This window comes from Staphylococcus sp. GDY8P198P (assembly GCF_017891615.1).
GTDB lineage: Bacteria > Bacillota > Bacilli > Staphylococcales > Staphylococcaceae > Staphylococcus > Staphylococcus cohnii.
In genome coordinates, this window is sequence record NZ_JAESJQ010000016.1 from 57,672 (window position 1) to 115,342 (window position 57,671).

Consider the following 57,671-nt stretch of genomic DNA (forward strand, 5'->3'; position numbering starts at 1 on the left):
CGTAGTAAAGGGTTAGAAAGCACTCGAAATACACTCGATGAGTATGGCATCAAATATGATGAAATCATTGTGCGTGGTAATGCCAAAGAACAATTGGTAAAAGAAGCAAATAGTGGCAAATATGAAATAGTTGTCCTCAGTAACCGTCGTGCCGAAGAAAAGAAAAAATTCGTACTAGGTAGCGTGAGTCACAAAGTTGCTAAAAGAGCAAGCATCCCTGTGCTTATTGTAAAATAGTATAGCGATGTAATGACTGGGATAATCATCTCATTGCAACAAATGGTGCAATCCCATAAAAACAAAGAAAACGCCAATTTCTACTATGATGTTAGTGAAATTGGCGTTTATATTTTAGTATAAACTGTTGATATCGCTATCACTCTAAAGTTGAACTGCGTCACCTGGGTTTAATATCTGTACTTCACCTTCTGAAACAGCTGACTTGAAGTCATCTGGATTTTGTTTGATTAAGTCAAATGTATTGTAGTGAATTGGTACTGTAATTTTAGGTTTAATGAACTGATTAATTGCAAAACTAGCATCATCAATGCCCATTGTGAAATTATCACCAATTGGAATAAAACAAATGTCAACCGGATGACGTTCAGCAATTAATTTCATGTCACCAAATAATCCTGTATCACCAGTATGATAAATCGTCTTGCCTTCTATTTCTAAAATTAGCCCCATCGGCATTCCTAAATATACGGGAATACCATTGTCATCAGTCAAGCTAGAACTGTGAAACGCTTGTACAAAGTTAACCGTTCCAAAATCAAATTCTGCTTTACCACCAATATTCATAGGTCTAACATTTTCAACATTTTTAGTAGTCGTTAAATAATCACCTAATTCTGCTGAACCAATAACTGTTGCGTGATTTCTATTTGCTAATTCAATCGTATCACCAAAATGGTCTCCATGACCATGTGTTAAAATAATATAATCAACTTCTAAAGTTTCAGCATCTAAATCGGATAAATCGTTGCCCGTAATAAATGGATCAACAATTACTTTTTTGCCATTCGCTTCAAAATAAATCGTTGATTGTCCGTGAAAAGATAATTTCATATCGATAATTCCTCCCATAAAACTGTTTGTTTTATATATACCACAATTATTAACAGTTATAACACGCTTATATCAAAATACGCGCTTATATTTGATAATTCTTTAATAATTTTAGCAATATACCTTATTTCAACATATTATTTTTGAATTCCTTACACAACTAACATAAAATTAATATAATCATATATTTAGGAGGCAGTAAAAATGAAGTTACAACAAGTTAAAGAATCATTAAAATCACAACAAGCTGACGCAGCATGGATTACTACCCCATTGAACATCTTTTATTTCACTGGCTATTTAAGTGATCCTCATGAACGTTTACTAGCTTTATTAATCAAAGAAAATGGCGATCAAGTCCTATTTTGTCCACAATTAGAAGTCGAAGAAGTAAAGGCTTCACCATTTGATGGTGAAATCATTGGTTACCTTGATACAGAAAATGCATTAGATAAATATCCTTTTACTTTCAATAAAATGTTAGTTGAAGCGGCACACTTAACTGTGCAACGTCAACGTGAATTAATCGAAGCTTTTGATGTAAAAGCGTTCGGTGATATTGATCAAACAATAAAATCATTACGTAATGTTAAAAGCGATTCTGAAATTGCTAAAATTCGTAAAGCTTGTGAACTTGCAGATAAATGTATTGAAATTGGGGCAAGTTTCTTAAAAGAAGGTGTGACAGAACGACAAGTTGTTAATCACATTGAATATGAAATCAAAGCTTATGGCGTTAATGAAATGAGCTTTGATACGATGGTCCTATTCAGCGACCATGCAGCGTCACCACATGGTATACCTGGTGACCGTCAATTACAAAATAATGAATTTGTATTATTTGATTTAGGTGTCATTTATGATAACTATTGTAGTGATATGACAAGAACAATTAGATTTGGACAACCTAGCTCAGATGCTCAAAACATATACGATATCGTATTAAAAGCCGAACAAGAGGCAATCGCTGCAATTAAACCTGGTGTACAAATTAAAGATATAGACGCTATTGCTCGAGGTATTATTACAGATGCTGGGTACGGAGACTATTTCCCTCATCGATTAGGACATGGTCTTGGATTAGAAGAACATGAATATCAAGATGTTTCTAGTACAAATACAAATGAATTTGTACCAGGAATGGTTGTAACTGTAGAACCTGGCATCTATGTGCCTGGTGTAGCTGGTGTCCGTATAGAAGATGATATTCTCGTAACTGAAAATGGAAACGAAAGTTTGACAGGTTACGAAAAATGATTAAAGAAGCCGTAGTCGAAACAATCCAACAAGTTGAATATGCGATTGAAAATGGCGCAGATCGTGTTGAATTGTGTGATCACTTACATGTCGGAGGAACCACGCCAAGTATAGGAATGATTGAAATTGCTACTGAAATTTGCAAAGCAAACAACGTAGAAATTGCTGTCATGATTCGTCCACGTGGCGGTGATTTTGTATATAGCCTATATGACTTTGAAATTATGCAGCGAGATATTAAAGCAATTAAATCATTTGATATTGATTATTTTGTATTCGGTTGTTTAACAGATGATAACACATTGAATGAATGGCAAATGAAAACTTTAAAACAACTAGCATCACCGATACCTGTTGTTTGTCATATGGCGTTTGATGAAATACATTTAGAAGGTCAGGTAAAAGCATTACACAAATTAATTGAACTTGGTTTTAGTAGATTATTGACACATGGGGGTCCAGCTGATACTAATATTTTTGACAATTTAAATCAGCTTGGTAAGTTGGTCGTGAATTCTGGAGGAAAGATTGAGATCATGCCCGGTGGCGGTTTAACAAAATCTAATGTTCAAGAACTCATTAGTGCATTCCCTTTTCAAGAGGTACACGGTACAAAAATTGTATGACATAACAAATTTACTCGGCACTAAATTTTAATAAATCGTATTAAACCTGAAATTAAAAACTGGTAACCTCTGCTATATAGAAGAGATTACCAGTTTTTGTTTGTTATTTTTTATTATTTTAGAGTACTTTCCACATTAGAATATGGTAAATTCAAAGCTTCACCTACACCTTTATTGGTTAATACGCCATTAATTGTATTTAAACCTAATGATAAAGGTTCATTATCTTGTAATGCTTTTAAATAACCTTTTCCCGCAATTTGTAATGCATAAGGTAACGTTGCATTATTTAATGCAATAGTAGAAGTACGTGGCACTGCACCAGGCATATTAGCCACAGCATAATGTACAACACCATGTTTTTTATATGTTGGATCGTCATGTGTTGAAATACGATCAGTCGTTTCGAAAATACCACCTTGGTCTATAGCAATATCAACGATTACTGAACCGTCTTTCATAGATTTTACCATGTCTTCAGTAACTAGGTTTGGTGCTTTGGCACCTGGAATTAATACCGCACCGATGACTAAGTCACTATTTTTAACACATTCTTCAATATTTAATGGATTAGACATAATTGTGTGTACACGGCCATCAAATAAATCTTCAAGCTCTTGTAAGCGCTTAGGGTTAACATCCAAAATCGTTACATCGGCACCTAAACCTAATGCAATTTTAGCAGCATTTGTACCAGCCTGACCGCCGCCGATGATCGTTACGCGACCTTTAGCTACGCCAGGTACACCACCAAGTAAAATGCCCATGCCACCTTTATATTTTTGTAAAAATTCAGCACCAATTTGTGCAGACATACGCCCTGCTACTTCACTCATCGGCGTTAATAATGGTAATGATTTATCTGGCAATTGAACTGTTTCATAAGCAATACCTATTACTTTATTATCTAATAAAGCTTGTGTGAGTTTCTTTTCATTTGCTAAATGTAAATAAGTAAATAGTATTAACCCTTCCTTAAAGAATTGGAACTCTTCTTCTAATGGTTCTTTAACTTTCATAACCATATCAACGTTCCATACTTCAGCCGGTCCATCACCAATTTTAGCCCCAGCTGTAATATAATCATCGTCTTCAAAATATGAACCTAAACCAGCAGATTTTTCAACAATAACTGAGTGGCCTTGTTCTACTAATGCATGTACACCACTTGGTGATAAGCTCACCCTATTTTCATTGTTTTTAATCTCTTTCGGAATACCTATTATCATTTTATCCACCTCCAAATTTATAGTAACGTGTATTATATGAAAGCGCAATCATAGTTTAGAGTATTTTTACAACATGTATTAAGGCGAATTATGTTAATATTCTGTAAATAGTGGTATAATATAAGCAAGAAGATGAAGGAGGTAATTGTGATGCTAACGTATAAAAATATTTTAATCGCAGTCGATGGATCACATGAAGCTGAATGGGCATTTAATAAAGCTGTAGAAGTTGCAAAACGTAATGATTCAAAACTAACAATCGTAAATGTTATTGATTCAAGAACTTACTCTTCTTATGAAGTTTATGATGCACAATTTACTGAAAAGTCAAAAAACTTCTCTGATGATTTATTAAAAGGTTATAAAGAAGTGGCAACGAATGCTGGTGTTACTGAAATTGAAACAAGACTAGAATTTGGTTCACCTAAAGCAATCATACCTAAAAAGTTGGCTGCTGATGTTGATGCAGATTTAATTATGTGTGGTACATCAGGTTTAAACGCAGTTGAAAGATTTATCGTAGGTTCTGTATCAGAAGCAATTGTGCGTCACTCTCCTTGTGACGTGTTGGTGGTACGTACAGAAGAACTTCCTGAAGATTTCCAACCACAAGTAGCTACAGATGAATTCAGATCCAAGTATCAAGCACATTAACGATAAAGTTCAACTTATTTAATAAAACATTCAGCTATAGAAAAAAGATAGTTTACACTGTATATCGTGATAAACTATCTTTTTTTCTTAATCATCTTAACATCGCCTGTTTAGTTGTTAAGAAATTGTTATATCATCTTCAAATGAGCTTCATATCAAGCATGTAAAATAGGATTAAGAAATGCCATAAAGGAGTTAATGATATGAACCAATTTAAGAGAATGATGATGCTTAGTTTATTTATAAGTACTTATTTTATTTCTGCGTCAACGCATACATATGCTTATACTGATAATGTAAAAAATGAAAAAACGGCTTCTCAATTAAAATATATTGATACAGAAACTATTCCTTATAATAAATCATTTAAAAATACAAAAATAGGCGGTCTTTCTGGTATTTCTTATGATGCTAAGTCCAAAAAGTGGCTAATGATCAGTGACGATCGATCAGAAGAAAACCCAGCTAGGTTTTATGAAGCCCAAATCAATTACAATAAACATAAATTTAACAAAGTGAAATTCACGCAAATGCACTTTTTAACACAACCCAATGGCACAAAATATCCAAGTAAGGCATCATATAAGAAGCATCAACATGATGTTGTTGCTGACCCTGAGTCGATAAGAATTGACCCTTTAAATCATAAACGTCTGCTTTATACAAGTGAAGGTGATCGCGAACTTGGTTTCAATCCATTTATAAGGACAGCTACTAGAAATGGCACATTTATTAGTAATCTCCAAATCCATAACCCTATTAAAATGGAACGTCAGAATAAACATGGATTTAGAAATAACCTCGCGTTAGAAGGTAGCAGTTTTTCCGAAAATGGTAAGTATATTTGGACTTCTATGGAAGCACCTTTACTTCAAGATGATCAATTACCAACCATAAAATCAAGCGCTAAAACACGCTTAACAAAATATAATCGTCAAGGTGATGTTATTTCAGAAAAGCCTTATAATCTAGATCCAATTCCAAAAAAACCAGGAAAAAATAAAGATGCTGAAAATGGAATTGCTGAAATTTTAACATTGAATAAAAAGGAATTACTTGTACTTGAGCGTGCCAGTGTTCAAGATAAAAATAACAATTTCAAAAATTATATACGTATTTATAAAATTGATAGCACAAGCGGAACAGATACTAAAAATATCAAATCACTGCAAAAGAACCATGTAACACCGGTTAAAAAACAATTAATTGCAAATCTTAATGAGCAAGACATTGGACATATTGACAATATAGAAGGTATGTCCTTTGGTCCAAAATTACCAAATGGTCACGACAGTTTAGTCCTTATATCAGATAATAACTTTAATCAAAAACAACAAACGAACCTTACTGCATTTGAAATAAAACCTTAAGAATTGAAAAAAACAGCTATTATTTTGGAATTCATATATCTATTTAAATTAAAGGTAAATAAGTAGTTAAAATATAAATTTTAGGGATTATGAAATATGCTGACGCCCGGGGAAATGATATGAGCGAGAGACTACAGGCTCGAGCCATATCCCCAGGCAAGCATGCACGATCAAAATCATAATATTTTAAATATAAGAGGACCAATCCACATTAAGGATTGGCCCTCTTATTTATAAGCTAGACATTTATATCATAGATTTTAATTTTTAAACATTGTTTTATTTCTTAAACTGTGTCAAAAAACTATCGTGCATTTTAATCTATCATACTTTTGATATCAAATTTATTCAAGATTACCAAATTTAACTACATCACGTGCAATCATTACCTCTTCATTTGTAGGGATAACAATAACTTTCACAGGAGAATGTGGATAGTTTATGAAACCTTCTTCGCCATGAATCGCTTCATTTTTCTTAGCATCCCAATAAACACCCATGAATTCTAAACCTTCTAAAACTTTTGCTCTAACAGGATCAGAATTTTCACCTACGCCTGCAGTAAAGATGATTACATCTACACCGTGCATACGTGTCGCATAAGAACCAATATATTTATGAATTCTTGATGCAAACACATCTAATGCTAATTGCGCACGCTCTTTACCTGCTTTTGCCTCATCAATAATATCTCTTAAATCACTTGAAGTACCAGAAATACCTAATAAACCAGATTCTTTATTTAATGTATTCAGAACTTCTTCTGCATTTTTTCCTGTTTTTTCCATAATAAATGGTATTAAGGCAGGGTCAATATTCCCTGAACGTGTACCCATAGTAACACCAGCTAATGGTGTGAATCCCATTGAAGTATCAACAGATTCTCCACCATCAATTGCAGCAATGGATGCTCCGTTACCGATATGACATGAAATCATGCGTAATTCTTCAATCGGTTTGCCTAAAATTTCAGCTGCGCGTTGTGATACATATTTATGACTTGTTCCATGGAATCCGTATTTACGAATACCATAATCTTCATAATATTGGTATGGTAAGCTGTATAAATAAGATTTCTCTGGCATTGTTTGATGGAATGAAGTATCAAAGATAGCTACATGTGGAATTTCTGGTAATAATTTGCGAAAAGCACGGATGCCCATTAAATTTGCAGGATTGTGTAATGGTGCTAGTTCACTTAATGACTCAATTTGTTCCTCAACTTCATCTGTAACATATACTGAATTTGGGAATAATTCACCACCATGTACGACACGATGACCTGTTCCATCGATATCATAAATGCTATCAATTACACCATGTTGTTTGAAGCTTTCCAACATAATATTAACCGCTTGTTCGTGGTCTGTAATATCTAATGTTGATTTGTGTTTTTCTCCGCCTACTTCAATAGTAAATACAGAATCTTTTAATCCAATACGTTCAATAAGTCCTTTAGTAATAATCTTTTCTTCCGGCATTTCAATAAGTTGAAATTTCAATGATGAACTACCAGCGTTAATAGCCAAAATTAATTTTGACATAGCATAATGCCTCCAATTTAAATTAAGTTTTTTTATATCCATATCTATTTAATCATTAATACAGTAAGAATTCAAGAATATTACAGTTTAATTTTCAGGATGATTTTCCATCATCCAAGCATTTAAATCTTGTAAAAAAGCTTGGAATTGTTGAGGGCTTTTGAAATCAGGTATATTAGCTAACAGAACCTCTACAGGCTTTGTTACATTAGTTTCTTTTTTCTGTAGAATGAGTATCGACTTACGCGCTTTTTCATTTTTAAACAGTGTAGATGGCAAGTTTAGAAAAGCTTGCATTTCTGTTTCTGTTGCAATGAAATTTTGTAACTGTTTCACATTCGTACCCTCGAATAAATTACTAGGTACTACTAAAAACGCATATCCTGATGCTTTTAATGCTGTTACTGCTTGTTCAATTAATAAATAGTGAGAAAAACTATGTCCTTCTTCAAAACCTAAGTCCATTTCTTTACTTCTATCATCCACTGGATAATATCCTATTGGTAAATCACCAATAACAACATCTGCGTCTTCAAAAGGAAGTGGCATGATAGCATCTTGAGGATAAACATCAAATGGGATTTCTAAAAAGTTTGCTAAATGTACACTCACACGAGATAATACTGGATCAACTTCAACAAGATGATGCATAACTGTATGTTCAGTTAATACTTCATGTACAGAAGCGCTCAAATGTCCAGCCCCACTTGCAATATCTGCGACATGAAATGCTTCTTTATTTTTTAAAAAACGCTCGGCAAGGAATCCTAGAATCATTCCAATTGAATCAGGTGTAATTTGATGGTTTGCTTGAATATCTTCTTTTTGCATTAGATTTAAATAAGCAAATTGAAATGCCTTACGTCTATCTTGTAATGTAGCTTGTTCCAGCAATGATCTTTGATTAGTATAAACATTTTCCATTGCAAGACCTAAATTTTCTATGAAACTTTGACCATTCTCTTCATTTAAAGATTTGGTTTTTTCATCAAGTGCCTTAAATAATTGTTCCATTACTGTTTCTTCTTGTGCCATTTAAAAGTCCTTTCTAAAAAAACTGTCCATAATTTAATTGAAATTAAGTCAGTACCCTAACTTATATTACCAAATAATTATGGACAGTTTAATTTATAATGTCAACGATACTGTTTTATGAGTTTTACTAGTATAATCATGTGACAATATTATATAATTTATAGACTACGATAAGCTTCTAATGCAGCATCAAAGTCTGGGAAATTTGTGCCTTCAGAAACAATTTCAGTATAAACTACTTTATTGTTTTTATCTAAAACGAAAACAGAACGTGCTAATAAACGTAATTCTTCCATAACAACACCGTATGTTTTACCGAAAGATAAGTTTCTATGATCGCTCAATGTGATTACATTTTCTAAGCCATTTGACGCACACCATCTTTTTTGTGCAAATGGTAAGTCTGCAGAAATTGTTAAAACTACACCATCTTCTTTAGCAGCTTCTTCATTAAATTTACGTGTTTGTTGATCACAAACACCTGTATCTATAGACGGAACAACGCTAATTAATTTTTTTTGTCCGGCATAAGTTTCTAAATTAACTTCATTTAAATCATTATCTAAAACAGTAAAATCTGGCGCATATTCTCCTTTTTTTACTTGTGAACCATATAGTGTTACTGGTTCTTGTTTGAATGTAATTTGTGCCATGTTGCACGCCCTCCTATTAAATAGTTCTTACTACCATAGTATACCCATCTATCGTCTCAAAATAAACTCATAGATAACTAAAGTTTACTTTTATTTTTTAAAATAAAATAATTTTTCGTATTTATTTCTGATTACGACCGTGTCAGCGAAGATATCATGAATACCTCTGTGTTTATTTGTAAACAAAATAACTAAGTAAGGTAAATTAAATAACACGCCACTTATAATACGTCCAATCCACTCCCTAAATAACACATCTGCCCATGTAAGTGATTGACGATCTATCCTTTCTACCCGAATGTTACAAATCATTTTACCTATCGTTTGTTTGAAAAATTTAGTTAATAATACAAAGTATAGATAAAATACAACCGCATCTAAAATGTGTCCTAGGCTAAAATATTCAATCCATAACTTAAGTTCATCAATATGCGTAAAATGATATATCGGTTTCAATATCAGACCCTGTATACCAAATATAATGAGTAAATCAATAATAAAACTCCAAAACCTTATACCAAAACCTGCATATACAGACTGTGCTAATTGTTTATGATACATTGCTTCTATATCAGATTTATCATTTTCTGGAGTTGTCTGTAAAGTTTGTTCATTTGTATACTGCTCCATTTTATACACCTAACCTTTATATAGATACATAGGTTCAGCTTCTGTATCATTGCTTATAATTGATTTCAAATCACTTAATTCATTTTTGAATTGATCTAGTGTTGATTTAGTTGAATAGATAGAACTAAACCAGCCTTCATCTGCACTATATTTAAACACTTCTGCATCCTTTGCTTTTATGTCATTTTTAAGTGCTTTTAACGCATTATCGTTATAACCAATTTCATCAATCAAACCGTTCTTTTCGGCTTGTTGCGCACTATAAATACGTCCATCAGCTAACTTTTCAACCTTTTTCTTTGGCATATCTCTACCTTCTGCAACAATATTAATAAATCTTTCATAACTATCATCTAATACAGATTGCAAAATATCTTTTTCCTCATTAGTCATTTCTCGAGAGCTACTCATAATATCTTTATGTTCACCAGATTTAATGACATTTTCCTTAATGCCTAGTTTTTCTTGTAATCCAGAATAATCAACATTTGACATAATAACGCCAATGGATCCGGTAGTAGATTGAGGGCCAGCATATATTTTATCGGCAGGAGCAGAAATATAATATCCACCAGACGCAGCCATCGCATCCATATGTACATAAACTTTTTTATGTTTTTGTTTTATTTCTTCAATTTTTTTATAAATTTCATCACTTGGGTATGTACCTCCGCCAGGTGTATTAACGGTTAATAAAACACCTTTTATCGAGCTATCTTTTTTCACTTTATCCAACTGTTTAAGAAATGCTTCATGATTATAACCAGAACTTCCAAACATTCCTTCACCAGTACCTTCACTAATTTCACCATTTAAAGTTAGGTGTACAATGCGTTTTGAACTGTCACCTTCTGATTCTACCGTTTCAGTAAAAGGATCCATTTCTGACATGCCATCTTCACTAAAAAGCGAAGATATCACAGTAGATATCGAACTCATAACAATACCACCAAGCACGATTATTACGGCAAGTACTATTGCTATTATTCTTTTTTTCGACATAACGTATTCACTCCCAGAATATTTTTTCAATCGTTCCAAATACAATTTAAACATAATCAATTAAACAATGTATACCTTTATAAGAAAAATAAAATAAGAGGAAGATCTGAGTGATATAGAAAACAAATCGTTTTAAAATGAAAAAAGCTGAGACATTTTTTTGTCTCAGCCACATGCACACACCCGAATACCATTGAAGTATTACAGTTTAATTTTCAACATGATCAATTGATTAATTGCATAATATAATCGTAAGCATTTTTAATAATCAAAACAGCAGTTACTACAATAAATAAAGTTTTTACATAACTGACACCTTTTTTAATTGCGAATGTCGCCCCAACATACGATCCGCAAATCATACTTACTGCCATAATCAAACCATAAAAATAGTCAACTTGATCTAATATCATAAACAAAATTAAAGCGCCTAAGTTAGAAGCAAAATTTAATACTTTTGCATTGCCAGCAGCGCCTAAAAAATCAAAACCGAACATAAGTAGAATAAAAAGCATAAATGAGCCAGTGCCGCCACCTAAAAAACCATCATAAAATCCAATAAGCGACATAATACTTACAAATAAAATTGCTTTACCAAATGTCAATTTTGTATATGTACGTACATTGCCCCAATCTTTTTTCACCAATGTATAAATCATGACTAAGGTCAAAATAATGATAACCAGTGGTTTTAAAAGCTCGGCTGGTAGAAATGTGGCTACACTCGCGCCACAAATTGCCAAAATAAATACAAATGGAAATAACTTTCCTACTATCTTCAAATCGACATTACCCGATCTCAAGAAACGAAATGCACTTGTGAGTGAACCAAATGAACTTGCTAATTTATTTGTACCCAAAGCAACGGCTGGTGGCATACCAACAGCTAATAATGCCGGAATAGAAATTAAACCGCCGCCACCTACAACAGCATCAATAAACGCTGCTAAAAACCCTAGAAGTATAATTATAAGAACGATCGAAATATCCCAATCTAGCATAATTCCATCCCCTGTCTGTTTTATTCTTATGTCTGATTAGCTAATGTTGTTTGTATGGAATTGAATATTCATAATAAAAGTTAAAATAAATCATCTGCCAGTGCTTGCGTTTCAGTATCTTTTTCACTTTGATAGTCTGGCGTAATTGTTAATGTTTCTATTTGTTCAAATGCTTCCTGTACAAGTGGTTCAAAATCATACACTGTTTCAAATTTTTCCACCTTTTCAATATCTGGCTCCGTCACAGGATTTTTAGGTGTAAAGATTGTACAACAATCTTCATATGGTTGGATAGATACGTCAAATGTGCCAATTTCTTTAGCTTTCTTCACAATGTCTTCTTTATCTAATGTTAAAAGCGGTCGTAAAATTGGTGTAGACGTCACATGATTGATAGCATACATACTCTTAAGGGTTTGACTTGCAACCTGCCCTAAATTCTCTCCATTTACTATGGCATGTCCTTCAATATCATGCACAAGCTTGTCCGCTACTCTCATCATCATTCTACGTGTTGAAGTCATCGTATAGCGCTCATGTACCACTTTGTTTATTTGTTTTTGTAAAGCAGTGAATGGCACGATATGCAATTTTATAGGACCTACATGAGCGGACATGATTCTTGTAAGTTCAATTACTTTGTCCTTAGCCTTTTCACTCGTAAATGGTGGACTATGAAAATGAATGGCTTCTACAGTAACGCCTCTTCTCATAACTTCAATACCAGCTACTGGAGAATCTATACCTCCTGATAACATAAGTAATGTCTTACCGCCTGTACCGACTGGTAATCCACCAGATCCAGCAATTACTTTATCATATACATAAATAGCGTCTAATCGAACCTCTACTTTAATCGTATGGTTCGGGTTATGTACGTCTACTGTTAGATTATCAGTAGCGTTTAGCACTGTACCACCGAGTTCTTTTTGCAATTGATATGTATCAAACGGAAAGTTTTTATCTGAACGTTTGACATCAATCTTAAATGTATCTCCATGTGCATAACCTTGTGCAAATTTTACTGCTAAATCACGTACTGCTTCTATTGTTTTATCAATTTTCAATACAGGACTAATAGAATAAATACCAAATACTTTTTCTAGTCGACGACACATTTCTTCAATATCTGCACCTTCATACAATTCAATGTACATTCTATCTCTATTGGCTTTGACGTTATATCCTTGCAGTGGCATTAATGCACGTTTGACATTCGAACGTAATTTATTAACAAACATTTTACGGTTAGCACCTTTTAAAGTCAACTCACCATATCTCACTAAAATGTGATCATAAATCATATTAACAACTCCTTCACTTCTTCATATACAAGCTTAAATTTCTCTTTAAAATCACGAATATCTTCTGCGGTAGTGTTGGCACCCATCGATATTCTAATACTGCCTTCTATTTGCTTTTTTGGAATATCCATTGCTAAAAGCACCTCGTTCAATGAAGCTTTTTTGGATGAACACGCACTTGTAGTAGAAAGCATAATATCATATTTTGAAAATGCATTTACTAAAACCTCACCTTTCACACCCGGAAAGCCAACATTCAAAATATGTGGTGATGCACCGCTAGGAGAATTAACTTTCACGCCAGTAAATTCATTTAAAAATCGTATAATTTCTTGATTGAACTCACTTAGTTTTTCATACAGTTGCGTACTTTCTTTAGCAGCGATCTTTAAAGCTTTTATGATAGCTATATCAATAGGAAGATTGACTGTGCCACTTCTAAGTCCATACTCTTGACCGCCACCATGCACAATTGGCTCAATTTGATGTAAATTACGAACAAATAAAAGACCTTGCCCTTTTAAACCATGAAATTTGTGACCACTTAAACTCAGTGTGTCAGCAGCTTCAAAATTTAAAGCAATTTTACCTACTGCTTGTACTGCATCGACATGCAAATGTGCTTTAGGGTATTGATGGACTATTTTTGACACTGCTTCGACAGGTTGAATTTGTCCCATAATATTATTGACATGCATACAAGTCACGAGTGCTACTTTGTCTGACATTAACGATTCCAAATGTTCTAAATCAATTTGTCCATCCTTTGTAATATTTACATATCTTATTTCGAACCCTTCAGTTTCCAATGAACGTACTACCTCTAAAACAGAAGGATGTTCTAAAACAGAGGTAATGATGACATTTGCAAATGCCTTTTTCTTGTATGCAATTCCTTTAATTGCAATATTATTCGATTCAGTTGCTCCACTTGTAAATACAATATCAAAATCTTTTTCTAATTTAAATAGCTCTTTGATTTGATCTTTTGATTGTTGTAATAACTGCTCTGCTTGTATACCTGCTTTATGTGGGCTATTAGGATTAAAATATAACGACTCATTTACTTTTAAATAGGTATCTAATACGTCTTGTCTTGGTTTTGTTGTCGCTGCATTATCAAGATAAATCAATGTTTTCACTCCAATTGTATATCATTTTATATTTTTAAACGCTTCATATTTATATTTTATGTCAACATTTCATTTCATATTTTAAAGTTTCCCTTTTAGCATTATACTCGCTTTTATTAAAAAGAAAAGAGAGTGAAACAGAAATTGATTTTTAAAATATAATTTCTTCATCACTATCGAAATAAATTTTTGAATGACCATTAAATATTAATAATCTATTAATGCGAACATCTACGTCCAACAAATTATTCGAGGCTGGAACATAAAAATGTTCCAGCCTCAAATAAGATTACTATTATTTAGTTAATAACTTGTGATTCAATTTGTTTTGTAACGCCCGGTTCTACACTTTCAAGCGCTTGTTCAGATATTTCAATTGAGCGTTTGTAACGATTGTTTTTAAATAAACGTTCCGCTTCGTTAAGACTTTTATCAATATTTGAACTTTCTTTACGATAACGGTTCCCATATTCGATTAATTTTTCAGCATAAACTGCATTAACGAGGACATCTGTAGCTTCATCTTCAAATTTATTCATTTGTAAGACTACTTTAGATACTTTATCTTTAAGTTGTTTTACATGAATCGGTCTTACACTGAATTTTTTATTTACTTCACGTACTTCGTAGTCTATTTCATTTTTCATAATGATGAATCTTTCAGGTACACTTGGTAAATTTGACGCCAAGAGTTTTCTATAAACTTCTTCTTTTTTACTTTGTACACGCAAGATATTTTCTTCTGCTTCTGCTTCATCTTCGCGAAGTTGAATTAAATGATTTTGTAATTTTTCTTGTTTTTCATTGATAACATCAACATGTTCTGCGATATATTTCAAGTTATCTTGAACTTCGCTATATCTTACAGCTGACTTTGCCATTTCTTGTAGAATTTCATCATAAACTGAAATCATACTCTGAATTTCATTTTCAAACTGTCTGACATTTTGAACATCACTTTCATTTATATAATAATTTTCACGCACATATTCAATTTCAGTTTGTAATGTATAATTCATTTCTTTAGCTCTAAATAAATTATCTGTGATGACTTCTTTTGTTTCTTCTACTTCATTTTTTGCTTTCACTTCATGTTCGATTAATTCATACATTTCATCAAGACGATCATTGATACTATTTAATTTATCATTTGCTTCGTCTAATTCTAACCTGCTAATCATCGGTTCTACGAAACTCAATTCTGTTTTAAGCGTCTGTAATGAGCTATCAATTTTGACATGGTCTAAATCATAACCTTCGACTTTCAAATCTCGACATCCATATTTTAAATCTTGGAATTGACCTGGTAATTCCTTTTGTGCTTCTCTAATTAATTCAGGAATTTCATCCATATCTTTTTTAAGATAATTCATATCTTCATTAAGTGTTTTGATGTGATCATACGCTTGGTTATAGTTGCCCTCTTCTTTTAATGTTTCGTATGTTTCCATCTCTGGAACAAAAGTTTCAATTTCTTGTTCCAATGGAGCAGCCGCTTCACCGAATTGGTGTCTATTGGCTAACACATCACGCTTCATTTCACGATAATCCACCTTACATTCTTCATATAAGTGGTCACTTTCTTTATGTAGATTTAAAATGTTTTCAATATTTGAATTAAGTTCGTTGTAGTTTTCTTCATATTTATCCATTAGTTCATGTGCTTCATCAATCTCAGTTTGAGCTTGTGAAAACTTAAATTTATCAAGTAATCCTTCCGCTTGATGAATTTTTTCTTCGACTGGCAATAAATATTGATTTTTACTATCTAATGCATTTTGTTTTAAACCGTTATAAGTCGTTTTTGTTTCCCCAGTTAAAGTTAGCTCAGATAATTGAGATAGACTTTCATCATAGGGTAATTGTTCTACTTTTGATTTACGCGTTTCAGCCTTTTCAATCATTTGGCTTTTGTTGGAACGCATATAGAATAATACACCGACAATAATCAGTATAATGACAATAATTGCTAAAATGACATACAATACCATATGTTTTCTCCTCCTATTTTATCACTATTCATTATAACGTAAGATACCTACCCATTAAAGAGAAAATGAGTGAATCATCTCAATTATTTAAAATTAATCATAAGTTCATTCTCACCTAAATCATATGTATAACGATATTTTGAAAAACTTCTAAAATCTATTGATTGATTACTATTAAAACAGTCTTTATAATAAATGAAAAGTAAAAAGTGAGGTTTTTTTATGCTAGAGGTCACTGAAACAAATTATGATTTATTACAAAAACAAGTTTCAAGTTTAATTGAAGATGAGTCAAATATGATTGCTATCCTAAGTAACGTATCTGCATTATTAAATGACTCAATAGATCAAATTAACTGGATTGGCTTTTATTTAGTAGAAGATAACGAATTGATTCTCGGACCATTTCAAGGGCACCCTGCTTGTGTACATATCGCTATTGGTAAAGGGGTATGTGGTACTGCTGTTGCCCAAGATAAAACGCAATTAGTAGAAGATGTTAATGCGTTTCCTGGTCATATTGCCTGCGATGCTAACAGTAAATCTGAAATTGTAGTACCGATTCATAAAGATAATAATGTAATAGGTGTTTTAGATATAGATGCACCTATCACAAACTGTTTTAATAATGAAGATAAACAAGGATTAGAAGCAATTGTAAAAATCATTGAACAACAATTAGCATAAATTGCATGCTTATCTATCATAAACAAACGCAAAGTCGACTATTGACAGATTAATATATCATGATACAATGTTCTTTGTGTGAATAAACGAAATTAGCAGTTGTATATTAATTGGCGCTATGTTGTTCCCAAAGTGGGCGTGCCGTGTAACCGTAGCTATGAGGCGAGGACACATAAAACAATATATCCAATTAAGCATGCAACACTCTTTTTTGTTTTTTCATAACAATAAAAGAGAAAAAGGAGGAGTCAATTTATGGCTCGATTCAGAGGTTCAAACTGGAAAAAATCTCGTCGCTTAGGTATTTCTTTAAGTGGTACAGGTAAAGAATTAGAAAAACGTCCTTACGCACCAGGACAACATGGTCCTAACCAACGTAAAAAAATGTCAGAGTATGGTTTACAATTACGTGAGAAACAAAAATTACGTTATTTATATGGCATGACTGAAAGACAATTCCGTAACACATTCGAAATCGCTGGTAACCAACATGGTGTACACGGTGAAAACTTCATGCAATTACTTGCTGCACGTTTAGATGCAGTTGTATATTCATTAGGTTTAGCTCGTACACGTCGTCAAGCACGTCAAATCGTTAACCACGGTCATATCGAAGTTGATGGTAAACGTGTTGACATTCCGTCATACACACTTAAACCTGGTCAAGAAATTTCAGTACGTGAAAAATCTGCTAAATTAGATATCATTGCTGAATCTGTTGAAATCAACAACTTTGTACCTGATTACTTAGAATTTGATGCAGACAACTTAAAAGGTAAATTCATTCGCATTCCTGAACGTAGTGAATTACCAGCTGAAATCAATGAACAACTTATCGTTGAGTACTACTCAAGATAATAAGTTTCATACTCAAACACCGACAATTTTTTGTCGGTGTTTTTTTATTTCTCCATGCTAATTTATATGCAATGAACCATTATGCTATCATTTCAGAGCTAAAGCTTAATAAATTTTGCTATATTAAAGCTCTTCTTCATGTTTGCCATTGCACTCACTAAATGTTAAAGAAAGATATAACATCCCCTCTGTACGCCCTTTCAATTTTACTTTTTACTTCACTTTGTTTATATTTAGTAAAAAGGAGTGTTATCATTGAAAATCAGAGCTTTAGAAGAAACAGATTTAGACTTTGTACATCATTTAAATAATGAATATTCCATTATGTCTTATTGGTTTGAAGAACCTTATCAGTCTCTAAGTGAATTACAATCACTCTACAAAAAACATCTATTAGATGAATCTGAAAGAAGATTTATTATTGAAAATGATTCTGAACGTATCGGAGTCGTGGAATTAGTAGAAATTGATTTTATACATAGCAATTGCGAAATACAAATTATCGTGGATGAAGGATATGGTGGTAAAGGATATGCCTCTCAAGCATTTAAAATGGCTATAGATTATGCCTTTTTAGTGTTAAACCTTCATAAAATATATTTATTTGTAGACGTTACGAACGAAAAAGCTGTACATATTTACCAAAAACAAAACTTTAAAATTGAAGGTACCTTACAAGAACATTTCTATACACGAGGAAAATATAATGATTGCCATGTAATGGGACTTTTAAGAGATGATTGGATTAACCAACAAAAATAAACGTATAACTGTAAATGAAACTTACTTTTGTAATGTAAATAGAATCTACATTTAAACAACAAAATTATAGAAAATATTCGCTAAATAACATGAATAGTAAAAATTTTAGTCCCACTTCTCAATTTATTGACTTAGTGGGACTTATGCATGAGCGCTAGCTCAGGTAATCCTTAAATCACTTCTCAATTTATTGAGTTAGTGGGACTTATGCATGAGCTTTAGCTTAACTAATCTTGAAATCTAAGTTATCTTCCCTTGTCAGACTGCATGTTAAAAAAGTTACTTCGATGTCTATACCATGTCAATTTTGATAATATATTCCAATTTAAATCTACGCATTAACAGAACGGATAAAGTGATACCTCAAACTTTTATTTAAAACTAATCATTGACTTAACAAAATAAGCGATGTGGTTTGTCAGAAATAAGGCCATCTACACCAATACGTATCAGTTTTATCGCTTGCCTTTTTTCATTAACAGTATAAGGCATTACTTTCAATCCATAGTCATGTGCCTTCTTCATAAACGCTTCCGTCACTAATGAGTAGTGTGGATTAACATAGTCAGCATATTCAGCTATTTTTTTAAAAGATGGCATTTTATACCAATATCGTTTTTTGCTAAGTAAAACACCTAATCGATAACCATAATGTTTCAGATATAGTTGTTTTATAAAATTTTGATCAAATGATTGAATGATCACTTGATTTTTATTTAATTCATATTGCTTTAATTTATCTATTAAATCTTTTTCAATGCCAGGATAGTTTTTAGGTTGTTTCATTTCTATTAATAATAACTTGGGCGATGCTTTGATTAATGTTAATACTTCATCTAATGTAGGCAATGTTTGTTTTGTATATCTTGGACTACTATTTATGCCATAATCAAATCTTCTTAAATCATTAAGTGTTTGTTCTTTAACCTTCCCACTACCATCGGATGTTCTGTCAATAGAATCATCATGTAACACAACTAACTGACCATCCCGCGTTTTATGTAAATCTATCTCTAATATATCTGCATTGCTTTGAAGGGCAGCTTGAATTGCAATGATAGTATTTTCTGGATAATCCATTGCCAAGCCACGATGCGCAACTAACATTATGTGATGATTTTCGAATTCAAATGACATAAAAAGTGCCCTCCCCTTTCAATATAAAGTAGAATCATCTAAACTTAAGTTATCATAAAAACATTGGAGGTCAAAGCAATGGTCCAACATCAATTTAAAGTAACTACAAAATGGGCAGATGGACGTGAATCAGTCGGTAAACTATCTGGTGATGTTTTAGATGAACAAATATCTATCCCAGCAGGTTTAGGAGGAAATGGAACTGGTACGAATCCTGATGAGTTACTAGTTTCGGCAGCATCATCTTGTTATATCATTTCCCTTGCAGCTGTATTAGAACGTTCAGGTTTTACACAGATAGATATCCAACAGTCAACAATTGGATTAGCTGTATTCGAAAATGCCAAATTTAAAATGGACACTATTACACATTATCCAGAAATAAAAGTGGATACAACACAGAAAGAACAATTAAAAAAGAAACTACCAAAGTTACTAAAGATTGCAGATAATAATTGCATGATTTCAAATTCTATAAGAGGCAATGTCGACGTCAAAATAGAACCAATATTAAAATAATTTTGCAATCATTTTATGTATGACGGAATATGATTATAATAACAATGTATACCCTTACATATTATTTGAAATTTGAATATATTTAATAATTTTAAATTTTTACACTTTTATATTTTCTGAAAATTTGCTAAACTTGACAATCATAAGCATTGGGGGAATTACACATGAAATATTATCATCCTTTGTTACTTACACCAGGACCTACACCTGTACCAGAACATATATTACACGCTACACAATTACCGATGGTCGGACATCGATCAAGTGATTTTGAAGCAATCGCAGAACAAGCCTTTAAATCACTTAAACCAATCTTTGGTTCTAAAAATGAGGTTATGATACTTACTTCAAGTGGTACAAGCGTACTTGAAGCGAGTATGCTGAATATAGCAAACCCAGATGATGACATTGTTATTATTGTTTCTGGTGCATTTGGCAATAGGTTTAAACAAATTGCAGAGACTTATTATGAAAATGTACATATATTCGAAGTTGAATGGGGTCAAGCAGTTAATGTCCCTGATTTTATCGACTTTTTAAAATCTTTAAACACTGATATCACAGCAGTCTTTAGCCAATATTGTGAGACTTCTACAGCTGTATTACATCCTGTACATGAACTAGGTAAAGCATTAAGCGACTTTGATTCATCGATTTATTTTGTGGTTGATGGTGTCAGTTGTATTGGAGCCGTTGATGTAGATTTAGAACGGGATTATATCGACGTCCTTGTTTCAGGTAGTCAAAAGGCAATTATGCTTCCACCTGGCCTTGGATTTGTAGCTTATAATAATCGTGCAAAAGAACGATTTAACGAAGTAATAACGCCTAGATTTTATTTAGATTTAAATAAATATTTAAAATCATTGTCTGAACATTCAACACCTTTCACACCTAATGTTTCTTTATTTAGAGGTGTAAATGCATATGCCGAACTAGTCAATGATGAAGGATTAGATCAAGTGATAGATAGACACTATGCAATAAGAGATGGACTAAGACAAGCTTTGAAAGCATTAGATTTAGAGTTATTGGTCCAAGATGCTTTTGCATCTCCTACTGTCACTGCGTTTATTCCAAAATCTAAAGATGAACTGAACTATATTAAAAATGAATTAAAAAATAGATTTGCCATTACGATTGCTGGTGGCCAGGGTCATTTAAAAGGTCAAATATTACGTATTGGCCATATGGGTCAAATATCGCCTTTTGATATTTTACAAGTTGTATCAGCGTTAGAAATACTATTGTCAGAATTTAGAAATGAATCTTATGTTAGTAAAGCTATCACACAATATATGGAGGTCGTAAAAGCATATGTATAAAATTTTAGTTTCAGATCCAATTTCACCAGATGGTTTAAAAAATTTAACAGATCATAGCGATTTTAATGTCGACATTCAAACTGATTTGAATGAAACCGAATTAGCTGAAATCATTCCTAATTATGAGGGTCTAATTGTACGAAGCCAAACCCAAGTCACTTCTAATATCATTGCTGCTGCACCAAACTTAAAAGTCATCGCACGTGCAGGCGTTGGTGTGGATAATATTGATGTAGAAGCTGCTACTAAACATGGTGTTATCGTTATTAATGCACCTGATGGGAATACAATTTCAGCTACTGAACATTCGATGGCAATGATTTTATCCATGGCACGTAACGTCCCTCAAGCCCACCAATCATTGAAAAACGGAAAATGGGATCGTAAAGCTTATAGAGGAACTGAACTTTATAACAAAACATTAGGTGTCATTGGTGCTGGGAGAATTGGAATTGGTGTAGCAAAACGTGCACAAAGCTTTGGTATGAACATACTTGCTTTTGATCCTTATCTGTCAGAAGACAAAGCTAAAGAACTTAATGTGACACGTGCTACAGTTGATGAAATTGCTGAACAAGCAGATTTTGTAACAGTGCATACCCCACTAACACCAAAAACAAGAGGTATTGTAGATAAAGCATTTTTTGAAAAAGCAAAACCGACCCTTCAAATTATCAATGTTGCGCGCGGAGGTATCATTGATGAAGATGCGCTTGTCGAAGCATTAGATACCAATCAAATTCAGGGCGCTGCAATTGATGTATTTGAAAGCGAACCTGCAACTGAATCACCACTTGTTGCGCATGATAAAATAATTGTCACACCACACTTAGGTGCATCTACTGTTGAAGCACAAGAAAAAGTTGCAGTCTCCGTTGCTAATGAAATCATAGACATATTTGAACACGGTAATGTCGTTAATGCGATTAACGCACCAAAAATGTCCTTCAATGAAATTAATGATGAATTAAAGCCTTATATTGAATTAAGTAAATTAACTGGTGAAGTAGGTATTCAATTATTGGAAAAAGCCCCTCGTGAGTTACAAATTAAATATAAAGGGGATATCGCACTGGATGATACAAGTTTACTTACTAGAACCCTTGTATCAGGTGTATTACGCCAAGATTTAGCAGAACGTGTCAATTTAATAAATGCCTTAGTGTTACTAAATGAGCAAGGTGTATCATATAATATAGAAAAAGATACTAAACATCGTGGATTTAGCAATTATATTGAATTAACTTTAATTAATAAGGACACACAAATTAAAATTGGTGCCACTGTACTAAATGGCTATGGTCCAAGAATCGTACGTATTAATGAATACCCTGTTGATTTCAAACCCGAAAAACATCAACTGGTTATCAATCATAACGATAGACCAGGTATCGTAGGTCGTACAGGTCAAATATTAGGCGAATACAATATCAATATCGCTTCTATGCATTTAGGACGCACAAACCAAGGTGGTAATGCGTTGATGATTTTATCAATTGATCATCCTGTAACACAAGATGTAATCGATGCTTTATATGAAATTGAAGGATTTAATTTAATAAGAAGTGTAGAATTAGATGTTGCAGTAAGTGAAAATTATAATATTTAACAATAATAAGCTGAAAGGACAACAAAATGGTTGCCTTTCAGTTTTTTTAATCAAAATACTTTTATTTCAAACTATTATTAACCGCCCTATTCATGTTAATACTATTTAAGAGTCTAGGGCATAAATGCACATGCTCAAAATAAGAGGACCAATCCTTAATATGGATTGGTCCTCTTTATATTAAAAATATTACGATTTTGGCTGTGCATGCTTGCCTGGGGATATGGCTCGAGCCTGTAGTCTCTCACTCATATCAATTCCCAGGGCGTCAACACATTACAAAATCGGTACAATTTATATTTTGTTATTCAAAAAAATAAGGCCTTTCGTATAATTTAATAAATCCCACTAAACTAAATTAACGAAGTGCCTTATGTATAAAGATTACAACATGACTCAACACTCTACCAATGGAAACTTCAGTTCTTATTCCCTCAAATGATATGTCACGACATGTGAATGAAATCGTTGAAACAATCTCTGAAATTGTAATCGATACATTCAAACATCATCGTGGTGCTACTCATATCATCCAAAATGTTTATATATGCGCTTTAGTACAAGTAAAACCAGTAACTCATTAATCGTAATCATCTTTATCAAGATGTGCTTATATACATTAATATTTCTTATATTCCTCAATCGTCAACGTTTGTATTATAATAAAATATCTCGAATTTCACCTACATGATTAACGATATATTCTGCATCATAACTTTCTAATTCCTCACGTGCATTTTGGCCTTTCAAACCTGTTAAAGGACCGATAAAAGTTGCGCCTATCTTTTTCGCACTTAATAAATCAGCTAATGAATCACCAACAATAAATACTTCATCTGGATTTACACGATTTTCTTGATTTGTTGCATATTTTTTATAATGTTCCAAAATATTACCATCAAGCGTTGCTAAATAGCTAAACGGGTTTGGTTTCCCTAGCGGCTTTAATTCAGGAAAATGCTCTTCTGCATTCAATACGTCACTAGCTGTTACAATATGTAAATCATCAAACAAAGATTTAATGCCTAATGTCTCAAATGGAACAATTGTCTCAGTTCGTGGTCGACCTGTTGCAATAGCTATTTGGTAACCAGCCTCTTTCAAATCTTCTAACAATTGCTTGATTTCACTAACAGGTCTAAGCACTACCTCTTGATATATATAGCCCTTTTTAAAGTCAGTGCGTTGTTGTTTCTGTTCTACTTCATTATATAATTGGTAACCTAAATACCATTCCTGATAAATTTCTTGTGCTAGCGTCCAGAATGGACTTTTCAACTCAAATAATTCAGCATCTTCTGTATTTAACTGTACTTTTGCATGTTCAATTAATGCTTGGTATATATTTTCTTTACCAGAACTTAAACCATCTAAAAATGAAAGTGGTAATTCAAAATTAAGCTCAATATTTGAAATATGATCACCGAGAAATTGTAGCGTTTGTTCACTAAAGCTTTCAGTATTCAATGCAATAGATAATTCCTCTTGAGAAAGTGATTTGCATAAATCAATGTAATGTAATGCAATAACGATAAATAACATATCCCAGTTTGAATTCAAACCTAAAGATTTTAACTTTGTTAAAATTTCATCATGGTAGAAGACAATATCTCTTATTTCAGAAATTTGCTCATCATCCAGTTCATGAAAATCTATAGACGGGTCAATACCAATATAATCTTTACTCATTAACATTTCATAAACAGTTAATGCAGATACATCAAAGCACCTTTCTTCACTTAAAAACACACCATCAACATCAAATAATACCGACTTCATCTTAGTTCCTCTCCTTTAATCAGAAAATTCTGATACTAGTATATCGTACTATTTACATGTGAAAAGAGCAATGTATTTCCAAAAGATATATATAGAAAAATATTATTAATTTCATAGAATTAATTTGAAAATAAAATCACGCTTGAAAATGAAACGATAACATGTACTTATTGATTATTTCCAAACGTGATTTTATGAATTGCTGTATCTTTATAATAAATCTTTCAAAGGATGCTATCTAATTATGATCTTCTAATTGTGCTTCCATTTCGTCTGCTACTTGTTGTACTTGCGTACCAATGATAACTTGGGTGTTGTGCTTACCACTTGTTGTAACACCTACTGCACCAGCACCTTTAATCTTAGTTTCATCAATAATGCTATTATCATTGAGTTCCATACGTAAACGTGTAGCACAGTTTGTTAAAGAAGTAATGTTTTCTTTGCCACCAAGACCTTCTAAAATTTGACTAGCCGTTTTTGAATACTTATTTGTCTGTAACTCCCCTTCAGACTCAGCTGAATCTGCAGTGTCACCTGTTGTAGCTTCTTCAGATGTCGGATCAGGTAGTAAGTTATCACCACGACCAGGCGTATTAAGTTTCAACCATTTTATTGCTAATCTAAATACAACATAATAAATCACAAAGAACACTACACCTTGAACCATTAACATCAGTGGATGATTTGCTACTGGATTAATCAGAGATAGTAAAAAGTCAATTAATCCTGCACTAAATGAGAACCCTGCTGTCCAGTGGAATAGCGCTGCAATAAACAGAGATAAACCAGTTAATAGTGCATGAATGACAAATAGTATTGGTGCTACAAACATAAATGAAAATTCGATTGGCTCAGTCACGCCAACGAAAAATGCTGAAATAGCTCCACCAAACATTAAACCATAAACTCTTTTTTTCTGTTTTGTCTCAGCAGTATGATACATCGCTAATGCTGCTGCTGGAATTCCAAACATCATTACTGGGAAGAAACCAGCCATATAGCGTCCTGTAATACCTTTAACGGCACCATCACCTGTTTGGAATTTAGCGATATCATTAATACCTACTAAATCAAGCCAGAACACTGTATTCAATGCATGGTGCAACCCGGTAGGTATTAACAAACGGTTGAAAAAGCCATATAAAAATGCTCCACCAGGTCCTAAATCCAATATCCATGTTCCAAATGTAACAATTGCTGAGTACACAACCGGCCAAACAAATAACATAATAACTGCTATAAATATACTAAAGAATGCAGTTAAAATAGGTACCAAACGTTTACCACTAAAGAACGATAATGCTGTTGGCAACTCTGTTTTACTAAATCTGTTATACGTATATGCAGCAACTAAACCAATAATCAAACCGATTAAGACGTTTTGATTATTCATTTGTTCGAACGCTTCATTTACTCCTGTTTCTTTTACACCCAATAATGGTGCTAATTTTTCAGGACTAAGCACGACGGTTGTTAAGAAGAAACCAACAGCTGCAGCAAGCGCCACTGCTCCGTCATTTTTTTTCGCCATACCTAAAGCGACCCCAATCGCAAATAATATTCCTAGTTGTTCTAGAATCGTTGAGCCTGCTGTAGAAAAGAACGCAGCTATAGTTGGCAATATACCGAGTGCTGTTAATGCATTACCAATACCAACGATAATTGCTGCTGCTGGTAACACTGCAACTGGCAACATGAGCGATCTTCCCAAACGTTGAAAGAAACTATACATAATCATTCCCCATTTCCCAATAAATTACCTAAAAAATCACCACATGTACAAAATGTCCACGTGGTGAATGAAAGCGTTTTACTTGTTGTCATTGTACAATTCCATAATAACACAAGTTCTATAAATTTCGTATATAAAATAAGATTCAAAATGAGTAAAATTAACTATTTATGTGCTGCATACGTATTTAATTCATTTTGTAATTGAATTGTTCTTTTTTCCAATTCTTTTGTTAAATATTCTAATTTTTCATTTCGTTTCATATCTTTAGGCAAGTTTTTTGTTTCGATGGGTTCACCAAATTTAATAATTGCTTTACCCGTGATTAAACCTTTGATTTTTTTGGGTCCAATATATGCCGCTGGTAAAATTGGTGCTTGAGCCATCATAGCGATTGTAACTGCGCCACGTTTCATCGGTGAGCCTTCATCATATTTCATACGATGTCCAGTTGGAAAAATACCGACTGTTTTATTTTCTTTTAATAATTTAATTGGCTTTTTCAACGTGCTTGGACCAGGATTTTCTCTGTCAACTGGAAAAGCATTAAGTGAACTTAAAAATCCACCGAACCATTTGCTATTAAACAACTCTTTTTTGGCCATATAATGAATTTGGTTTGGATAAATAGCCATACCTAGCATAATGACTTCATTGTAACTTTCGTGGGTACAAGTGACGACGTATCTATGTAATTGAGGGATGTTTTCTTTTCCTTGTACTTCTAATGATTTACATATTTTACGTAAAATAAAATTTAATATACCGCTAACAATTCTATACATTTTTCCACCTACTTTTTTTACCTTATATTACCCTATTGATTCTATCATTTAGTGCATTAATGAACAAGATAATTTATATTTCAGTCTAAAGTTGTATAGTGATATACTAGAAAAAGTTGGACAAACCTTTCATAATAGGTTTTATAGAATAAATCGGAGGTATAATATGTCAGAATTTAACAACGATCAAAATATAAATAATAAACAACCTGACGCGCAAACATCAAATAACACTCAGACGACATTTAGTAAACAAACAAAACCAAAATTCCCTTGGTTTAAAACTGTTCTTGTTGCACTAATAGCTGGTATCATAGGTGCACTCATTGTCTTAGGTATTGGCAAATTGATGGAGAATACTGTTTTAAATGATAATGGTTCAACCGTCAAAGAAGCGAACAATAATAGTAATGCTGGTAATTCATTAGATGGCAAAAATGATAAATATGATTCTGTCAATCAAATGATTACAGATGTATCACCTGCAATTGTCGGTGTCATCAATATGCAAAAAGCCCAAAATTTAGATGATTTGCTTAAAGGGAAATCTGCTAAATCTGAAGAAGCTGGCGTGGGTTCTGGTGTGATTTATCAAAAGAATAATGGATCAGCATATATTGTTACGAATAATCACGTAATTGATGGCGCAAGCGAAATTAAAGTACAATTACATAATTCTAAACAAGTAGATGCCAAATTAATAGGTAAAGATGCACTTACTGATATTGCTGTATTAAAAATTGATGATACCAAAGGTACAAAAGCGATAGACTTTGCAAACTCCTCTAAAGTGAAAACAGGTGACAGTGTATTTGCAATGGGTAACCCACTTGGTTTAGAATTCGCAAATTCTGTTACATCAGGTATTATTTCAGCAAGTGAACGTACAATTGATACGCAAACATCAGCAGGTGCGAACAAAGTAAATGTACTACAAACAGATGCAGCCATTAACCCTGGTAATTCTGGTGGTGCGTTAGTAGATTTAAATGGGAATTTAGTAGGTATAAATTCTATGAAAATAGCGAATGAACAAGTTGAAGGTATTGGTTTCGCTATACCTAGTAACGAAGTGAAAGTTACAATTAAGGAACTCGTTAAAAACGGAAAAATCGACCGCCCTTCTATTGGTATTGGTTTACTAAATTTAAGTGAAATACCAGATGAGTATAAAAAACAATTAAATACGGATAGAAAACAAGGTGTATATGTAGCAAAAGTATATGCTGACAGTGGATTAAAGGAAGGCGACATTATTACAAAAATTGATGATGAAAAAGTCAAAGAAGATACAGAACTACGCTCTTATTTATATGAGCATAAAAAACCGGGAGATAGTGTTAATTTAACAATTGAAAGAAAAGGTAAAACACAAAGTATAGATGTAAAATTAACAGAACAAAAGTCTAATACCAAAGACTCATCTAAAGAGGAAGTCGTCCCTTTTAATTAATAAAATGTGGTAATATGTTAAGAAAACAAGACACAAAACTTAATCTTAAAATAAAGGAGTCTGGGACANNTGTCCCAGACTCCTTTATTTTGTCAGTAGATGATAAAGTCCCACTACTCAATTTATTGAGTAGTGGGACTTATGCATGAGCTTTAGCTCTACTTTTTTCAATTGTAGTCTTCGCTACTAGTGGTGGGACGACGAAATCATTTTAATAAAATTAGAATTCAGTTCCACTCACCTTTTATATTTCAAATCTTACGATTAAGTATAATCTTATTTATAATTTATCATAAAGTATTTTTTCTTACCTCTACGTACAATTGTAAATGCATTATCGATTTTATCATCGTCTGACAATTCATAATTTACATCTTGTTGTCTTTCACCATTTATATAAATCGCACCATTATTTATATCTTCACGTGCTTGTCTCTTAGATGAAGATATGCCAGTTTCAACGATGGCTTCAACAAGGTTCGAAGTCGTGTGGTTTAAGTCAACTTGCGGTACATCTTTAAATCCTTCTTTTAATTCTTTAGCTGAAAGTGATTTCAAATCACCTGAAAATAAAGCTTGTGAAATTCTAATTGCATCATCTAATGCATCTTGGCCATGAATAAATCTAGTAACATTTTCAGCTAATGCTTTTTGTGCTTCTCGTAAATGTGGTGCTTCTTGCAATGATTTTTCTAAATCATTTATTTCTGCTTTACTTAAAAATGTGAAGTATTTTAAAAATTTAATAACATCTTCATCCGTTGAATTAATCCAAAATTGGTAGAATTCATAAGGGCTTGTTTTGTCAGCATCTAACCATACTGCTCCACCTTCTGTTTTACCAAATTTTTTACCATCAGATTTAACTACTAACGGAATCGTCAGACCAAATGCTTCATTTTCCCCATACATACGACGCATGAGTTCAATACCACTAGTGATATTGCCCCATTGGTCTGAACCGCCTACTTGAATTTTACAATTGTATGATTGATTAAGGTGTCCAAAATCAATTGCTTGTAAAATTGTGTAAGTAAATTCAGTAAACGAAATGCCATGTTCTAAACGCGTTTGAATAGAATCCTTGCCCAACATGTAATTTACACCGACATGTTTACCATAATCTCGTAAAAATTCAATTAATGATATTTGTCCAAGCCAATCTTTATTATTAACTAGTTTTGCACCTTTATTTGTGTCAAACTCAAAAATTTTATGCATTTGTTTACTAATACCTTGTACATTGATTTCAACTTGTTCTTCAGTTTGTAACTTTCTTTCTTCTGATTTACCAGATGGGTCGCCTATCATTCCAGTACCGCCACCAATTAACACAAGCGGTCGATGACCGTGCTCTTGAAAGCGACGTAAAGTTAGGAATGGTAATAAATGACCAATGTGTAAACTATCTGCAGTTGGATCGGCACCACAGTATAACGTAACTTGTTCTTTATTTAATAAATTTTCAATACCTGTTTCATCCGTTTGTTGATAAATTAAGCCTCTCCATTTTAATTCTTCAATTAATGCATTTGTCATGATATCAACCTCCTAATTAAATATTGATAAAGTTTTGAATAGGCTTTATTTGCATCACTTCCATCATTCAAGAAAAATAATATTAGAAAATGCAAAAAAGCGCCCTTACATATTTATGTAAGGGCGCAAGTGCACGGTACCACCATACTTTAAGTCAAACAACTTTATTAATGATACGTTCATTAACTAAAACGTTTGGATAATTGCATTATAAAGGTGTATTCATATAAAGATCAACGTTAGTTCACAGCAACCACTAACTCTCTGAAGATGATACAATATATTACTTCTCCTCTATCCAAAAACGATATCGAATTGATATTTATTATATTTAATTCTATTTTAAAAGTCAACAGTCTATCTTATGTTATAATACTGTTTAGCTAAGGAGGACCACAATGGAAAAACAAACGTTTGATACAGACATTCGTAAAAATAAACAACTTACCAGACTGGAACAGTTTGAATTTATTTATAAAAAAATCAAACACTTTTTCGTAGGTTTGTTTTTCATATTTGGCTGTACTTTGCTTATTTTACTAGCAATAACTGTGCTTTATTTTCAAAATTTAACAAAAGAAGCAACGCATATGTCAGATAATGAATTAAAACATAAATTATTAAATGTGTCTGGTAATGAAGATATTGATTATAAAAGTGACAATATTTTATCAGAATATAACAATTCTATTAATACACTTATTGTTGGTCCAAAACATGTTGATAGCAATGTGATCAAAGCATTAACAGCTTCAGAGGACAGTTTGTTCTTTCGTCATAATGGTATATTACCTAAAGCAGTTTTAAGAGCAATTGGACAGGATATATTTAATTCAAGTGATGCTACTGGAGGTAGTACAATTACGCAACAACTTGTTAAAAACCAAGTTTTAACCAATAAAAAAACATATAACCGAAAAGCAAATGAACTAGTACTCTCAATGCGCGCAGAAAAAATACTGACTAAAGACGAAATTTTATATACATACTTAAATATTGTTCCCTTTGGTCGTGATTATAATGGCACAAATATTTCTGGCATTGGTTCAGCTGCTTATAGTATTTTTGGCAAACCTGCTGAGGATTTGAATATTGCTGAATCTGCTTATTTAGTTGGGTTATTACAAAGCCCATACTATTACACACCCTATAATGAAGATGGCTCTCTTAAATCTAGAGATCAAATTCAAGTCAGTTTAAATAGACAACATTATGTGTTAAAACGTATGTTAGTAGAAGATGAAATTACCCTTTATGATTATAGACGTGCAGAAAATTATGATATTAAAGCTCATTTAATGACTAAATAAAATTAATCATATACATGTTTTTAAATTTTATTAAGTTAGCAAGTCTATGCATAGAAAAACACTTTCGTATTATTCATTTTAAATGAACTCAACGAAAGTGTTTTTATTTTAGTCTCACTAATTAAGATTAGTTCTTATATGATTCGATAGAAATTGACGTTTGTATTATATCAAAGGCTCTTTTTTGTACAATTATTTAGAATAAACCTACTGCATGTCCATCATCTGTAACATCCATTTTTAATGCGGCGGGTTGTTTTGGTAATCCAGGCATTGTCATTATTGCACCAGTCAGTGCTACAATAAATCCAGCACCTGTTTTAGCTTCTAATTCCCGGATTGTAATTTCAAAACCTTCAGGTGCACCTAACAATGTAGCATCATCTGAAAATGAATATTGCGTTTTGGCCATACATACAGGGTAATGGTCCCAACCATTTTCCTTAAATTGTTTTAATTGTTTTTGAGCTTTACTACTAAATGTTACTTTGCTACCGCCGTAAATTTCTTTTACGATTGTTTCAATTTTATCTTCTAATGGTTGCTCTAGTTCATATAAATGTTTGAAATCTTGTGGTTGTTCGATTACTTCTAACACTTCGTTAGCTAAATCGATACCGCCTTTACCACCTTTTTCCCAAACTTCTGTTAAAGCTAGTCGAACACCATTTTCTTTTGCCCATTCTTGAACAAATTTAGTTTCTGCTTCTGTATCATGTATAAATGCATTTAATGCAATCACTGGTTCTAATCCATATTTTTTCACATTATTTACATGGCGTTCTAAGTTTACAATTCCTGCTTTTAATGCTTCAACGTTTTCTTCTTTAAGGTTGTCTTTTGCAACGCCACCATGCATTTTAATCGCCCGAATTGTAGCCACTACTACAACTGCTGATGGTTCAAATCCTGCTTCACGCGCTTTGATATCAATAAATTTCTCAGCACCTAAATCTGAGCCAAATCCTGCTTCTGTTACGACAATATCAGCTAATTCTCTAGCAGTTTGTGTAGCAAGAATCGAGTTACAACCATGTGCAATATTTGCAAATGGACCACCATGTACTAATGCAGGCGTTCCTTCTATCGTTTGTACTAAATTCGGTTTGATTGCGTCTTTAAGTATCATCGCTAAAGCACCTTCAACTTTTAAATCCGCAACAGTGACTGGTTTACGATCTCTTGTATAACCTACTGTAATTTTGCTGATTTTAGATTTCAAATCTTGAATGTCGTTAGCTAAACATAAAATCGCCATAATTTCTGAAGCCACTGTAATATTGAAGCCATCTTCGCGAGGTACACCTTGTGTTGGTCCGCCTAATCCTACAATCACATTTCTTAGGGCCCGATCATTCATGTCTAAAACGCGTTTCCACTCAATTCTTCTTTGATCTATACCTAAGTCATTTCCTTGATGAATGTGATTATCAATAAATGCTGATAAAGCATTGTTCGCTGTAGTAATCGCATGGAAGTCACCATTAAAATGCAAGTTAATATCTTCCATTGGTAATACTTGAGCATAACCACCACCTGTCGCCCCGCCTTTAATACCAAATGTTGGTCCTAAAGCAGGTTCACGTAAAGCAACCATGACATTTTGCTTCAATTGGTTAAATGCATCTGACAATCCCACTGTAACTGTTGATTTCCCTTCACCAGCTGGTGTTGGGCTCATAGCTGTTACCAACACTACTTTCCCTTTGTTCTCTTTTTGTTTAACTTGGTTGATATCTATCTTAGCCTTATAGTGTCCATATGGTTCTAAAGCATCTGCAGGAATACCCACTTTTTCAGCAATATCTCCAATTGGTTGTAATGTTGATTGATTAGCAATATCTAAGTCTGATAAATGTGCCAAATTAATTCGCCCCTTCTTATATAAATTTTAATCACTTTTAAAAATCAAATTTCAATCAGTGAGTCAAAATTCCTTACACATTCATAATAACTAAATAATGTTGTGTTGTCGATTAATAGAGATAGCGCTTTCAAAATAATAAGCGTCTTTTGTAAAGATATGATATACATTTCCACTTACATTGTCTTATTACACTAAAAACTCCTTTATTTCAAAATTTTAAGCTGCGTTAAAACTTATCAATAAAGGAGTGTTTTTAGCTATTTTTGCTTACTGAATAATCGTAAAACACTTTGTATTTAATTAATCTTCCATTGTACTTAAGTCACCTTCTGGCAAATCAAGTTCCCATGCTTTTAATACGCGACGCATAATTTTACCTGAACGTGTTTTAGGTAATTTTTCTTTGAATTCTATTTCACGTGGTGCAGCATGTGCAGCTAATCCTTCTTTAACAAATTTACGAATTTCTTCTTTCAACTCTTCACTTTCTTTGAATTCAGGACGTAGGGCAACAAATGCTTTGATAATTTCACCACGTACAGGATCAGGTTTACCAATGACTCCTGCTTCTGCAACTGCCTCATGTTCCACTAATTTTGATTCTACTTCAAATGGACCTACGCGTTCTCCTGCTGTCATGATTACATCATCAACACGACCTTGGAACCAGAAATATCCGTCTTCATCTTTATAAGCGGAATCTCCAGAAACATACCAGTCGCCGATAAAATACGATTCATATTTTTCAGGATTATTCCAAATAGAAATCATCATGGATGGCCAACCTTTTTTAATTGCTAAATTACCCATGCGATTAGGGGGTAATTCATTACCTTGGTCATCTACGATTGATGCCTCAATGCCTGGTAAAGGTTTACCCATTGAGCCTAATTTCACGTCCATCGAAGGATAATTTACAATCATATGACCACCTGTTTCAGTCATCCACCAAGTGTCTAATACACGTAATCCAAATACATCTTTTGCCCATTTAATGACTTCAGGGTTTAACGGTTCACCGACAGATAAAATGCTCTTCAATGATGACAAGTCATATTTTTCGACGATATCGTCACCAGCACTCATTAACATTCTTAATGCTGTTGGTGCTGTATACCAGATAGTCACTTTAAATTCTTCTATCATGCCATACCATGCTTCAGGAGAAAATCTACCTCCCGCAATACAATTCGTAATGCCATTTAACCAAGGACTAAATATACCGTACGATGTACCAGTGACCCATCCTGGATCTGCTGTACACCAATACACATCATCATTTTTAAAATCAAGTACATATTTACCTGAAATATAATGTACCAACATTGATTTTTGCGCATGTAGTACACCTTTAGGTTGACCAGTTGATCCTGATGTATAATGTAAAATCAAACCATCATCTAAATCTAACCATTCCGTATCAAATTGATCACTTGCTTGTTCAAACTCACTATTGAAATCTACATATGCGCGATCTACATCATTATCAACTACAATGATTGTTTCTAAATTTGGTAATTTATCTACAGGTATTCTTGGTAATAAGCTATTAGTAGTAACAATTACTTTCGCCTCACTATTTTCTAGTCTATCTCCAACAGCTTTTTCCATAAATGCTTCAAATAATGGGCCGACAATTGCGCCTATTTTCAAAATACCAAATAATGCAAAATAAAGTTCAGGTGTTCGTGGCATGAAAATAAATACACGATCACCTTTTTCAACATTTGCCTTATCCTTTAAAACATTTGCAGCTTTATTCGATTTTGATTTCATTTCACTGAAAGTATAACTTTCTTGTCGCTGATCATCTTTATAATGAAGTGCAACTTTTTCTCCTTTACCTTCATCCACATGACGATCGATACATTCATGCGCCATATTCACTTTACCAGTGTCATACCATGAAAATGCTTTTTCGACCTCTTTCCAATCAAAGTTGTTGTATTGTTTCTCATAGTTTTGAAGGTTAAAATTTCCTTCTTCCCCTTTATATACTTCTACTTTCATTCTAAATCCCCCTCTTAATGAAATCGAATGCTTAATGCATATTATAACTAACAAATTCGCAATTTTCAAAATAATCGGTGTAAACGGATACATTATCGTGTTAATTTTTTCTAAAATCCCTTATACTAAAAGTATTAAAGAATGAATATGATATTCATCTACAGTCGTTTGGAGTGAAAAAATGGAACATATAAAAACGTATCAATTTCAAACATTTCATTTGGACGAAGGTACATTTATTATAGAAGGTCCTGTTTCTAGAGAAAATCTTGAACTTATGACTTTTGATGATGGACTTTCTGCTTTTCGACAACCCGACGATCAATTTATAGCTATAAAAGAAATTAGTGAATTAGCAGAAGGTAGAATTTTTGTGATACGAGAACATAAACATATTATTGGTTATGTCACCTATCATTATCCTGATCCATTAGAACGTTGGTCGGATGGTAACCTTGAGTACTTAATAGAACTGGGTGCCATAGAAATCAGTTTACCTTATCGACATTTACATTTAGGCAGTAAACTCATTCGTTTAAGTTTGACTGCTGATGAATATGAAGATTATATCGTATTAACCACTGAGTATTATTGGCATTGGGATTTAAAAAATGCAAGTCTGGATGTTTACGCGTATAAAAAACTAATGCAAAAATTAATGGGTTATGGGGGCCTAGAGATTTTTGCTACAGATGATCCTGAAATCACTAGCCATCCAGCTAATTGTTTAATGGCAAGAATAGGTGCACGCATTTCCATTGATCAGTTACAAGCATTCGATGATTTAAGATACAAGAATCGCTTTTTCTTTTAAAGGGGAGTTAAATCAATATGAGCAATACCCAAAATACTGGTTTTGTTTATTCAAACGAAATCTTACAATATCGTTTTAGTAATCAACATCCTTTCAATCAAATGAGATTGAAACTGACAACTGAACTATTAAGTGATTTAGGTTATTTAAAACCTGAACACATTGTTAGACCACGGATTGCAACAGATGACGAATTAAATTTAATTCATAGCTATGATTATATACAATCTATTAGACGTGCATCACATGGCATTTTAAATGACAATGAAGCCAAGAAATATGGCTTAGATGGAAGCGATACACTGCAATTTAGAATGATGCATAAACACAGTGCACGCATTGTGGGTGGTGCCCTTAATTTAGCTGATAAAATTATGGACGGTACATTCACCAATGGTTGCCATTTAGGTGGTGGATTGCATCATAGTTTGCCAGGTCGTGCCAATGGTTTCTGCATATACAATGATGTGGCAATTGCCATTGCTTATCTCATCAAGCATTATGGTTTACGAGTAATGTGTATAGATACAGATGCACATCATGGGGATGGAACACAATGGAGTTTTTATACTAACAACGATGCATTAATTTATTCTATACATGAAACAGGTAAATTTTTATTCCCTGGGTCGGGAAACTATACAGAACGCGGCAATGAACAAGGCTTCGGTTATACCGTCAATATACCACTTGAACCGTACACAGAAGATGATTCTTATCTCGAGGTCTTAAATGAAACATTAGAACCTGTTGTTGCCTCTTTCAAACCTGATATCATTGTGAGTGTGCATGGTGTAGATATTCATTATTTAGATCCACTCACACATATGAGTTGTACACTAAATACACTATATGAAATCCCCTATAAAATTAAAGCATTAGCAGATAAATATACTGATGGAAAAGTGATTATGTTTGGTGGCGGTGGTTACAATATTTGGAAAGTTGTACCTCGTGCATGGACGCATGTTTTTTTAGCATTAATTGGTGAACAACAACAACAAGGTGAATTGCCTGAAAAATGGGTTGCTAAGTGGACACCTTATGCTACTTGTGAATTACCAAAGACTTGGAAAGACCAAAAATTAGATTATCAATTGATACCCAGACGTAAAGAAATTACAGAGATCAATATGAAACATGCAACTCAAGTATTAAGCTGGTTTAAATAACCCTTATTTTTATAGTTTTACTACATAAAAAACACAAAGCGTGATAAAGCCCCACTACTCAGCTCATTGAGATTAGTGGGGCTTATACATGAATTTCAGCTCAGGTAAAACTTAAAACCAGTGTATTCTTGCTAAACTAGTACAGCAAAATCATTTTAAACATGGATTTTGGTCATAACATCTGTGTTTTATTAAATTTATTTTGTTGTACCTCTGTATTCAATTCTATGCGGTAAAATCACATTAGGTTCATCAATTTCTTCTTCGTTCATATATTTGGTTAATAATCTCATTCCCACTGCACCAATATCATACAATGGCTGAATTACACTTGATAATTGTGGTCTAACCATTTCTACTAATCGTGTGTTATTAAAACTAACAATTTGTAAATCATCCGGAACAGTTACACCCTCATCTTGTGCTGCATGAACTAAACCAATTGCTTGTTCATCACTAATTGATAAAATAGCATCTGGTTTAGTAGATTTTAATGCACCAAATGCACGTAAACCATCTTTATATGTTTCATTACCATTGAAGATTAATTGTTCATCTAATGTTAATTGATTTTCTGATAAGACTTCTTTTAATCCTTCTAACACATCATCTTGTGCCTTTTTGGAATAATCTCCACCTACAAAAGCAAAACGCTTTGCCCCTTTTTCGATCAGGTGTGCAGTTATTTCTTTTGCAGCAGTTTGGAAATCAATATTAACAGATGAAATTCCTTCATCTTTACCATTCGTACCTGACACAACCACTGGTACAGATGATTTATTAATCAACTCTTTAATTTCTTCTGATATGGTACCACCTAAAAAGATAATGCCATCTACTTGTTTGCTTAATAAATTATTAAAAATTTCTTTCTCTTTGCTTGGATCATTATCAGAATTAGAGATGATTGAATGATACTTATACATCGTAGCAATGTCTTCTAAACCACGTGCGAGTTGTGAATAATACACATTTGAAATATCTGGGATAATTACTCCAACAGTCGTCGTACGTTTACTAGCTAATCCTCTTGCTACTGCGTTAGGACGATAACTCAATTTTTTTATTACTTCGTTCACTTTGTCTCGGGTTTCTGGTTTTACATTTTGGTTACCATTTACGACACGCGAAACAGTAGCCATAGATACTCTAGCTTCTCTAGCTACATCATAAATTGTTACAGTCATAAACTTCCTCCTTGAAAGCGATTTCTTTATCATTATACTCTGTTTTCATAACATTTTCAAAGTTTACCATATTTTTCGTAAATGTAAAATCATTTTGATTTGAATGTCATAATTATGTCAATTTCATAATAATTTATCAAATCTTATTTGAGTATATCTTTTATTTCATTAACAATAAATTTTAAAAGCACTATTTATTTTTCGTATAAATAGTTATTATAAAGCAATATAAAAACCTCTATATGCACCTAAATAGTTAGTGTGCAAAATAGAGGTTATAAAATCATAATATCATATACATTATTTTAATTGTTTGCTGTTATACATATCAGCTAATGGTTTTAATTCATTGTAGAATTTTTCAAATTCATTTAAATCCATTTGTTGACCACTATCACTTAATGCAACAGAAGGATCTGGGTGAACTTCTGCCATAATACCATCAGCACCAACAGCTAAACCTGCTTTTGCAGTAGGTAACATGATATCTTTACGTCCAGTACTATGTGTAACATCTACTAAAACTGGTAAATGTGTACCCTGTTTTAAAATTGGCACTGCGGAAATGTCTAATGTATTTCTAGTAGCTTTTTCATATGTACGTATACCACGTTCACATAAAATTATATTTTCATTACCTTGCGACGCAATATACTCAGCTGCAAAAATAAATTCTTCAATTGTAGCGGCCAATCCACGTTTTAATAATACTGGCTTATTAGAACGCCCTGCCTCTTTTAATAATTCGAAATTCTGCATATTACGTGCACCGATTTGAAAGACATCTAAATATTGATCAGCAATTTCAAAATCTGCTGGATTTACAATTTCACTTACAACATTCAAACCATATTTATCTTTTGTATTTTTAAGTATTTTAAGTCCTTCTTCACCTAATCCTTGGAAATCATAAGGTGATGTACGAGGTTTAAATGCACCACCTCTAATGAATTTCTCACCTTTAGCTTGTAAATTTGCAGCAACTGCATCTACTTGTTCTTGTGACTCAACTGAGCATGGACCAAAAACAAATGATTTATTACCATCACCAATAATGCCTCCATTATCAAATTGAACAATCGTATCTTCTGGTTTCAATTTTCTAGACACATATAAGTGTTTTTCATTCTCTGATTTTTGCAAGTCAGTAGAGGCTTTAAAAATTTCTTTAAATAGTTGTTTAATCACATTATCATTAAACGGACCTTCATTTTTATCTAAAAGTTGGTTAATCATTTCTTTTTCACGTTGAGGGTCATAAACCATTGTACCCTGTTTGCGTTTTTCTTCACCTATTTTTTGTGCGATTTTCCCTCTTTTAGATAAAAGGTCTAATATTTGTTCATTAATTCCAACAATTTCATCTCTGTATTCTTGTAATTTGTCTGTCATTTTATTCACCTCTATGAAAATTTTACAGCGATATTTTATTCTGCTTTAAAGCGATAAAATATTTGTTAAACGTAATTCTAACAATAACTACATATAAGTTCAAGTCTCAAACGTAAAAAATCACTTTTTAAAGTGAATACGTTTAATGATAACTGAATTTTCTGTTATTTGCTAGTCGTATTTTTACACTATTACTTAAAATATAATTTTATTTCAACGACTCGTTACATCGTATGCAAGTAGATTTAGTTTAGTGCTATTTATTAAATTATGCAAAATAGCTTATTTTTTGAATAACAAAATATAAATTGTACGATTTTGTAATGTGCTGACGCCCTGGGATTCATATGAATGAGAGACTACAGGCTCTAATCATATCCCCAGGCAAGCATGCACGATCAAAATCGTAAGATTTTAAATATAAAGAGGACCAATCCATATTATGGATTGGCCCTCTTATTTTGAGATGGGGATTTATGCCCGAAACTCTTTTTGATTATAGAATTTATACCAAAATCATATAACAGCTTTTAGTCGTTAAATGTTCTTTTATCTATTTTACTTTTCGCTTTTTCAGACTTCTTGTTTTGTAATCTATTTTTTGAATATGTTGGCACTTCTTGGTCAGAATTAGCTGAAACAGTATTGTTATCACTAGAAGATTGCTTACTTATACCTTGTTCAGCATTATCATGAACAATCATACCATCTTTAAAAGACACACTTTTATGTGTTTGCTTAACACGTTGCTCTGCAGCTTGAGATGCATTATTATTTGAAGCTTGACCATGTTTATCTGCAGAATTTTCTACTTTATTATTATTTTCTACTGCATTATCTAATTTCTTTGTAACTAAATTAGGTACTTTTTGATTACCTTTAGCTGTTAGCGTTTCAGGTTTTAATAAATCAACTGTCTTTTCAGCTACTTTAGGATCTTTGGACATTGCATCACGTTTTTGACTCGCTGCTAATGCTAATCCTGCAGCAGTAATACTACCTGCAACTGTTGCTGATTTTAAACTGTTTGTTGATTCAGCTTCAGTACTTTTAGTAACTAAATTAGGAACTGCCTTTTTAGAATTAGATTTTACATTTTCTTCAGCTACAAGTGCAGTTGTGTTTTTCTTAACTGTCGTGTCATTTTTTAAAGCTTTATTTTTCTCTTCAGCAGCATTCGCTAATTTTGTAGCCGATACTGTACCATTTTTTGATGATTCGTCAGAAGATGATGCAACTGTAGAATCAGATAAATGATGTGTTTCTGACTCTTGCTTAATTGCATTTTTTTGAGCATTTTTTTCACTTTCTGTTGGTTGTGCTTGTACATCAATATTGTTCAAACTATCATCTGATGCTTCACTCGATTGTTGTTCAGTTAATGTTTCTTGTGCTTGAGGTGACGTATTAGATAAGTTGTGTGAAGCCGTCTCTTGTTGAATTGCAACTTTTTGCGCATCTAATTCATTGTTTGTAATTGCTTTTTCTTTAATGTGCGCAACTTGACGTTCTGCTTCTGCTTTATCATTTTCAGCTTCTTTAACTACATTTGATTTGAATGCTTTATTATTTTTAGGAACGGATTTATCACTTTGACGTGATTTACTAATAGAAACTAACCCTACTGCCGAACCTATCACTGCACCCACTATAAATCCATAAACAAACACATTTCTAGCGCCAGATGTAAAATATTCTGGAACTTCATAGCTTTCTAAATTTCTTTCGAAATCATCTCGATTATAGTACTTCATATTTGAATGCCTCCTATAACAAATGCACTTAAATAAGTTTATACCTCATTTAAGTGCATTTGTTTTTTAAGTATATAAATGATTAATGGTCAACACGTGTAGTATAGCTATGATTTGCATCGTCTGCTACGCTACTTGTTTTATAATTTGCACTTTCTCTACGATTTCTTCTGTTTTGCCATTTGTCAGCAACTTCCATTGCAACGTTTGACCATTGTACAACTTGAGAAATTTTATCTTCATTTTGAGAAATATTGTGCGTGATTGAGTTAGTTACTCGATCAACAGAACCATTTAATGTTTGAACTGAATCACCGATACCTTTCACAGCATCAACGACAGAGTTTAAACGTTCTGATTTATCTTGAATATCTTCAGTTAAGCGATTCGCTTTATGAAGTAAGTCAGTAGATTCACGTGTAATCCCTTGAATTTGTCCTTCAACTCCATCAAGAGTTTTAGCAACGTGATCTAAATTTTTCTTAACTGAAAGTAATACAACAACGATTCCTATACATAATACTAAAAAAGCAATCGCTGCAATTATTCCAGCTATAGGTAAAATCCATTCCATTTAAAACGCCTCCTAAAAAAACATATGTTGTTATTTAATATAAATACCCACATCATTTTAACATAAACATATTAAAATGAGGTAGTTACACCGATATTTTCCATATATGCACGTTGGATTTTTTGTATATCGCCTGCACCCATAAATAAGATAACTGCATCTTTATACTGTTCTAAAGCATTTACACTATGCTCATCAATAAGCGTGGAACCATCCACCCTATTAACTAGGTCTTGAATGGTTAGTTCACCATTATTTTCTCTTATTGATCCAAAAATTTCACATAAAAATGTTTTATCAGCAAGATTCAAACATTCAGCAAATTCTTCTAAAAAAGCCTGTGTTCTACTGAAAGTATGTGGTTGGAAAACAGCTATAACTTCTTTATTAGGATATTTTTTTCGTGCTGTCTCAATTGTAGCACTAATTTCTCTCGGATGGTGAGCATAATCATCCACTAATATTTGTTTACCCGCCTTAGTTTCATTAAATCTACGTTTTACACCACCAAATGTTTCTAACGCTTCTTTAATATTATCAACGTTTAATCCTTCTAAATAACTTATTGCTATTACTGCAAGTCCATTTAAAATATTATGATCCCCAAATTGTGGAGATAAGAAAGTATCATAAAATTTATTATTAATATAAACATCAAATTGTGTACCTTTTTCACTAATTTGAATATTATCTGCATATATATCATCATTTTTAGAAAATCCATAATAATAAATAGGTACATCTGCTTTTAAATCACGAAGATATGGATCATCTCCCCAAGCTATAATTGCTTTTTTTACGTTATGTGCCATTTCTTGAAAAGCATTAAAAACATCATGTACATCTTTAAAATAATCTGGATGATCAAAATCAATATTTGTCATAATTGTATAATCCGGATGATAACTTAAAAAATGTCTACGGTATTCACATGCTTCAAAAGCAAAGTAATCACTAGCCGGAATACCTAAACCTGTACCGTCTCCAATTAAGAAAGAAGTCTTTTTATCTCCGTTCATAACATGTGATAGTAAGCCAGTTGTAGATGTTTTACCATGTGCACCTGTTACAGCAACAGAAGTGTATTGGTTAATAACATGACCTAAAAAATCATGGTAACGAATAACTTCTAAATTTAATTCATGTGCGCGGACTACTTCTTCATGCGTATCAGGAAAGGCATTACCTTGAACAATGACCATATCTTTCTTTATATTATCTGCATCAAAGGGCAGGGTTTTTATACCTTTATTTTTTAATGCTACTTCTGTGAAAACATAATTCTTTATATCTGATCCTTGTACTTCATTTCCAAGATCATGCATGATTTGTGCTAATGAACTCATACCGGCACCTTTAATGCCGACAAAATGGTAATGTGTCATTGTAACACTCCTTTATCTCTATATTAATTATCATTCAAATCAGACTCAGTGATATACACATCTCTAGGTTTCGAACCGTTTGCTTCCGAAACATAACCTAACTGTTCTAGTTGGTCTACAATTCTCGCAGCGCGATTATAACCGATTTGGAAATGTCTTTGTATCAGTGAAGTAGAAATATGTCCTTCTTGTACCATAAATCGACATACGTCGTCGAATAAATCATCTTGTGGATGACTTTCTACTTTTTTCAACAATTCTTTTTCTTCAAAAAGATAATCAGGTTCACGTTGTTGTTTAATAAAATCAACTACATCATCAATTTCTTCATCAGAAACGAATGTTCCTTGTACACGTATTGGTTTGTTCATTCCACTTCCTAAGTAGAGCATATCTCCATAACCTAATAAGCGCTCTGCTCCACCACTATCTAAAATCGTACGTGAATCTACACTTGAAGATACCATAAAGGCAATACGTGTTGGTATATTCGCTTTGATTAATCCTGTAATTACGTTTACGGATGGTCTTTGTGTTGCAACTAACATATGAATCCCACATGCGCGTGCTTTTTGTGCAATTCGTGCAATTGATTGTTCAACCTCTTGTGGTGCCATCATCATTAAATCAGCTAATTCATCTATTACTATAACAATTTTTGGCATTCTATCTTCATAATTTGCTTTTTTATTAAAAGCAGTTATATTTCTAACATGGTATTTGGCAAATACTTTATATCGACGTTCCATTTCTTCAACTGCCCATTTTAAACTTTGTGTAGCAGCTTTAACATCAGTAATAACAGGAGATACCAAATGTGGCAAGCCATTATATGGTGCCAACTCAACCATCTTAGGATCGATAAGTAATAACCTTAGTTCTTCAGGATGATTTTTATACAATAATGACATTAAAATGCTGTTAATAGATACAGATTTACCTGAGCCTGTAGCACCAGCAATTAAAGCATGAGGTGTTTTTGCTATATCCATAACCAATGGCTCATTGTTAATTCTAAGCCCCATAGCTACTGTTAATTTAGATTCAGCATTTTTAAATGTATTATCTTCTATGATAGAACGTAAATTAACAGGTGTGGAAGACTGATTTGGCACTTCAATACCTACTAGACTCGTGCCTGGAATAGGTGCTTCAATACGTATATCTTTTGCTGCCAATGCCATTTTAATATCATCTTGTAAGTTAGTGATTCTAGATACTTTCACACCTTTTTCAACAGACAGTTCAAAACGAGTCACACTTGGTCCTTCCGTAACAGTTTGAACTTCCGCAGGTACATTGAAATAATAGAATGCTTCATTTAATTTTTGTTTCTTTTCTTCAATCCATTGATTATCTATTTCATGCACTTTAGGTTCATCAAGTAAATCAATACTTGGAAGTTTAATATTCGGACCTTTTCTTATTGACGTTTTACTTTCTTGATATGGTGGCGTATTTTGACTTGGCTGACTCACAGTATTTGAATTCTGAGACGTCGTATCATTAACTGATTGATTGTCTATATGTTTGGATTCAAGTTTTTGTGTTTTTTCATCATGCTCGTTTTCTATACCTTCATCTTTCAGACCTTTACTGGACTGTACATCCTCAGTCAATGTTTCAGATTGCGCATGCATATCCGTAATTTTTGACTTATTATCGTCTGAAGCATATACTTCCACGTTATTTTCGGTTTGCATTTGTTGATGATAAGAAGCAGTTGATTCATCTTTTTTTGTCTGTGTTGTTTTATCTATATTTTCATCTGATTGTTGTAATTTAACCTCATTAGATTTGACAGAAGTATTCGTGTTGTTAAGATTTTTTTTAGCATCAAGCATTCGTTTTTTGTCAGATGGTGTCATCACTACATTGAAAGGTTTGCTCCCTTTCAATCTAGTTGTATTTTTATGTTGTTGATTCCTTTGTTCATCACTATTAACTTTAGCTGCTGGCTTATCATGAACTTGTTGTGTTTCATCATCTTTATTCTCTGAAATCTGTGCGTCACTAACAAATGTATTTTCACCAGTTCTATCCGCTTCAGTATTAACCGATGAATCTTTTTGATATCGTGAAGCATTTTGATTTAAATCATCAGTGTCATCTACATTTTGCTCATCTTCTTTTTCAAAATGATAGTTTGTATACATTGATGTATCATCCACAGAATAATCATTTTCATTTTTCGATGTTTTTACTTCATTTTTGTGCGCTTGTTGAGTCGAATCAAGCGTATTTTGTGACATATCTTTTTGAACATCTGAAATTTCTCTATAAGTTGCATCCGAAATTTCAGTATTATCGATTGATTCTGTTGAGTTTTCATCGTCGTGTTGCAGAACATTATCTATTTCTACATGATTACTATCTTGAAAAAGATTTGACTCGTCATTAGCTTGACTCGTTGATGTTTCTGTAATACTTGGTTCATTTTCTACATTGACAGTTTGATTCTCACTTTCATCTGACTCAACATCTGATTGGTTATTGTCAATGTTATGTACATCACTTATATGATCTAAATTAATTTCTTGATACTTGTATTGTGACGTATCACTTTGGTTATCAGCATCATTTTGTCCATTTGTATCTTTATCTGACAATTTTTTTGCGTAGTCTGTATCACTATTATTATTTTCTGATCCGTCTAATGAACTTTCTCCAATATATTGTTTTGCTTGTTGTGCATACATTTCATCAATTGCTTTTTGAATTGTATCTTCGTCATTTTGTTGATTTTCTTGTCGCTTCTGTTGCAATGCTTTCTTAAACTGACGTTTTTGAAGCACTTTACGCTCACGTTCTCTACGAATTTCTTCAACAATTTGAGACGCATAGATATTTTCTATATTGATTGTATTGTTCTTTTTAGGTGTAGTTGTTGATTGTGATACATGATCTTGTTGCATAGATTTATTTTGCGTTTGTTCTTTGCTCTTTTTAGATGATGGTTGTTCGCTATCAACTTGAGAAAATTGATCAAACGTTGATTCGTCAGTGACGCTTTGGTCATTGTTAGAATTTAATTTTTGTTCTCCTTGCATTTCACTCTCATTATCATCTGTAAAACGATTATTAGGTTTTATCACACCATTTTCTAAAGGATGTGGTTTTTTAGTTCCAAAAATAGCTGAAGGAACTTCGCTCGCTTTAAATTCACTTTTATGATATTGAGGTGTAGTAGGCTCATGTTTTTTTGTACTATGTCCACTTCCGTGTCCAGTACCGCCTAAAACATCTGTTTGAATTCTTGTTCTTTTTCCTTTGTGTTGTTTCTTTTCTTTACGAACTTCATTATCTAATGACGCATTTGTTTTACTACGTGATGATGGATAAGATTCTGTAGATGGTTGATCAAATTTATCTGTAGTTGTTTCATCAGCCATTTGTCTCCGTCTTCTATAGTGGTGATTCTCAGTATGAGGATTAGATGACTTATGATTGGAATTTTTAAATTCATTTTCTGATGATTCTTTATTAGCGTCCTCAGTGTCACTATTTTCTTCTAAAACACGCATTGGAAATCTAAATTTCCCTTTGGGTCTCTCATAAACATCGTTATTTTGAGGAAGTAATGTGTCTTGATGTTCTTGCTGCATATTCTTTTGGCGTCGTTGGTTTCTTTTATTTAGATAATCTTTATTAGGATCATTTTCTTCTCCAAATAATTTGTCGAACCAGCTCATTCGGACATTACCTCCTTCTATTCTTCAAAAAATGCCTGTCCAACTTTGTATTCATCAGACAATACCATAATACCTTTTTCCTGTGGAGCATTTGGTAAATTTAATTCTTTCATAGAACAAATCATTCCACTTGAATCTACACCACGTAATGCTGCATCTTTAATAACCATGCCACTTGGCATCACAGCTCCTACTTTTGCTACAACGACCTTTTGTCCTGCTTCAACATTCGGCGCTCCACAAACGATTTGTAGCTTTTCTGTTTCTACATCTACATTTAAAACACTTAATTTATCTGCATCTGGGTGTTTTTCTTTAGTTTCAACATAACCGACAACAAATTTTGGTGATAAATCTGCGTTCAATTCAAATGTGAAACCAGCATTATTAATTGCTTGTTGTAAGTCATGAATCAAATTTTCATCCAATTTTATATGACCTTTTCCAGTAATATTTGAGACCTTTGATGCATTGAATATATTAAAACCTACAACCTTATTATCTTGACGAATTTCCACTACATCATTCTTTGTTTCATAAGTAAATTCACCTGTTGTGGGTTCAATTTGTAAAAAAGCTACATCTCCAACAGCTTCTTTATTGTAAAATAAATTCATTTTTTTAACTCCTTATTTCTTATCTTTATTTTCATATTGTTTTCTAGTTGCTTCTAATCTTTGGATGACATTTGGGTTTCTTTTTTGCTTATTATTTTTACCTAATATAAATATTGGTTCAAAATGTCCGTTATCATAAGCTAATGATAATGACGTGATTGGAACTAAACCTTTCGTGAAGAATTCCATCGTTAAATGCGCCATGACATCATAACCTGTTTTATTTCGTATATCGGCAATAATTAACACATCTTGATGTGGTACTGCTACCAACATTTCACCTTCACATTGAGCTTGTATGTCATTCAAAAAGGTGTTATTTAAAATTCTACTTGCATCGTAGCCATCATTTGAATTTACAAAATAGAAAATATTACCTTTAACTTCATCAGTTTTATATTTGTTTTCAAGTTTTCTGACATTAAATAATGCCATTTCTTTCACTTGTTGTTTAGTAAGATTTAATTTTTCTAACATTTGTTCATCTATTAATCGATAAGATTTTCCTAAATCTACTGCATAATAAATATTTGTTTCTGCAGTATGTTTATCTATAACAAATGAATTACCTTCTTTATCTTTTTTATCAAAACTAGGCGATCTCAGTACAGGCATTATCTCAATGTTCTCTGCTTCAGATAAAGCCTCCCCTTTCATTTGTTCAATCGCTTCTTCAACATAATATACAATTTCATCTACAATGTTTTCTTTTTGTTCTTTATATTTCGCTACAATTGTAGAAATTTTGACAGTAACACCTTTGCCATTATCATTTCTAGATACGCGTAGCGTTTCTTCATCACGATTAAAACTAAATTTAACATCTAAATGTTTCAATCTATCTTTTAATTTATCTCTCATTTGAAAGACATTCATCGTTAACACTCCTATTTACGTGTCTTAATACAGTTTACAATAAATATACCCTTAGGAACAGAAAAAAAGTAAGTTCTAAGGGTATATTTTTAGCGTACACATTAATACATTTGATTTACTTTATTTTTATAAAGAAGCTAAAAATTCATCTATCTGTTCAATGGATTTACGTTCTTTGCCAATATAACTTCCAATTTGTTGTCCATTACTAAATACTAAAAAACTAGGAATGCCCATAATACCATGTTCAATACAAATATCTATAAATTTATCTCTATCCACTGATATGAATTTATAATTTGTATACTTCGCTTCAAATTGTGGTAGGTCTGGTTCAATTACTTTACAATCCGGACACCAATCAGCAGTAAATAAAAATACTGTGTGTCCTTTTTTTAATTCTAAAAATTGTTGTTCATTTTCTAATTGTTCCATCTAATCACTCCAAAACGTTATTTATACTGTAAAGTATTTATTACTTCATTATCTAAATTTTTAACTGATTGTAATATTAAGCTTCTTGCAGCATCATAATCGCGAAAATCAAATACTGCATTTGTACTGTGAATATAGCGTGCACAAACACCAATAACCGCGGTTGGTATACCTATGTTTGCTTTGTGAATTTCTCCTCCATCTGTACCACCTGGAGACATATAATATTGATGTGGAATTTTAAATTTGTTTGCTAAATCTAACAGAAAATCTCTAAACGTTGGTTTTAGTATCATTGTTCCATCTTTTATACGAATTAAAGTCCCTTTTCCCAGTTCACCGGAAAGATTTTGCTTTCCTTTCATATCATTTGCTGGTGAACAATCTACTATAAAAGCAACATCTGGATCAATTAATTCAGCAGAGGCTTTTGCACCTCTTAAACCAACCTCTTCTTGGACATTTGCTCCGACATATAAATCAAAATCTAACTCTACATCTTTTAATAATTCTAATAATTCTATGCCTATTAAACAACCATAGCGATTATCCCACGCTTTACTAGCAAACCTATGCTCTGATAATTGTGTGAATGGTGTGTCTGGAACTATAGTATCACCTATTTGAATGCCTCGATTTATGACATCTTGTTCGTTTTCACAACCTATATCTAATAATAAGTCTTCAATTTTTGGTGCGCCTTCGTTACCTGTTCTAAAATGTTTCGGTATATTTGCAACGACCCCGACAATTTCTTCGTTGTTTCTTGATTTTACCTTTAACCTTTGGCCTTGCCAAATATCAGTTGCTACTCCACCTAAATTAGTGAATTGTAAAAGCCCATTATCTGTGATGTTCGTTATTAAAAAACCTACTTCATCCATATGAGCGGCAACCATTATTCTTTTAGGATCTTTAGATTTAGATCGTTTAACCCCATAAAAACCACCCATACGATTATAAACAAAGTCATCTACATAGGGTGACATCTCATCTTTCAAATATGCTTTAACGTCATCTTCAAATCCTGGCGCGCCATGTAATTCTGTTAATATTTTCATTCTTGATAATGTTTTACTTTTGTCTATACTCAATGTCTTTCACTCCTTAATATTTATTATATCATCTTCATTATGGTAAACTATAAATATGAATTTATTGGGGGTAGATTGTAATATGTTGAATAAAAAAAGTTGGTTCTTCATCGGCTTAATCTTAATAACAACTATTGTTGGATCAATTTATTTTTATACTCGCCAAAAGCAACTACAAAATCGTAATCCTGAAACTATTATTTCAGATGTAAAAACTTATTTTATGAATGTTGTAGGTTCTTACATATTAAACGAAACGATAATGTATCAAAATGCTGGCGATCAATTAGAAGTCTTTCAAGGTGGTATCACTACCCTTCATAATGGCAAACGCACTTATTATGATTTTTATGCTAATGCTAAAACCGGTGAAGTGATAAACATCGTTGAATGCAAATGATAAATGGTTAAAGTTATGAACATGTTTGTATCATGTAGTCAACGATTATCGACTACATTGAAAGAAATAAACTATATCACTGCTCAAGCCAAGAAGACATAGATTGTATTTCTTGTTAAAGATATAGTGCTATTTCAAATGTTCAAAACTTTAACCTTTTACTTTATTCTCTTGTAATATAATGTTCGATTTCAGAGAGTTCTTTTTGGTTAAATTTTACAGCAAAGTAATTCACATCATGATAATATAAGAACCAGTAATTTTCTAAAATAAATCTAGGTATCATGCGTTCTTTTTCTCTTATTGACTGCATTGGATAATCATCGTAGGCAGTAACCCATAGCGGGTTTTTGTGAGCGACTGTGGGAAAAATATCTCCCATATGCACTGCTTTTTCTCCTTCACTTTCAATTGTAATAATTGAATGACCGTAACTATGACCTCCAGTATGGTACATATTAATCCCCTTGACTATTTCAATTTCATTTTCAAATAACAATAAATTATTGGAGAAATCACCATTATTTTTCTGCCAATACGTTGATTTACTACGTATATTAGGACTAATAAACTCATGCCATTCATCTTGTTGAATAATATGAATCGCATTTTTAAAAACCGCACGTCCTTCACTATCAGTTAATCCTGACGCATGGTCAAAATGTAGATGTGACATTAGTACATAATCAATATCATTCGTCGTCAAATTAAATAATTTTAACTCTTCTTCTATGTTACTTTCATAATGCACACCAAATATTTTACGCTCTTTTTCCGTAAGCTTTTGATTACCTATACCAGTATCAATGATGAAGTTAAATTCTTCCGTTTGTATTAATATTGGATGTGTGGGTAATGGAATCCGATTGTCCTCACTCAGTTCATACTTTTTTGTCCATAAAACTTTGGGTACTACACCAAACATCGCTCCCCCATCAATGTTCGTAATACCACCATTAAGGTAATGTATCTTGAAATTTCCTAATTTCATAACCAATCCCCATTTCTTAATTTAATTACTAATCACTTAATATAGTAATATAATACTTGTTACACGTAAAATAACGAAATTTGTTAGTCCTCCTGCTATGGTCATTTCATTGCGATTTTGTAACATATTGACGTTCATGCATTCGTATGTGTGAGAGACTACAGGCTCGAGCCATATCCCCAGGCAAGCACGTACGGTCAAAATCACAAGATCGTTAATATAAAAAAGGACTAATCCGTCTTTCTTATGGATTAGCCCTTTATTTTGAACATGAGCGTTATAACTGAGTCATAACAAATATTTAATTATTATGGAATTTGGCTTCCATTCTATAAATTCTTGAACCTCTGTCAGAAAACTTTCGCTCATATTCTGTTTCAATATTATTCTCTTTTTCTTCTTGATGTAAATTTAAATTTATTTTTGTAAAATACATACCAAATTGGGACATACTTTCTAAGCTATAAGCAAATAATCCTCTATTATCTGTTTTAAAATGAATTTCTCCATCTGTTTTTAACACTTGTTTATACAAGGATAAAAACGTGTGATACGTTAATCTACGCTTAGTATGTCTTTTTTTCGGCCAAGGGTCAGAAAAATTTAAATAAATACGTGAAATTTCTCCATCTTTAAAGTATTCATTGAGTTCTATCGCATCATTACATATCAATTTAATATTTGTTAGATTTTGCTCTCTCACTTTATCTAACACTTTGACCATAACATTTTTTTCACGTTCCATAGATATAAAATTAATTTCAGGTCTTTGTGCAGCAAGTGTTGTTATAAATTGTCCCATGCCAGAACCAATTTCAATATAAATTGGTTGATCTTTATCAAACCATTCACTAATATGTCCCGCATGACTGCCATCCGTGTCTACAATATCAGGATGCGATTTTAAATAATCTTCAGCCCATGGCTTGTAACGCATTCTCATTTTCTTGATAACTCCTTATATAAATGCATTATTATTCATTACTTCATTTAAGAACTTCAGCCACATATTCATATCTTTATAGCGCTTTTGTTCTTCATACCACTGTACCATTCCAATAGACTGGACAGCAGTATACCACTTCATTCTCTTTTGCAAGTCTATAGAATCTTTCGTACCGTAATCATTTAACCACTGAGGCCATTTATTTTCAGGAACGTAATTGTATAGCAGCATGCCTAAATCAATTGCTGGATCTGCAATCATTGCACCTTCCCAATCCACTAAAAATAATTCATCGTGGTCAGACAACAACCAATTATTGTGATTGACATCTCCATGGACAACTGTAAAAAATCTAGGGTCAAGACTTGGCATATGATCTTCTAAATAAGTTAATGCTTTTCGCACTACATGATGCGTTAACACTTCTCTAGATAATGAGGCATTTATTTTATTTAACAAAATATCAGGCGTAATAGGATACATTTCCATACGTTTCAACATATTCAAAAGTGTTTTTGAACTATGTATTTTTTTCAATAAATTAGCCACTCGTTGTTCATACATCTCATCGAAAGTTAGCTCTCTGCCATTTTTCCAATGTTGCGCTGTTACGACTTCCCCAGTCTCTATTCGTTTCGTCCATACAAGCTTAGGTACAATACCTTCAGCAGACAAGGCTGCAATAAATGGGTTTGAATTTCGTTTTAAAAACAATTTCTGCCCATCTTGTTCAGCCATATATGCTTCTCCAGATGCACCACCTGCTGAATCAAGTGTCCATCCTAATTGATAAAACTGCTCCAACACGTTCACCTCACTTTCAATTAGAAAATGGCTCAAGAAAACAGATTTCGAGAGCCAAATATAATCATTTTCTAATACACTTATAAACTTTAAACTCTATATCATAGTCATTTAATTATGACTATCATTTTGTCCCATAGAATCAAGTTTTCATATTTAAATATGAAATACTGTATCGAGATTAATAATAACTTTAACATCATATCATACATGATCCCGTAACAGTATTTTTTTGAAAAATTCCTTTAGTTTTTTATGAAATTTCAAGTCTCAATTTCAAGTCTCATAGAAGATTTTATAATGTTTAGAGATTGATTTCAACCAATAATGAGAAACAAAAAGTCACATTTTACTACAGTATTTTTCTGTAATTTTTTAAATCGGCTCAGTTAGCATTATAACATAATTTAGCTTTTATAGATGTTACATTTTATTTCCTTTTATGGAAAATATTAACTATCTGTGTCAATGTAACTATTAAATCCTTCTTGTAATGATTTCGTCACTGGACCGACTTCTCCGTCTCCTACTTGTTCGCCATCTAATTTAACGACTGGCATCACTTCAATAGAAGTACTAGACACAATAATTTCATCCGCGTTTCTTAAAAAGTCTACAGTAAATGTACCTTCATTAAATGGTATACCTTTTTCTTCGGCAATATCTTTTATAACCATTCGCGTAATACCATTCAATATATAATTGTTTACTGGATGTGTATAGATTTCGCCTGCTTTAATAGCATATACATTGCTTGATGATCCCTCAGTAACAATGTCACCTCTGTGTTGAATAGCTTCTTGTGCATTATATTTTACTGCACGCTCTTTAGCCAATACATTTCCAAGTAAATTCAAGCTTTTAATATCACATCTTAACCAACGAATATCCTCAGTTGTTATCGCATTAATACCTTCTTCTAATAACTTGTATGGACGTTCATAAGTTTTGGTAAATGCCATCACATTAGCTTCTACTGATGGTGTTGGAAAAGCATGGTCACGAGGTGCTGCTCCACGCGTAACTTGAATATAAACGCCGCCATTAACAACGCCATTCGCTGCTAATAATTCTTGAATTAATTCAGTAAGTTCATCCACATTGTATTTCAATTCTAAACCTATTTCTTTAGCACTTCTTATAAGCCTTTCAAAATGGGGTTTAGCAGTAAAAATATTATTATTATATGTTCTAATATATTCATATATCCCGTCACCAAATACGTAACCTCGATCATTGTATGGTACTTTTGCATCTTGTTCATCTACTAAATGTTCATTAATAAGTACTTTTGTCATCATCATTCCTCCACGCATAGTGCATATAAAGCTTCTAAATAAATACTAGTTGCATTAAATAATTGCTTTTTCGTAATATACTCATTTTTTTGATGCATTAAATCTTCGGAGTCATTAAACATAGCTCCAAAGGCAACACCTTTATCTAAATTACGTGCGTATGTTCCACCACCTATTGTGTAAGGTTCGGTTTGGTCACCAGTTTGATTACGATATGCTGTCACTAACGTTTGCACGAAAGGATCATTTTTATCCACATAGTGAGGTGTTTGGTTTTTACCTAATTCAATAGAAAATCCAAGTTGTTGAATCTCACCTTTAAAACGAGTCATGGCTTCTTCAAATTCAAAACCTTGCGGATATCTTAAGTTAATACCAAATCGGCCACCATTTTGATTATCGTATGAAATGACACCAATATTTGTAGTTACATCTCCCATGACATCTGTATGGAATTTCATCCCCATTTTTTCACCGAAATGAGAGTTGAATAAATACTGTTCACTAAATTGAGTGAAATTTTCAGCAGTTTTATCTAAATTTAATTTGGCTAAGAAATTCAATAAGTATAACCCTGCATTCACACCAATAGATGGATCCATACCATGTACAGCTTTACCATAAACCTTAAGTACTAATACACCGCTATCAACAATACTTTCACCATCAATATTATTATCAGATAAAAACTGTTCAAATTTTTGAATGACGTCAGTCATGTTTTCTTTAACTGCAAGTTTAGCAATTGCTTCATCAGGCACCATGTTATAGCGCTGACCGGATGCAAAAGAAATAAGTTCGTATTCTGGCTCATCTTTATCCTCTGCTTTGTCATTTTGAACCACATCAAATGTACTTATACCTTTTTCACCATGTATTGCTGGGAATTCAGCATCAGGTGCAAAGCCTAAAGTTGGCATTTCTTCAGTTTTAAAATAACGCTCTGTACATTGCCAATCTGACTCTTCATCAGTGCCTATAATGATATGTATACGTTTTTTCCAATTGACCTTCATATCGTTCAATATTTTCACTGCATAATATGCTGCTATTGTTGGCCCTTTATCATCAAGGGTACCTCTTGCAATAATCTTATCTTCAGTTACAACAGGATCGAAAGGATTAGAATCCCAACCATCGCCAGCCGGCACTACATCAACATGACATAAAATTCCCATAACATCTTCGCCTTCACCAGCTTCAATACGTCCTGCAATATGTTCAACATCATGCGTGTTAAATCCATCACGTTCAGCAATACCATACATATAATCTAATGCCTTACGTGGTCCAGGTCCAACCGGATTTTCTGAAGAAATTTTATTATCGTCTCTCACACTTTCAATAGATAATAAGCCATTTAAATCGTTTATAATATCTGTTTCGTATTCTTTCACTTTATCTTTCCACATTTAGCATCAACTTCCTTTTTAATACTTATATATTTAATATTTTACATGAAGTAGTACAGAAACTACAGTGAGATGTGATTATTATTTTAAAAAAATTCACTGTATAATTAATTGAAAAACAGATTGAAGCCTTTCACATACATGTCTTTCAAAATCTGTATTAATATAAAAAAACCTAGTTCAATACTATGAACTAGGTTAAAAAACTAAATTAATAATTGCTTATTTGTTTTTATTGTTTTTGAGTTCTTCTTCAGTAACGACGCGAAGATTATTTGAAGGATCAGCTGCACCTTCATCAGTAAATCTCGCTTCTTCAACATGTTCTTCTTCTTCAGATTCGCCTTTAAAACGATCTTTTTGTTCGTTAATGAAACCTTTAGGATCTTGTTTTACTTTTGAAGCATAACCTTTAGGGTCTTGTTTTACTTCATTATAAGTTTCATTGGCTTTTGAACTGATTTGACTAGCGATGTCTTTTGCGTTTTGCTTATAGGACTCAGGATTTGATTTATATTTACTATATTCATCCTTTAATTTATCTCTATTCTCTTTTTTAGAAAGAACAACTGCAGCAGCTGCGCCTCCAACACCTATAATTGCTTTTAATAATTTTGACATAATAACACCTCTTTATTATTTTAATCCTAATTGTTTAAAATCTATTTGAGTTAAGTGGCGATATTCACCCGGTTCTAAAGATTCATCCAGTTTTAGTTCACCAATGCTAATACGTTTCAATTCCAGAACTTCATTATCTATAGCATGAAACATACGCTTAACTTGATGATATCTTCCTTCATAAATTGTGACAAATGATTTATATGCCTCATCACTTTTTACTAAAGTTGCAGGCTTCGCCAAACCCTCATTCAATTCAATACCCATTTTAAATGATTTTATATCATTATTTGTAATATTTTTTTTAGAGATTACCTCATATGTTTTAGAAA

At 32.7% G+C, this 57,671-nt stretch carries 51 protein-coding genes and 1 pseudogene (2 of these 52 cut by a window edge); 17 read left to right on the forward strand and 35 right to left on the reverse strand.

Annotated features, from left to right (window positions below):
* Positions 1-237 carry the 3' portion of a universal stress protein gene (locus KA824_RS10585; RefSeq protein WP_019468615.1) on the forward strand. The gene continues 177 nt to the left of window position 1, outside the view, so 237 of the gene's 414 nt are visible here — the last part of the coding sequence; its start codon lies beyond the left edge, outside the window; the stop codon is at positions 235-237.
* A 144-nt stretch (positions 238-381) separates the two neighbouring features.
* Here KA824_RS10585 and KA824_RS10590 read toward each other — a convergent pair whose 3' ends face one another.
* Positions 382-1,071: a metal-dependent hydrolase gene (locus KA824_RS10590; protein ID WP_181187739.1), complete on the reverse strand. Its 690-nt coding sequence runs from the start codon at positions 1,069-1,071 to the stop codon at positions 382-384.
* 204 nt (positions 1,072-1,275) lie between these two features.
* Here KA824_RS10590 and KA824_RS10595 point away from each other — a divergent pair, with 204 nt between their 5' ends.
* Together KA824_RS10595 and KA824_RS10600 are read left to right on the forward strand one after the other, a co-directional pair.
* Positions 1,276-2,328, forward strand: coding sequence for a M24 family metallopeptidase (locus tag KA824_RS10595; protein WP_181187738.1), 1,053 nt, complete (start codon positions 1,276-1,278; stop codon positions 2,326-2,328).
* Entirely contained in the window at positions 2,325-2,954 is a 630-nt protein-coding gene (locus KA824_RS10600) for a copper homeostasis protein CutC (RefSeq protein WP_119536005.1), read from the forward strand. The genes KA824_RS10595 and KA824_RS10600 overlap by 4 nt, the downstream gene beginning before the upstream one ends.
* 113 nt (positions 2,955-3,067) lie before the next feature.
* On the opposite strand, the gene ald is transcribed toward KA824_RS10600, so the two are convergent.
* On the reverse strand, positions 3,068-4,183 hold the full coding sequence (ald, locus tag KA824_RS10605) for an alanine dehydrogenase (protein ID WP_107383787.1): 1,116 nt from the start codon (positions 4,181-4,183) through the stop codon (positions 3,068-3,070).
* Between the two features lie 150 nt (positions 4,184-4,333).
* On the opposite strand from ald, the gene KA824_RS10610 reads away from it, so the two are divergent.
* Positions 4,334-4,837: a universal stress protein gene (locus KA824_RS10610; protein WP_181187737.1), complete on the forward strand. Its 504-nt coding sequence runs from the start codon at positions 4,334-4,336 to the stop codon at positions 4,835-4,837.
* A gap of 203 nt (positions 4,838-5,040) precedes the next feature.
* On the forward strand, positions 5,041-6,207 hold the full coding sequence (locus KA824_RS10615; protein WP_181187736.1) for an esterase-like activity of phytase family protein: 1,167 nt from the start codon (positions 5,041-5,043) through the stop codon (positions 6,205-6,207).
* A gap of 344 nt (positions 6,208-6,551) precedes the next feature.
* On the opposite strand, the gene KA824_RS10620 is transcribed toward KA824_RS10615, so the two are convergent.
* The 9 genes from KA824_RS10620 to ezrA form a co-directional block, all read right to left on the reverse strand.
* Positions 6,552-7,751, reverse strand: a complete 1,200-nt coding sequence (locus KA824_RS10620) for an acetate kinase (RefSeq protein ID WP_107383789.1) — start codon at positions 7,749-7,751, stop codon at positions 6,552-6,554.
* A gap of 87 nt (positions 7,752-7,838) precedes the next feature.
* Positions 7,839-8,786, reverse strand: coding sequence for a class I SAM-dependent methyltransferase (locus tag KA824_RS10625; protein WP_107383790.1), 948 nt, complete (start codon positions 8,784-8,786; stop codon positions 7,839-7,841).
* A 158-nt stretch (positions 8,787-8,944) separates the two neighbouring features.
* A complete protein-coding gene (tpx, locus tag KA824_RS10630; protein WP_154409215.1) occupies positions 8,945-9,439 on the reverse strand; it encodes a thiol peroxidase in 495 nt (164 codons plus the stop codon).
* A gap of 90 nt (positions 9,440-9,529) precedes the next feature.
* Positions 9,530-10,069 carry an RDD family protein gene (locus KA824_RS10635; RefSeq protein WP_181187735.1) on the reverse strand — a complete coding sequence of 180 codons (540 nt, stop codon included), beginning with the start codon at positions 10,067-10,069 and terminating at the stop codon, positions 9,530-9,532.
* 9 nt (positions 10,070-10,078) lie between these two features.
* Positions 10,079-11,071, reverse strand: a complete 993-nt coding sequence (gene sppA, locus KA824_RS10640) for a signal peptide peptidase SppA (protein ID WP_107383793.1) — start codon at positions 11,069-11,071, stop codon at positions 10,079-10,081.
* A gap of 224 nt (positions 11,072-11,295) precedes the next feature.
* The gene (locus KA824_RS10645) at positions 11,296-12,072 is read right to left on the reverse strand and encodes a sulfite exporter TauE/SafE family protein (RefSeq protein WP_107383794.1); all 777 of its coding nucleotides are present in this window, start codon (positions 12,070-12,072) and stop codon (positions 11,296-11,298) included.
* An 80-nt stretch (positions 12,073-12,152) separates the two neighbouring features.
* The gene (gene thiI / locus KA824_RS10650) at positions 12,153-13,376 is read right to left on the reverse strand and encodes a tRNA uracil 4-sulfurtransferase ThiI (RefSeq protein ID WP_107383795.1); all 1,224 of its coding nucleotides are present in this window, start codon (positions 13,374-13,376) and stop codon (positions 12,153-12,155) included.
* Complete coding sequence (locus KA824_RS10655) at positions 13,373-14,509, reverse strand: cysteine desulfurase family protein (RefSeq protein ID WP_181187734.1); 1,137 nt, start codon at positions 14,507-14,509, stop codon at positions 13,373-13,375. The genes thiI and KA824_RS10655 overlap by 4 nt, the downstream gene beginning before the upstream one ends.
* A 299-nt stretch (positions 14,510-14,808) precedes the next feature.
* Positions 14,809-16,500 (reverse strand): septation ring formation regulator EzrA, encoded by a 1,692-nt coding sequence (gene ezrA / locus KA824_RS10660; RefSeq protein ID WP_181187733.1) that lies wholly within the window; start codon positions 16,498-16,500, stop codon positions 14,809-14,811.
* 222 nt (positions 16,501-16,722) lie between these two features.
* On the opposite strand from ezrA, the gene KA824_RS10665 reads away from it, so the two are divergent.
* The 3 genes from KA824_RS10665 (at position 16,723) to KA824_RS10675 (ending at position 18,807) form a co-directional block, all read left to right on the forward strand.
* On the forward strand, positions 16,723-17,187 hold the full coding sequence (locus KA824_RS10665) for a GAF domain-containing protein (RefSeq protein ID WP_181187732.1): 465 nt from the start codon (positions 16,723-16,725) through the stop codon (positions 17,185-17,187).
* A 255-nt stretch (positions 17,188-17,442) separates the two neighbouring features.
* The gene (gene rpsD, locus KA824_RS10670; protein ID WP_181187731.1) at positions 17,443-18,045 is read left to right on the forward strand and encodes a 30S ribosomal protein S4; all 603 of its coding nucleotides are present in this window, start codon (positions 17,443-17,445) and stop codon (positions 18,043-18,045) included.
* A gap of 255 nt (positions 18,046-18,300) precedes the next feature.
* On the forward strand, positions 18,301-18,807 hold the full coding sequence (locus KA824_RS10675) for a GNAT family N-acetyltransferase (RefSeq protein ID WP_107505144.1): 507 nt from the start codon (positions 18,301-18,303) through the stop codon (positions 18,805-18,807).
* Positions 18,808-19,200: 393 nt separating this feature from the next.
* Here KA824_RS10675 and KA824_RS10680 read toward each other — a convergent pair whose 3' ends face one another.
* Positions 19,201-19,944, reverse strand: coding sequence for a glycerophosphodiester phosphodiesterase (locus KA824_RS10680; protein ID WP_107383800.1), 744 nt, complete (start codon positions 19,942-19,944; stop codon positions 19,201-19,203).
* Positions 19,945-20,022: 78 nt separating this feature from the next.
* On the opposite strand from KA824_RS10680, the gene KA824_RS10685 reads away from it, so the two are divergent.
* The 4 genes and pseudogenes from KA824_RS10685 to KA824_RS10700 all read left to right on the forward strand — a co-directional run.
* Complete coding sequence (locus KA824_RS10685; RefSeq protein ID WP_181187730.1) at positions 20,023-20,463, forward strand: SACOL1771 family peroxiredoxin; 441 nt, start codon at positions 20,023-20,025, stop codon at positions 20,461-20,463.
* A gap of 164 nt (positions 20,464-20,627) precedes the next feature.
* Positions 20,628-21,788, forward strand: coding sequence for a pyridoxal-phosphate-dependent aminotransferase family protein (locus KA824_RS10690; RefSeq protein ID WP_181187729.1), 1,161 nt, complete (start codon positions 20,628-20,630; stop codon positions 21,786-21,788).
* A complete protein-coding gene (gene serA, locus KA824_RS10695; RefSeq protein WP_107504695.1) occupies positions 21,781-23,397 on the forward strand; it encodes a phosphoglycerate dehydrogenase in 1,617 nt (538 codons plus the stop codon). The genes KA824_RS10690 and serA overlap by 8 nt, the downstream gene beginning before the upstream one ends.
* Positions 23,398-23,770: 373 nt before the next feature.
* Positions 23,771-23,941 (forward strand): annotated as a pseudogene (locus KA824_RS10700) (IS5/IS1182 family transposase); the annotation flags it as partial.
* A 113-nt stretch (positions 23,942-24,054) separates the two neighbouring features.
* Here KA824_RS10700 and KA824_RS10705 read toward each other — a convergent pair.
* The 3 genes from KA824_RS10705 to KA824_RS10715 all read right to left on the reverse strand — a co-directional run bounded on the left by KA824_RS10705 (position 24,055) and on the right by KA824_RS10715 (position 27,696).
* On the reverse strand, positions 24,055-25,176 hold the full coding sequence (locus KA824_RS10705) for an HAD family hydrolase (RefSeq protein WP_107384391.1): 1,122 nt from the start codon (positions 25,174-25,176) through the stop codon (positions 24,055-24,057).
* 238 nt (positions 25,177-25,414) lie between these two features.
* A complete protein-coding gene (gene nagE, locus KA824_RS10710) occupies positions 25,415-26,911 on the reverse strand; it encodes an N-acetylglucosamine-specific PTS transporter subunit IIBC (protein WP_107504697.1) in 1,497 nt (498 codons plus the stop codon).
* Positions 26,912-27,075: 164 nt separating this feature from the next.
* Positions 27,076-27,696, reverse strand: a complete 621-nt coding sequence (locus KA824_RS10715; RefSeq protein WP_107384393.1) for a lysophospholipid acyltransferase family protein — start codon at positions 27,694-27,696, stop codon at positions 27,076-27,078.
* A gap of 166 nt (positions 27,697-27,862) precedes the next feature.
* Here KA824_RS10715 and KA824_RS10720 point away from each other — a divergent pair, with 166 nt between their 5' ends.
* A complete protein-coding gene (locus tag KA824_RS10720; RefSeq protein WP_181187728.1) occupies positions 27,863-29,149 on the forward strand; it encodes a S1C family serine protease in 1,287 nt (428 codons plus the stop codon).
* 276 nt (positions 29,150-29,425) lie between these two features.
* Here the strand turns inward: KA824_RS10720 and tyrS are convergent, their stop codons facing one another.
* Positions 29,426-30,688, reverse strand: a complete 1,263-nt coding sequence (tyrS, locus tag KA824_RS10725) for a tyrosine--tRNA ligase (RefSeq protein WP_107384395.1) — start codon at positions 30,686-30,688, stop codon at positions 29,426-29,428.
* Between the two features lie 398 nt (positions 30,689-31,086).
* Here tyrS and KA824_RS10730 point away from each other — a divergent pair, with 398 nt between their 5' ends.
* Positions 31,087-31,998: a biosynthetic peptidoglycan transglycosylase gene (locus tag KA824_RS10730; RefSeq protein ID WP_181187727.1), complete on the forward strand. Its 912-nt coding sequence runs from the start codon at positions 31,087-31,089 to the stop codon at positions 31,996-31,998.
* A gap of 196 nt (positions 31,999-32,194) precedes the next feature.
* Here the strand turns inward: KA824_RS10730 and KA824_RS10735 are convergent, their stop codons facing one another.
* A complete protein-coding gene (locus tag KA824_RS10735; RefSeq protein ID WP_107384397.1) occupies positions 32,195-33,862 on the reverse strand; it encodes a formate--tetrahydrofolate ligase in 1,668 nt (555 codons plus the stop codon).
* Between the two features lie 303 nt (positions 33,863-34,165).
* Positions 34,166-35,875, reverse strand: coding sequence for an acetate--CoA ligase (gene acsA / locus KA824_RS10740; RefSeq protein ID WP_181187726.1), 1,710 nt, complete (start codon positions 35,873-35,875; stop codon positions 34,166-34,168).
* Between the two features lie 181 nt (positions 35,876-36,056).
* On the opposite strand from acsA, the gene KA824_RS10745 reads away from it, so the two are divergent.
* Together KA824_RS10745 and KA824_RS10750 are read left to right on the forward strand one after the other, a co-directional pair.
* Entirely contained in the window at positions 36,057-36,689 is a 633-nt protein-coding gene (locus tag KA824_RS10745) for an N-acetyltransferase (protein WP_107504703.1), read from the forward strand.
* A gap of 17 nt (positions 36,690-36,706) precedes the next feature.
* Positions 36,707-37,861, forward strand: coding sequence for an acetoin utilization protein AcuC (locus KA824_RS10750; protein WP_181187725.1), 1,155 nt, complete (start codon positions 36,707-36,709; stop codon positions 37,859-37,861).
* Positions 37,862-38,058: 197 nt separating this feature from the next.
* Here the strand turns inward: KA824_RS10750 and ccpA are convergent, their stop codons facing one another.
* The 10 genes from ccpA to KA824_RS10800 all read right to left on the reverse strand — a co-directional run bounded on the left by ccpA (position 38,059) and on the right by KA824_RS10800 (position 50,834).
* On the reverse strand, positions 38,059-39,048 hold the full coding sequence (ccpA, locus tag KA824_RS10755; RefSeq protein WP_019467758.1) for a catabolite control protein A: 990 nt from the start codon (positions 39,046-39,048) through the stop codon (positions 38,059-38,061).
* Positions 39,049-39,348: 300 nt separating this feature from the next.
* The gene (locus KA824_RS10760) at positions 39,349-40,440 is read right to left on the reverse strand and encodes a bifunctional 3-deoxy-7-phosphoheptulonate synthase/chorismate mutase (RefSeq protein WP_107504705.1); all 1,092 of its coding nucleotides are present in this window, start codon (positions 40,438-40,440) and stop codon (positions 39,349-39,351) included.
* Positions 40,441-40,970: 530 nt separating this feature from the next.
* The gene (locus tag KA824_RS10765; RefSeq protein ID WP_107504706.1) at positions 40,971-42,194 is read right to left on the reverse strand and encodes a hypothetical protein; all 1,224 of its coding nucleotides are present in this window, start codon (positions 42,192-42,194) and stop codon (positions 40,971-40,973) included.
* An 82-nt stretch (positions 42,195-42,276) separates the two neighbouring features.
* On the reverse strand, positions 42,277-42,768 hold the full coding sequence (locus KA824_RS10770; RefSeq protein WP_107384403.1) for a DUF948 domain-containing protein: 492 nt from the start codon (positions 42,766-42,768) through the stop codon (positions 42,277-42,279).
* A gap of 71 nt (positions 42,769-42,839) precedes the next feature.
* Positions 42,840-44,153, reverse strand: a complete 1,314-nt coding sequence (gene murC / locus KA824_RS10775; RefSeq protein WP_181187724.1) for a UDP-N-acetylmuramate--L-alanine ligase — start codon at positions 44,151-44,153, stop codon at positions 42,840-42,842.
* 23 nt (positions 44,154-44,176) lie between these two features.
* Positions 44,177-47,845, reverse strand: a complete 3,669-nt coding sequence (locus tag KA824_RS10780) for a DNA translocase FtsK (RefSeq protein WP_181187723.1) — start codon at positions 47,843-47,845, stop codon at positions 44,177-44,179.
* Between the two features lie 17 nt (positions 47,846-47,862).
* Positions 47,863-48,462: a YtpR family tRNA-binding protein gene (ytpR, locus tag KA824_RS10785; RefSeq protein ID WP_107384406.1), complete on the reverse strand. Its 600-nt coding sequence runs from the start codon at positions 48,460-48,462 to the stop codon at positions 47,863-47,865.
* A 12-nt stretch (positions 48,463-48,474) separates the two neighbouring features.
* Positions 48,475-49,338, reverse strand: a complete 864-nt coding sequence (locus KA824_RS10790) for a DUF1444 domain-containing protein (RefSeq protein WP_107384407.1) — start codon at positions 49,336-49,338, stop codon at positions 48,475-48,477.
* 126 nt (positions 49,339-49,464) lie between these two features.
* The gene (locus tag KA824_RS10795; protein ID WP_181187722.1) at positions 49,465-49,773 is read right to left on the reverse strand and encodes a thioredoxin family protein; all 309 of its coding nucleotides are present in this window, start codon (positions 49,771-49,773) and stop codon (positions 49,465-49,467) included.
* Positions 49,774-49,790: 17 nt separating this feature from the next.
* Complete coding sequence (locus tag KA824_RS10800) at positions 49,791-50,834, reverse strand: M42 family metallopeptidase (RefSeq protein ID WP_394859703.1); 1,044 nt, start codon at positions 50,832-50,834, stop codon at positions 49,791-49,793.
* A 115-nt stretch (positions 50,835-50,949) separates the two neighbouring features.
* Here KA824_RS10800 and KA824_RS10805 point away from each other — a divergent pair, with 115 nt between their 5' ends.
* Positions 50,950-51,267 carry a hypothetical protein gene (locus KA824_RS10805; protein ID WP_107385162.1) on the forward strand — a complete coding sequence of 106 codons (318 nt, stop codon included), beginning with the start codon at positions 50,950-50,952 and terminating at the stop codon, positions 51,265-51,267.
* A 163-nt stretch (positions 51,268-51,430) separates the two neighbouring features.
* Here the strand turns inward: KA824_RS10805 and KA824_RS10810 are convergent, their stop codons facing one another.
* The 7 genes from KA824_RS10810 to KA824_RS10840 all read right to left on the reverse strand — a co-directional run.
* Positions 51,431-52,258, reverse strand: coding sequence for a YtnP family quorum-quenching lactonase (locus KA824_RS10810; protein ID WP_181187721.1), 828 nt, complete (start codon positions 52,256-52,258; stop codon positions 51,431-51,433).
* A gap of 301 nt (positions 52,259-52,559) precedes the next feature.
* On the reverse strand, positions 52,560-53,201 hold the full coding sequence (gene trmB / locus KA824_RS10815; protein ID WP_107385164.1) for a tRNA (guanosine(46)-N7)-methyltransferase TrmB: 642 nt from the start codon (positions 53,199-53,201) through the stop codon (positions 52,560-52,562).
* A gap of 15 nt (positions 53,202-53,216) precedes the next feature.
* The gene (locus KA824_RS10820; protein WP_064208823.1) at positions 53,217-54,008 is read right to left on the reverse strand and encodes a phosphotransferase family protein; all 792 of its coding nucleotides are present in this window, start codon (positions 54,006-54,008) and stop codon (positions 53,217-53,219) included.
* Positions 54,009-54,460: 452 nt separating this feature from the next.
* Entirely contained in the window at positions 54,461-55,306 is an 846-nt protein-coding gene (dat, locus tag KA824_RS10825; RefSeq protein WP_107385165.1) for a D-amino-acid transaminase, read from the reverse strand.
* Between the two features lie 2 nt (positions 55,307-55,308).
* Positions 55,309-56,718 (reverse strand): dipeptidase PepV, encoded by a 1,410-nt coding sequence (pepV, locus tag KA824_RS10830; RefSeq protein ID WP_181187720.1) that lies wholly within the window; start codon positions 56,716-56,718, stop codon positions 55,309-55,311.
* A gap of 222 nt (positions 56,719-56,940) precedes the next feature.
* Positions 56,941-57,339: a YtxH domain-containing protein gene (locus KA824_RS10835; protein ID WP_107385125.1), complete on the reverse strand. Its 399-nt coding sequence runs from the start codon at positions 57,337-57,339 to the stop codon at positions 56,941-56,943.
* A 15-nt stretch (positions 57,340-57,354) separates the two neighbouring features.
* Positions 57,355-57,671: the 3' end of a pseudouridine synthase gene (locus KA824_RS10840; RefSeq protein WP_181187719.1), read on the reverse strand. Its footprint extends 382 nt past the window's final position; only the last 317 of its 699 coding nucleotides appear in the window; its start codon lies beyond the right edge, outside the window; the stop codon is at positions 57,355-57,357.

Excerpts from the sequence above, each read along its gene's own strand:
- KA824_RS10590 (WP_181187739.1), bottom strand. The coding sequence starts at position 1,071 with ATGAAATTATCTTTTCACGGACAATCAACGATTTATTTTGAAGCGAAT.
- KA824_RS10595 (WP_181187738.1), top strand. The coding sequence starts at position 1,276 with ATGAAGTTACAACAAGTTAAAGAATCATTAAAATCACAACAAGCTGAC.
- KA824_RS10600 (WP_119536005.1), top strand. The coding sequence starts at position 2,325 with ATGATTAAAGAAGCCGTAGTCGAAACAATCCAACAAGTTGAATATGCG.
- ald (WP_107383787.1), bottom strand. The coding sequence starts at position 4,183 with ATGATAATAGGTATTCCGAAAGAGATTAAAAACAATGAAAATAGGGTG.
- KA824_RS10610 (WP_181187737.1), top strand. The coding sequence starts at position 4,334 with ATGCTAACGTATAAAAATATTTTAATCGCAGTCGATGGATCACATGAA.
- KA824_RS10615 (WP_181187736.1), top strand. The coding sequence starts at position 5,041 with ATGAACCAATTTAAGAGAATGATGATGCTTAGTTTATTTATAAGTACT.
- KA824_RS10620 (WP_107383789.1), bottom strand. The coding sequence starts at position 7,751 with ATGTCAAAATTAATTTTGGCTATTAACGCTGGTAGTTCATCATTGAAA.
- KA824_RS10625 (WP_107383790.1), bottom strand. The coding sequence starts at position 8,786 with ATGGCACAAGAAGAAACAGTAATGGAACAATTATTTAAGGCACTTGAT.
- tpx (WP_154409215.1), bottom strand. The coding sequence starts at position 9,439 with ATGGCACAAATTACATTCAAACAAGAACCAGTAACACTATATGGTTCA.
- KA824_RS10635 (WP_181187735.1), bottom strand. The coding sequence starts at position 10,069 with ATGGAGCAGTATACAAATGAACAAACTTTACAGACAACTCCAGAAAAT.
- sppA (WP_107383793.1), bottom strand. The coding sequence starts at position 11,071 with ATGTCGAAAAAAAGAATAATAGCAATAGTACTTGCCGTAATAATCGTG.
- KA824_RS10645 (WP_107383794.1), bottom strand. The coding sequence starts at position 12,072 with ATGCTAGATTGGGATATTTCGATCGTTCTTATAATTATACTTCTAGGG.
- thiI (WP_107383795.1), bottom strand. The coding sequence starts at position 13,376 with ATGATTTATGATCACATTTTAGTGAGATATGGTGAGTTGACTTTAAAA.
- ezrA (WP_181187733.1), bottom strand. The coding sequence starts at position 16,500 with ATGGTATTGTATGTCATTTTAGCAATTATTGTCATTATACTGATTATT.
- KA824_RS10665 (WP_181187732.1), top strand. The coding sequence starts at position 16,723 with ATGCTAGAGGTCACTGAAACAAATTATGATTTATTACAAAAACAAGTT.
- rpsD (WP_181187731.1), top strand. The coding sequence starts at position 17,443 with ATGGCTCGATTCAGAGGTTCAAACTGGAAAAAATCTCGTCGCTTAGGT.
- KA824_RS10680 (WP_107383800.1), bottom strand. The coding sequence starts at position 19,944 with ATGTCATTTGAATTCGAAAATCATCACATAATGTTAGTTGCGCATCGT.
- KA824_RS10685 (WP_181187730.1), top strand. The coding sequence starts at position 20,023 with ATGGTCCAACATCAATTTAAAGTAACTACAAAATGGGCAGATGGACGT.
- KA824_RS10690 (WP_181187729.1), top strand. The coding sequence starts at position 20,628 with ATGAAATATTATCATCCTTTGTTACTTACACCAGGACCTACACCTGTA.
- serA (WP_107504695.1), top strand. The coding sequence starts at position 21,781 with ATGTATAAAATTTTAGTTTCAGATCCAATTTCACCAGATGGTTTAAAA.
- KA824_RS10705 (WP_107384391.1), bottom strand. The coding sequence starts at position 25,176 with ATGAAGTCGGTATTATTTGATGTTGATGGTGTGTTTTTAAGTGAAGAA.
- nagE (WP_107504697.1), bottom strand. The coding sequence starts at position 26,911 with ATGTATAGTTTCTTTCAACGTTTGGGAAGATCGCTCATGTTGCCAGTT.
- KA824_RS10715 (WP_107384393.1), bottom strand. The coding sequence starts at position 27,696 with ATGTATAGAATTGTTAGCGGTATATTAAATTTTATTTTACGTAAAATA.
- KA824_RS10720 (WP_181187728.1), top strand. The coding sequence starts at position 27,863 with ATGTCAGAATTTAACAACGATCAAAATATAAATAATAAACAACCTGAC.
- tyrS (WP_107384395.1), bottom strand. The coding sequence starts at position 30,688 with ATGACAAATGCATTAATTGAAGAATTAAAATGGAGAGGCTTAATTTAT.
- KA824_RS10730 (WP_181187727.1), top strand. The coding sequence starts at position 31,087 with ATGGAAAAACAAACGTTTGATACAGACATTCGTAAAAATAAACAACTT.
- acsA (WP_181187726.1), bottom strand. The coding sequence starts at position 35,875 with ATGAAAGTAGAAGTATATAAAGGGGAAGAAGGAAATTTTAACCTTCAA.
- KA824_RS10745 (WP_107504703.1), top strand. The coding sequence starts at position 36,057 with ATGGAACATATAAAAACGTATCAATTTCAAACATTTCATTTGGACGAA.
- KA824_RS10750 (WP_181187725.1), top strand. The coding sequence starts at position 36,707 with ATGAGCAATACCCAAAATACTGGTTTTGTTTATTCAAACGAAATCTTA.
- ccpA (WP_019467758.1), bottom strand. The coding sequence starts at position 39,048 with ATGACTGTAACAATTTATGATGTAGCTAGAGAAGCTAGAGTATCTATG.
- KA824_RS10760 (WP_107504705.1), bottom strand. The coding sequence starts at position 40,440 with ATGACAGACAAATTACAAGAATACAGAGATGAAATTGTTGGAATTAAT.
- KA824_RS10765 (WP_107504706.1), bottom strand. The coding sequence starts at position 42,194 with ATGAAGTACTATAATCGAGATGATTTCGAAAGAAATTTAGAAAGCTAT.
- KA824_RS10770 (WP_107384403.1), bottom strand. The coding sequence starts at position 42,768 with ATGGAATGGATTTTACCTATAGCTGGAATAATTGCAGCGATTGCTTTT.
- murC (WP_181187724.1), bottom strand. The coding sequence starts at position 44,153 with ATGACACATTACCATTTTGTCGGCATTAAAGGTGCCGGTATGAGTTCA.
- KA824_RS10780 (WP_181187723.1), bottom strand. The coding sequence starts at position 47,845 with ATGAGCTGGTTCGACAAATTATTTGGAGAAGAAAATGATCCTAATAAA.
- ytpR (WP_107384406.1), bottom strand. The coding sequence starts at position 48,462 with ATGAATTTATTTTACAATAAAGAAGCTGTTGGAGATGTAGCTTTTTTA.
- KA824_RS10790 (WP_107384407.1), bottom strand. The coding sequence starts at position 49,338 with ATGAATGTCTTTCAAATGAGAGATAAATTAAAAGATAGATTGAAACAT.
- KA824_RS10795 (WP_181187722.1), bottom strand. The coding sequence starts at position 49,773 with ATGGAACAATTAGAAAATGAACAACAATTTTTAGAATTAAAAAAAGGA.
- KA824_RS10800 (WP_394859703.1), bottom strand. The coding sequence starts at position 50,834 with ATGAAAATATTAACAGAATTACATGGCGCGCCAGGATTTGAAGATGAC.
- KA824_RS10805 (WP_107385162.1), top strand. The coding sequence starts at position 50,950 with ATGTTGAATAAAAAAAGTTGGTTCTTCATCGGCTTAATCTTAATAACA.
- KA824_RS10810 (WP_181187721.1), bottom strand. The coding sequence starts at position 52,258 with ATGAAATTAGGAAATTTCAAGATACATTACCTTAATGGTGGTATTACG.
- trmB (WP_107385164.1), bottom strand. The coding sequence starts at position 53,201 with ATGAGAATGCGTTACAAGCCATGGGCTGAAGATTATTTAAAATCGCAT.
- dat (WP_107385165.1), bottom strand. The coding sequence starts at position 55,306 with ATGACAAAAGTACTTATTAATGAACATTTAGTAGATGAACAAGATGCA.
- pepV (WP_181187720.1), bottom strand. The coding sequence starts at position 56,718 with ATGTGGAAAGATAAAGTGAAAGAATACGAAACAGATATTATAAACGAT.
- KA824_RS10835 (WP_107385125.1), bottom strand. The coding sequence starts at position 57,339 with ATGTCAAAATTATTAAAAGCAATTATAGGTGTTGGAGGCGCAGCTGCT.